This window comes from Burkholderia cepacia (assembly GCF_001039005.1).
Lineage (GTDB): Bacteria > Pseudomonadota > Gammaproteobacteria > Burkholderiales > Burkholderiaceae > Burkholderia > Burkholderia theae.
Window position 1 is genome coordinate 1 of the sequence record NZ_LDWR01000061.1, and the last position, 48,334, is coordinate 48,334.

Consider the following 48,334-nt stretch of genomic DNA (forward strand, 5'->3'; position numbering starts at 1 on the left):
CCCCGCGGGGCGCTTTTCTTTTTGCCGGGCCGCCGCCGGAGCAGGGCGGCCGCGAGCGTCACTCGATCGACGCGTACACGGCCTCGCCGAGCGTGAACGAATCGCTGCGCGCAATCGGCCACCAGCTGTCGTACAGCGTGAAGCCGCAATGGTTGCCGTCGAGCAGCGCGCCGGGCTTCAGGTACTTCAGCAACTGCGACATCAGCCGGACCTCGTGCGGCGAGATGCGCTGCACGATGTGATGCGCGCGCAGCTCCGACGGATGCGACAGGCCGGCCGCCTGCACGAGTTCCTGCAGCGCGTGCAGCGTATTGCGGTGGAAGTTGTACACGCGGTCGGCCTTGTCGGGCACGACGAGCGCGCGCTGGCGCACCGGGTCCTGCGTCGCGACGCCGGTCGGGCAGCGGCCCGTGTGGCAGGTCTGCGCCTGGATGCAGCCGACCGCGAACATGAAGCCGCGCGCCGAGTTCACCCAGTCCGCGCCGATCGCGAGCGTGCGCGCGACGTCGAACGCGGTGATGATCTTGCCGCTCGCGCCGATCTTCACGCGATCGCGCACGCCGATCCCGACCAGCGTGTTGTGCACGAGCAGCAGCCCTTCCTGCAGCGGCACGCCGACGTGGTCGGTGAATTCGAGCGGCGCCGCGCCCGTGCCGCCTTCCGCGCCGTCGACGACGATGAAGTCCGGCACGATGCCCGTCTCGACCATCGCCTTCGCGATCCCGAAGAATTCCCACGGATGGCCGACACACAGCTTGAAGCCGGTCGGCTTGCCGCCCGACAGCGTGCGCAGCCGCTCGACGAATTCGAGCAGCCCGCGCGGCGTCGAGAACTCCGAGTGCGTCGCGGGCGAGATGCAGTCCTTGCCCATCGGCACGCCGCGCGTCTCGGCGATCTCCGGCGTGATCTTCGCGGCCGGCAGCACGCCGCCGTGGCCCGGCTTCGCGCCCTGCGACAGCTTCACCTCGATCATCTTGACCTGCGGATCGGCGGCCTGCTTCGCGAACTTGTCGGGGTTGAACGTGCCGTCGTCGTTGCGGCAACCGAAGTAGCCCGACGCGATTTCCCAGATGATGTCGCCGCCGTTCTCGCGGTGGTACTTCGACAGCGAGCCTTCGCCCGTGTCGTGCGCGAACCCGCCTTTCTTTGCGCCGAGGTTCAGCGAGCGGATCGCGTTCGCGGACAGCGAGCCGAAGCTCATCGCCGAGATGTTGAAGATCGAGATGTCGTACGGCTGCGCGCGATTCGCACCGACGCGGATGCGGAAATCGTGGTTCGGCAGCTTCGTCGGCGCGAGCGAGTGGCTGATCCATTCGTGCGCGACGGCCTTCACGTTCAGCTCGGTGCCGTACGGGCGATTGTCGGCGACGTTCTTCGCGCGCTGGTAGACGAGGCTGCGCTGCGCGCGCGAGAACGGTTTCTCGTCGGTATCGTCCTCGACGAAGTACTGGCGGATCTCGGGGCGGATGAACTCGAACAGGAAGCGGAAGTGGCCCCAGAGCGGGTAGTTGCGCAGGATCGCGTGACGGTCCTGGTTCAGGTCGTACACGCCGAGCGCGACGAGGGCGGCGGGGATGATGATCCACAGCCAGGAAAGCACGTGGACCGACGCGAGCGCGATCGCCGCGACAAGCAGCAGGATGGCACACCACATCGCCAGATAGCGTCGTGAAAGCATGGGGACTCCTAGGGTCTATTCATGTATGGAACGCGCATGCGAATGCCCGAAATCGCTCGCAGGGCAAGGAGTGAGGAGCGCCGTTTGGCCGAGCCAAACAAGTGACGAACGACACCGCCATGCGGGCGATTTCGGGCATTCCCGTGGAATGATCTACTTAGATTTGGGGTTGCCACGAGAAGGGCCGCTCGCCGCGTTGCGCTCCTTGCGAATACGTCAGTATTCGCGGCGTCGCGCGCCTCGCGAGCGGCCCTTCTCGTGGCAACGCATGCGCGTTCCATACATGAATAGACCCTGCATCTTGAAATACCGCCATGCGTGCGCTGCGCGGCGGTCTGCCGGCCTCGGCGGAATCGTGTTCCGCCGGGCGCGGCGTGCCGCAAGTCTAAACCGAATATGTGTCAGCGTGCGTCGGCGAGCGCCGGGGCGTGGCCTTCCGCCGGTGCGGAATGGCTGGTCGCCGCGGATTCGATGATGCCGCCGCCGAGGCAGATCTCGCCGTCGTACAGCACGGCCGACTGGCCGGGCGTGACGGCCCACTGCGCGTCGTCGAACGCGAGCGAGAAGCGCGCTTCGCCTTCCGGGCCGGGCGCGGCGGCACCGAACGCACACGCCGCATCGGCCTGCCGGTAGCGTGTCTTCGCGCCGCACGCGAAGCCTTCCGCCGGCGGCTCGCCGGCGACCCAGCTCACGTTGCCGGCGACGAGCTCGCGCGACAGCAGCCACGGATGATCGTGGCCCTGCACGACGTACAGCGTGTTCGACGCGATGTCCTTCGCGGCGACGAACCACGGTTCGCCGCTGCCGTCCTTGCTGCCGCCGAGGCCGATGCCCTTGCGCTGGCCGAACGTGTAGAACGCGAGGCCGATGTGCTTGCCGACGACCTTGCCGTCGGGTGTCTTCATCGGGCCGGGTTTCGTCGGAAGGTAGCGGTTCAGGAAATCGCGGAACGGCCGTTCGCCGATGAAGCAGATGCCCGTCGAATCCTTCTTCTTCGCGTTCGGCAGCCCGATCTGCGCGGCGATCTCGCGCACCTTCGTCTTCGGGATCTCGCCGAGCGGGAACATCGTCTTCGACAGTTGCGCCTGGTTCAGCCGGTGCAGGAAGTACGACTGGTCTTTCGTATGATCGAAGGCCTTCAGCAGTTCGAAACGCCCGTCGCGCTCGCGCACGCGCGCATAATGGCCGGTCGCGATCATTTCCGCGTCGAGCGACATCGCGTGATCGAGAAACGCCTTGAACTTGATCTCGGCATTGCACAGCACGTCGGGGTTCGGCGTGCGGCCGGCCGAGTATTCGCGCAGGAACTCGGCGAACACGCGGTCCTTGTATTCGGCGGCGAAGTTGACGGCTTCCACGTCGATGCCGATCAGGTCGGCGACCGACACGACGTCGATCCAGTCCTGGCGCGTCGAGCAGTATTCGCCGTCGTCGTCGTCTTCCCAGTTCTTCATGAACAGGCCGACCACGTCGTAGCCCTGTTCCTTCAGCAGCCACGCGGTCACCGACGAATCGACGCCGCCCGACATGCCCACCACTACACGGCGCTTGCTCATTTGTTGACCGCCTGACGTTCGAATGCCTCGGGGCGCGGCGCGACCGAATGCGTGTGCACGAAATCGAGCGGAATGCGCCGCCCGGCGAGATAGTCGTCGACGCAGCGCATTACCGCGGGCGAGCGGTGGCGCTCGCTGCACGCGCGCAGTTCGTCGGCCGTCATCCACAGCGTGCGGACGATGCCGTCGTCGAGCGCGTGGCCCGCGACCGGCTCGCCGGCCGTGCCGCAGAACGTGAAGCGCAGGTAGGTCGCGCCGGCGGTACCGGGGCGCTCGTAGTGCGCGAGATAGACACCGACGAGCGCGTCGGGCGTGAACGGGTGCGCGGTTTCCTCGAGCGTCTCGCGGATCACGGCGTCGGCCAGCGTTTCGCCGGCCTCGAGATGGCCGGCCGGCTGGTTGATGCGCAGGCCCGTCGAGGTTTCTTCCTCGATCACGAGAAAGCGGCCGGCGTGCTCGACGAGCGCGGCGACCGTCACATGCGGGGTCCAGATTTCGGGTTTCATGGATCGGCATTTTACCGGTTGCGCCCGAACGCTGCCGGCCGTCTGATCAGACGATAGACGAATCCGACCCTCGCGGATCATCCGTCCCGCCGATGCGCGGCGGCGCGGTCCGGGCTAATGTCTCATTCGCGCACGATCGTGCGGAATGTGCTGGCGCGACCACCGCTTTCGGTTAAAGTGCAGCGTGAATGCCGTTGCCCGTGAGCCGGTAAGTCAGCCTGTCCGGCTCGTTGTGCAGTAAAAATCGCAAGAAAAGAAATACTGACAATGACTGGAGGAACTGACGATGCATATTGGAGTGCCTGCTGAAACGCGGGCGAACGAGGCGCGTGTGGCTGCGACGCCGGAAACCGTGAAGAAATACGCGGCTGCCGGCCATCGCATCAGTATCGCGAAAGGGGCGGGCAGCGCAGCCAGTTATCCCGACGAAGCCTATGCGGCCGCCGGTGCAGAATTGACCGACCAGTCGGCTGCTTTTGATGCCGACGTCGTGTTGAAGGTCCAGGCACCTACCGACCCCGAACTGCCGTTGCTCAAGCGCGGCTCCGTGCTGGTCGGCATGCTCGAGCCGTTCAACGCCGAGCAGGCGGCGAAGCTCGCCGCGGCCGGCGTGACCGGCTTCGCGCTCGAAGCCGCGCCGCGCACGACGCGCGCGCAGAGTCTCGACGTGCTGTCGTCGCAGGCGAACATCGCGGGCTACAAGGCAGTGCTGGTCGCCGCGGCGCTGTATCCGCGCTTCTTTCCGATGCTGATGACGGCCGCGGGCACGGTGAAGGCCGCGCGCGTGCTGATTCTCGGCGCGGGCGTCGCAGGCCTGCAGGCGATCGCGACCGCGAAGCGCCTCGGCGCGGTGATCGAGGCCTCCGATGTGCGGCCGGCCGTGAAGGAGCAGATCGAGTCTCTCGGCGCGAAATTCCTCGACGTCCCGTTCGAAACCGACGAAGAGCGCGACGCCGCGCAGGGTGTCGGCGGTTATGCGCGCCCGATGCCGCCGTCGTGGCTCGGCCGCCAGGCCGCGCTCGTGCACGAGCGCGCGAAGCAGGCCGACATCGTGATCACCACCGCGCTGATTCCCGGGCGCCCGGCGCCGACGCTGATCTCGGTCGAAACCGCGCAGTCGATGAAGCCCGGCTCGGTGCTCGTCGATCTCGCGGCCGGCCGCGGCCCGGAATTCGACGGCAGGAAGAGCGGCAACTGCCCGCTGACGGTCGCCGACCAGGTGATCGTGCACAACGGCGTGACGATCGCCGGCTACACGAACCTCGCATCGATGGTCGCGTCGGACGCGTCGGCGCTGTACGCGCGCAACCTGCTCGACTTCATGAAGCTGATCGTCACAAAGGAAGGCACGCTGAACATCGACCTGACCGACGACATCGTCGCCGCGACGCTGCTGTGCCGCGACGGCGAAGTCACGCGCAAATAACGGAGGAGACCATGGAAGTCATCAATCACACGGTGATCAACGTGATCATCTTCGTGCTGGCGGTGTACGTCGGCTACCACGTCGTCTGGAACGTCACGCCGGCGCTGCATACGCCGCTGATGGCCGTGACCAACGCGATCTCGGCGATCGTGATCGTCGGCGCGATGCTCGCGGCGGCGCTCACCGTCGGTTTGACCGGCAAGGTCTTCGGCACGCTCGCGGTCGCGCTTGCGGCCGTCAACGTGTTCGGCGGCTTTCTCGTGACGAGGCGAATGCTCGAGATGTTCCGCAAGAAGGAGCCGAAGGCGGCGAAGGGGGGCGCGCGATGAGCATGAACGTCGTTACGCTGCTGTACCTCGTCGCATCGGTGTGCTTCATCCAGGCACTGAAGGGGCTGTCGAACCCGAAGAGCGCGCGGCGCGGCAATCTGTTCGGGATGGTCGGGATGGCCATCGCGATCCTCACGACGGTCGCGCTGATCGTCAAGCAGGCGGCCTGGCTCGGCGCGAACCTGCCGCTCGGCCTTGCGCTGGTGCTCGGTGCGCTGATCGTCGGCGGCGGGGTCGGGGCATTCGTCGCCGCGCGCGTCGAGATGACGAAGATGCCGGAACTCGTCGCGGCGATGCACTCGCTGATCGGTCTCGCGGCCGTGTGCATCGCGTATGCGGTGGTGTCGGAGCCGGAAGCGTTCGGGCTCGTGCCGCAGGACGCCGTCGCGGCGAACTTCATCCCGTACGGCAACCGCGTCGAGCTGTTCATCGGCACGTTCGTCGGCGCGATCACGTTCTCCGGTTCGGTGATCGCGTTCGGCAAGCTGTCGGGCAAGTACAAGTTCCGGCTGTTCCAGGGCGCGCCGGTCGTGTATGCAGGCCAGCACCTGATCAACCTGATGCTCGCGATCGCGATGCTCGGCTTCGGGGCCCTGTTCGTCATCACGCAGGCGTGGCTGCCGTTCATCATCATGACGGCGATCGCGTTCGTGCTCGGCGTGCTGATCATCATCCCGATCGGCGGCGCGGACATGCCGGTGGTCGTGTCGATGCTGAACTCGTACTCGGGCTGGGCGGCGGCCGGCATCGGCTTCTCGCTGAACAACGCGATGCTGATCATCGCCGGCTCCCTGGTCGGCTCGTCGGGTGCGATCCTGTCGTACATCATGTGCCACGCGATGAACCGCTCGTTCTTCAACGTGATCCTCGGCGGCTTCGGCGGCGAAGCGTCGGCCGGCGGTGCGGCGGGCGGGCAGGAGCAACGCCCGGTGAAGTCGGGCTCGGCCGAGGATGCGTCGTTCATGCTCGGCAACGCGGAAACGGTCGTGATCGTGCCGGGCTACGGGCTGGCCGTCGCCCGCGCGCAGCACGCGCTGAAGGAGCTGACCGACAAGCTGATCGAGAAGGGCGTCGACGTGCGCTATGCGATTCACCCGGTTGCCGGGCGGATGCCGGGGCACATGAACGTGCTGCTCGCGGAAGCGGAAGTGCCGTACGACATCGTGTTCGAAATGGAGGACATCAACGGCGAGCTGGGTCAGGCCGACGTCGTGCTGGTGCTCGGCGCGAACGACGTGGTGAACCCGGCCGCGAAGAACGATCCGAAATCGCCGATCGCGGGGATGCCGATCATCGAGGCGTACAAGGCGCGCACGGTGATCGTCAACAAGCGTTCGATGGCGGCCGGCTACGCGGGCCTCGACAACGACCTGTTCTACATGGACAAGACGATGATGGTGTTCGGCGATGCGAAGAAGGTCATCGAGGACATGGTGAAGTCCGTCGAGTAACGCGCGGACCGGCAACGCGCCCGCCTGCTTCGATTCGCGGGCGGTTCGTCCGGAACGGCCCGACCGGCGCAAGCCGGCCGGGCCTTTTTCATGGTGCGACGAGGTTCGCGACGCAGGCGGCGATCGTGTCCCGCACGCGCACGATCGCCGGGTCGCGCTGGGTGCTCGTGCGCCAGCCGATTTCCACCGGATAGCGCGGCAGCTCGACCGGGCACGCGAGCGCGCGCAGCGGGGCCGATTGCGCGATCGCGCGCGCCGCGTGTGCGGGAATCGTCGCTACTGCGTCGGAGCCGGCGAGCAGGTACGGCAACGCGGCGAAATGCGTGGTCGATGCGGCGACGCGGCGCTTGTGGCCGAGCGCGGCCAGCGCCTCGTCGACGATCCCGATCACGCCGCCCGACGACACGAGCAGGTGGTCGCGCCGCAGGAAATCGGCGAGCGTGAGCGTGCGAGGCGGCCGCGCGCGGGCGGCCGGATCGATCAGGCACGCATAGCCGCCCGTCGCGACCGCGCGGCGGCTGAGCCCGTTCGCCGAGAAGCCGCCCGACGCGATCGCGAGATCGACGCCGTGCCGCAGCAGCGCGTCGCCGGCGATGCCGCTGTGGGTCTGCCGGAAAATCAGCCGGATACCGGCGGCCTCTCGCGCGACCGCGTCGATCAGCGCGCGGCCGAGCGCGATCTCGAAATCGTCCGACAGCCCGATCGAGATCGTGCGGCCGACGCGGTCGCCGCTGTCGGCGGCGATCGCGAGGCTTTCGCGGCAGCGGTCGAGCGCGTCGGACAGGATCGGCTTCAGCTCGTCCGCGCGCGGCGTCGGCGCGAGTCCGCGGCCGGTGCGCACGAACAGCGGATCGGCATAGATCACGCGCAGCCGCGCGAGCGCCGCGCTGACGGCCGACTGCGTGAGATCGAGCCGCAGCGCCGCGCGGCTTGCGCCGCCTTCCTCGTACAGCGCCTCGAATACCTTCAGCAGGTTCAGGTCGAGGCCGGCGATATCATCCGCATTCATGACAGTTATCGTTCTATCGATTTGATCGATGACATCTTATCGATAAAGATGGCGGCATCCCATTCACCGGAGACGCCCTCATGTCCACATCCGTCATCGCCGCGCTGCAGATCGGCGCATCGCCCGCCGGCACGCGCGCCACGCTCGACACGATCCTCGGCTACGAAACCGCGATCCGCGACAGCGGCGCGTCGCTCGTCGTGCTGCCCGAGGCCGTGCTCGGCGGCTATCCGAAAGGCGAGATCTTCGGCACGCGGCTCGGTTACCGGCTGCCCGAGGGCCGCGACGCGTATGCGCGCTACGCGGCGCAGGCGATCGACGTGCCGGGGCCCGAAACCGACGAGCTGGCCGCGCTGTCGCAGCGCACGGGCGCGAGCCTCGTGGTCGGCGTGATCGAGCGCGGCGGCAGCACGCTGTACTGCACGGCGCTGTTCTTCGATCCGCGCGACGGGCTCGTCGCGAAGCACCGCAAACTGATGCCGACCGGCACCGAGCGGCTGATCTGGGGGCAGGGCGACGGTTCGACGCTGCCGGTCGTCGACACGGCGGCAGGGCGCGCGGGCGCCGCGATCTGCTGGGAGAACCACATGCCGCTGCTGCGCTGCGCGATGTACGCGAAAGGCGTGCAGATCTGGTGTGCGCCGACCGTCGACGAGCGCGACCTGTGGCAGAGCTCGATGCGGCACATCGCGCACGAGGGGCGTTGCTTCGTCGTGAGCGCGTGCCAGGTGCAGCCGTCGCCGCGCGCGCTCGGCATCGACGTGCCGGGCTGGGATCCCGAACGGCCGCTGATCCGCGGCGGCAGCGTGATCGTCGGGCCGCTCGGCGACCTGCTGACGGAGCCGCTGATCGGTGAGGCCGGGCTCGTCACCGCGCGTATCGATACCGACGAGCTCGTGCGTGCGCGCTACGACTTCGACGTCGTCGGCCACTACGCGCGTGCCGACGTGTTTTCGCTGCACGTCGACGAGCGGCCGAAGCGGCCGGTGGTGTTTGGCGGGTAAGGAAAAGCGTGCCGGGGAACGAACGGCGGCGGCGCGCGGCACGCACGTGGTGCGCGCCCGCCGTCGTGCCGCGTCAGCGCATCGGCGCTTCCGCGATCCGCATGTAGTCGGCGATCCGCCGTCCTTCCATGTCCGGAAACTGCTCGTGCACGGTGATGTCGCCCATTCGCGCGATGTCGAAGGTGCGGAAATCGTCGCGCAACTCGCACCACGCGCCGATCGTCCAGCGGCCGCCCCAGTAGACGAGCCCGAGCGGCCACACGCGGCGTTGCGAATGTGCGCCGAGCCGGTCGCGATAACCGAAGCTGACGACGTGGCGCGTGTCGATGGCCTGGTGGATCGCGTCGACCTTCGCGCAGAACGTCTCGTCGATGTGGAACGACGGCGCGAACACGGGCAGGCGGTCGAGCGCCGTGCGCTTGTCGGCCGGCATCGCCGACGCGATCTTCGCGAGCGCCGAGCGGGCGCCGCTCGCGAAGCGCGCCCCGCCCCAGGTCTCGAGCATGCGCGCGCCGGTGGCGAGTGCCGAGAGCTCCTCGGCCGTGAACGTGAGCGGCGGCAGGCTCGCGTTGCGGTTCAGCCGGTAGCCGATGCCGGCCTCACCTTCGATCGGCACCCCTGACAGTTGCAGGTCGCGCACGTCGCGATAGACCGTGCGAGGCGACACCGACAGCCAGTCGGCAAGCTGCTGCGCGGTCGTGAGACGACGCCCGCGCAACAGCTCGGCGATCTGGAACAGGCGGTCGGCACGGCGCGTCATGGCAGCACCTCGATTCCTTCAGCAACGGGGACTTCGCGATGATAGCGCCGCGCCGGTCCGATGGCCGATGCGCTCAATGGCATTTCGGCGCGTGCAGGCCGACGCGGTTGCCTTCGGTATCGATCAGGTAGCCAATATAGCCGTAGTTGTTCGGCAGTTCGACGACCGTGCCCTGCACGATGCCGCCCGCGCGCTTCGCGCGTTCGAGCGCTGCGACGACCGACTCGCCGGCGTTCAGGTACACGAGCACGCCGTTCGCGCTCGGCTTCATCTGCTGCGGATCGAACACGATGCTGCCGCCCGTGCTCGACGCATCGCGATCGAACGTGGCCATCGGCACGCCGCCGATGACTTCGCGCTGCAGCGTCGTTTGCAGCACGGTTTCGTAAAAGCGGATCGCCCGGTCGAAATCGAGGGACGGAATGTCGAACCACGCGATCGCGCGCTCCAGGGTTGCGGTGGCAGTTGCGGACGTCATGACGAGCTCCTTGTTCATTCGGGTTTTGTGTGGAAACCAGCCTTGCATTGCGCCGGGATTGCAGTGTGATCGCGGCCTGCTGACACCGTATTGTCAGTAGAGTTGTCACCCTTGACATGCAACCTTTTGGTTGCATAATAAAGCCATTGACCTGGGAGCGGCATGGATCTCGTTTTCAAGGCGCTGGCCGATGCCACGCGCCGCCAGTTGCTCGACCTGCTGTATGCGAAAAACGGCCAGACCTTGTCGGAGCTGTGCGACGGGCTCGCGATGAGCCGGCAGGCCGTGAGCAAGCATCTTGCGCTGCTCGAGGCCGCGAATCTCGTCGCGACCGCGTGGCGCGGCAGGGAAAAGCTGCACTACCTGAATCCGGTGCCGATCCACGACATCGCGGAACGCTGGATCGGCAAGTTCGAGCGTCAGCGCCTGCAGGCGCTGGCGGATCTCAAGCGCGGGCTGGAAGCGGCCCGCGAGACAGGAGACGACGATGGGTAATCCCGCTTTTGTGTACGTGACTTTCATCGCAGCGACGCCCGAGCGCGTGTTCGACGCGCTGACCAACGCCGAGTTGACGAAGGATTACTGGGTGCGGCATCGCAACGCGTCGCCCGACTGGCGGCCGGGCTCGCGGTGGGAGCATCAGGACTACGACGATCCGTCGCGCGTCGACATCGTCGGCGAAGTGGTCGAGAACGATCCGCCGCGCCGGCTCGTCGTCACGTGGCGTACGCCGTCAGGAGACGGCGAGGAATCGCGCGTGACCTATCTCGTCGAGCCGTTCGAGGGCGTCGTGAAGCTGACCGTCACGCACGACGGGCTCGTGGCCGGTTCGGAGATGGATCGCGGGATTCGCGGCGGGTGGCCGGTCGTGCTGTCGAGCCTGAAGACGCTGCTCGAGACAGGGCAGGCACTGCCGTTCACGATGGAGCGCTGGTCGAAGTCGAAGCACTGACCAGCGCCGGGGGAGGCGCGCGCGGGCGCCGCGATGGCGGCCCCGCGCGCTTGTGTTGCTTACGCGTCGCCTTCCGGCGTGGCCGGGCGCGCCTTCACGCTGCCGGCGATCAAATCGAAGCGGAACAGCCGGCATTCGAGCGCGCCGTTGAACAGCGGCGTCTTCGCCGATTCGCGCAGCCGCAGCTGGCCCGGCAGCGAACGGTCGGACGTCAGCAGGAACGCCTGCCAGCCCGTGAAGCGCTGCTTCAGCGCATCGCCGAGCGCGTTGAAGAACTCGCTGTCCGGCGCGTCGGTGTGCGTGCGGCGGAATGCGTCGTCGTTGCCGCGGTTGCGGCCGGTTTCGCGCACCTCGCCGCGCGCGCTGCGGCCGCGCACTTCGATCCGCTCGCCGTACGGCGGGTTCGCGAGGATGATGCCCGGCCCGTCGCACGGCGGCGTCATCCCGCGTGCGTCGACCTGCTTGAGCCACACCGACGGCACGCCCGCGCGCTCGAGGTTCGCGCGCGCCTTCTCGAGCATGTCGCCGGAGATGTCGCTGCCGTACACGCCGAGCGCGTCGGCGCGCTTGCCGCGCGCCGAGCGTTTCGCGTCCAGCGCCGGCACCTTCAGGCCCTGCCACGCGGTGATGTCGTACTGCTTGAGTTTCTCGAAGCCGAACCGGCGCTCGACGCCGGGCGCCACGCCGAGCGCGATCTGCGCGGCTTCGGCGAGGAACGTGCCGCTGCCGCACATCGGGTCGTACAGCGCCGTGCCGGGCGTCCAGCCCGTCAGGCGCAGGATGCCGGCCGCGAGGTTCTCGCGCAGCGGTGCCGCGCCCTTGTCGAGACGCCAGCCGCGCTTGAACAGCGGCTCGCCCGACGTGTCGAGGTACAGCGTGCACTCGTTGGCCGTCAGGAACGCGAACACGCGCACGTCCGGCGCACCCGTATCGATGCTCGGGCGCGCGCCGGTCTTGTCGCGCATCCGGTCGCAGATCGCGTCCTTCACGCGCAACGTCGCGAATTCGAGGCTCTTCAGCGGCGACTTGATCGCGGTGATGTCGACGCGCAGCGTCTGCGTTGCCGCGAACCAGCGCTCCCACGGCTGCTCGAGCGCGAGCGCGTAGACGTCCTGCTCGTTGCGGTACGCGCGGTGCGCGATCTTCAGCAGGACCCGGCTCGCGATCCGCGAATGAAGGTTCGCGGCCATGCCGGCCGCCCAGCCGCCGCTGAAATGGACGCCGCCCGGCACCTGCGCGCCCGCGGTGAACGGCGCGCCGTTCAGGTGTCGGCCGGCGATTTCGGCCAGCTCGGCGGCAAGCGCCGCTTCGAGGCCGCGCGGGCAGGGGGCGAAGAATTCGTACAGGGTGGGCGAGGACATAAGGCGGGGGAGGACGTGCAAAAGTCCACTATTGTACGCGGCGCGGGCGGCCGGGGCCGGGGTTGCGTCGCGGGGCGGCGCGTTTCGGCGCGGCGACGCGGGCGCGACGGCCGCGATTGCGTGCCGGGAGGCCGGTGTGGCGGCGCCTGGCAGGGCACCACCATACCGCCCCGCAGGCTCAGTGCGAGCCCGGCTGACCCGCGCGCGTGGCCTGGCCGCCGGCCGGCCAGAACAGCGCGAGCGGATTCGACAGCATCGTGCGGATGATCGCGGCGACGAGCGCGCGGACCTTGGTCGGGCGCAGGCTGCGCGAACGCACGGCCATCGTGAACGCGAGCGCGAAACTCACGAGCACGTTGAGGATCGCCATGCTGAGCACGCCGGCGCCGGCCCACCACAGCTCGGGCGTCCCGAGCGCATCCTTGCCCAGCACGCCGAGCGCGATTCCGATCGAGCCGGCCGACAGCGTCACGTGTCGCACCTCGAACGGGAACATGAACACGGTGACGATCGCCGGAATGAGGCCGAGCATCAGGCCGAGGCCGACGTTCGCGACCACGCCGGCGACGTTCGAGCGGCAGAAGTGCGCGAGCTTCGCGGCGCCGGCCGCACCGAGCGTGAGGCGCAGCCGGCGGTTGTACGTGAGCGCGTCGCCGACCCGGTGCAGCACGAACCAGTTGTCGGCCCAGCCCGCGAGCAGGCTCGACGCCCACAGCAGCACGCCCGTCAGCGCCGCGTAGAGCGGCGTCGGGCCGAGCAGCGAGAACGAGTGCAGCGTCGTGTGCGCCTTCTCCGGCGAGATCAGGTTCGCGTGCAGCACGTTGCCCGCGAACAGTTGCACGAGCAGGCACACGGGCAGCACGACGAGCACGTTGCCGGAAATCGCGGCCGCTTGCGTGCGGATCAGCGCGATCACCGACGAGACGAACGTCTTCACGCCTTCGTCGTGGCCGGTGTCGTCGAGCTCGCGCGCGAGCGTCGGCGCGGTCATCGCGGGCTGCTTGGTCGCGAGCGTGAAGTGCAGGAAGTGCATCAGCATGAAGCTGGCCGCGTAGTTGACGCCCGCGAGCAGCCCTTCGAGCATCGATTGCAGGTGCGCGCCCGTGATCGCGAACTTTACGCACACGGTCGCGACCGTGACGAGGCCGCCGCCCGCGGCCATCCGCAGCATCTTCAGGTACTCGGCGCGGCCGCGCGAGATGTAGTGCTCGCCGGTATCCGCGTTGGTCTCGACCAGCTTGCGCGCGAACAGCGAGAAGTTGCTGCGCACGAGGTGCATCACGCTCTGGCTGTTCTGGTTCGCGTCGACGAGCTCGGCCGTCAGGCGCGCCATCCCGTGCAGGTCGTCGCGCGCCATCCACGCGTTCAGCAGCGTTTCGGCGCGCAGGATGCGCATGCGCATCCGCTCGACCTGGAACACGATGTCGACCGATACGCCGTTGCGGTACAGGTGCGAGAACACGTCGTCGACGGCGATCCGGCATTCGTCGAGCAGCACGCGCAGGTAGTTCACTTCATGCAGCAGCTTGCTCGGGTCGCCGCCGTCCTCGACGGCCGCGTGCGCGGTCTCCACCGCGAGCATCGCGCGCGTGAGGCGGTAGAACGGCTGCGTTTCGAGCGGCTTGCGTGCATCGTCGTCGGACAGCCGGCTGCGCACCGTCTGCGACAGGCCGGTCGAACTGATCTGGCAGGTCAGGTTGTGCAGCGCGGCCAGCAGGTCGCGCGAGAACGAACCCGGCTCGTGGCGTTCCTCGTCGGTGACGTCGAACGAGATCAGGTCGGCGAGGCGCGCGAGCAGATCGTCGGGCAGCGCGTCGATCCATTGCACGTCGTCGGGCGTCGGGAACATCAGCGTGAAGAGCGCCGACAGCTCGCGGCGGTTCGGCGCGGGCGGGATCAGCGACGAGTCGATCCGCTCGAACAGCGCGCCGAAGAAGCCCGAGTGCACGGGCATGCCGGCGTCGCACAGCAGCGAGATGCCGTCGCACTCGCGCAGGACGCCGCGCAGGATGCGCGCGGCATGCGCTTTCCATGCGGGGTTGCGATCGAGCACGTGGAACAGGTAGCGCAGCCGAGCATGGGCCGGATACGCACGCGCGTCGGCGTCGCGATCGGCCGCGGCTTCCTGCGCGGCCTGCATCGTGCCGCCGCGGCGCAGCCAGTGCGCGAGTTCGATCAGCCATTCGCTGCGCTCGGCATACGACGCATCGGCATCGGCGTGCGCGAGCAGCGCATCGAGCTGGTGACCGGCATTGCGCGACGCGCGCCACTTCTTGATCAGGGTCGTCAGGGAACGAAACATAAACGGAATAGCGAAAGCCCTGGACGGGCGGGTTCGGGATGCCTGCCGGGAAATCGGCACGGCGCCGGGGAGAACGGGTGAGACGGGGCCGGTTGCCGGACGATGCGCGGCGACCCGCGATGCGGCTGCCCCGCTGCGATGCACGCCGATCGCGTGCAGGCGCCGGGAGGCACGGCGGTCGGGCCGAACGCGGCCCGGCGCCGCTGACTGGCGCGCCCGACGGGCGGCGCGAGCCTGAAAGTGCGTAGGATCGTCAATCGGGCGGGAAAACGCAAGCCGACCGCGTTGATTGGTGCCGGTTCCGGCCGACTTTGACAAACAATGCAAACCGGCCGTTCGGCCGATGAAGGCAGGGCGAGGCAGGCTGCGGCCGGATCATGCCGGTGGCTGCCGGCGATCGCGATCGGCCGCACCGGGCCGGACGAAGCCGCGCGGACGAACGCCGCTTCGGACGTTCGCCTGCGCGCCGCACGCTTATGCGCCGGATTTGCCCGTCGTGCCGTCGCTGCCCGATGTCGGGTTGGCCGGGCACGGCACGACCGGCGCGGCGGCCGTCTTGCTGCCGGTCTGCGGCGCCGTCGCGCCGCGGCGTGCGGCCATCGCGCGCACGCCGGCCGCGGCCTGCGCGGCAATCACGTCGAGCGCGCGCCGGTGGCCGGCGACGAGCGCGTCGTAGCCGTCGGCGACCGGTTCCGCGACGCTCGTGCGGCAGGTCATCACGGCCTGCGTGCCGAGCGAGCGCACGCTCCACACGGCGTCGACCGCCGCGCGTTTGCCGGGCCACGACTCGAAGCGCTGCACGTTCACGCTGACGCGATACACGGGCACGCTGGCCGGGTACGCGGAATTCGCGACGTCGATCGTGCCGAGCTGCGCGGCGAGATCGTCCGACAGCGCGCGGCGGATCTCGTCGGCGGGCGGCGACGCCCAGCGTTCCTGCTCGAGCACGTCGACCTGCGCGGCGTTCTTCTGCACGACCAGCTGGTTCTTCGCGACCTGCTCGGGCACGCCGACGGACGGCACCTCGATCAGGAACGCCGGGTTGGCCGGCGCGGTGCGTACCGGCGCTGCGGCGTCGGCCGGGCTGAGCGTGTAGAACCGCGCGGGCGGCGAGCTGCACGCGGCGAGCGCGAGTGCGGCGATGGCCGCCGCCGCGCCGCTCGCGAAACCGTTCACGCGTGTCGTCATTGTTGATCTCCTGGCTTGCCCTTGAGCAGCGATTCGGGGTGACGCTCCAGATAGTCGGCGAGCGCGTTCAGCGACTGCAGCGTGCGCGTGAGCTCCTTCAGCGCGCCGCGCACGTCGGACTGCAGCGGCGAATCCTGCTGCAGCGTCGCCTCGGCGGTCGAGAAGGTCTGCTTCGCGGCCGACAGCGTGTCGCGCGCTTCCGGCGCGACCTGCGTGTCGAGCTGCTTGAACAGCTTGTCGGCGTTCGACAGCGCGCTGTTCAGGTTCGCGCCGATCTGGTCGAACGGCACCTTGTCGAGCTTCTTCGCGATGTCGGCGACCTGCAGCTGCAGTTCGTCGAGCGTGTTCGGCACGGTCGGCAGCTCGAGCGGCTGACGCGACGTGTCGAGCTTCACGGCCGGCGCCTTCGGGAAGAAGTCGAGTGCGACGTACAGCTGGCTCGTCAGCAGGTTGCCGGTGCGCAGCTGGCCGCGCAGCCCGTGCTGGACGAGCCGCTCGACGATCTCGCGGCGGGCCGGTTCGCCCTTGCTCTCGATCGTCTCGCGGAAGCGGCGGCCGAGGCGCTCCGGATACACGTTCATCGTCACCGGCATCGTGAAGTTCTTCGCCTTCGGATCGTAGTCGATGCCGATGTTCGTCACTTCGCCGAGCACGATGCCGCGGAAGTCGACCGTCGCGCCGACGGCGAGCCCGCGCAGCGACTGGTTGAAGTTCATCACGACCTGCAGCGGCTGGCCGTCCGGGTCGCGCATCGCGTCGCCCTCGTCGGAGCCCAGGCGGAACGTCGTGTTGTTCGGCGCCGTCGTGCCGCTGCCCTGGTTCGGCGGCGTCTGGAACGCGATGCCGCCGAGGATCACCGTCGCGAGCGACTGCGTGTTCAGCTTCAGGCCGCTCGAATCGAGCCGCAGGTCGACGCCGCTCGCCTGCCACCAGCGCGAGTTCACGCCGACATACTGGTCGTACGGCGCGTTGACGAACACGTTGAACGTGACGCCCGTGCCGTCCTTGTCGAGCGAGAAGCCGACCACCTGGCCGACCTGCACGCGGCGGTAATAGACGGGCGAGCCGATGTCGACCGAGCCGAGCGAATCGCCGCGCAGCACGTATTGCGCGCCCTTCTGGTCGCCGGTGACGGCCGGCGGCGTCTCGAGGCCCGTGAAGTCGGTCTGGGAATCCTGCCCGCGTCCGGCGTCCACGCCGATGTACGCGCCGGACAGCAGCGTGCCGAGCCCCGACACGCCGGTCGCGCCGATGCGCGGACGCACGATCCAGAAGCGCGAGCCCTTGACCGCGAAGTCCTCGGCTTCCTTTTTCAGCTGTACCTGGACGAGCACGCGCGACAGGTCTTTCGACAGCTTGATCGTCTTGACCATGCCGATCTCGACGTCCTTGTACTTGACCTGGGTCTTGCCGGGCTCGAGCCCTTCGGCGCTGTGGAAGCTCAGCGTGATTTCGGGGCCGCGCTCGCGCACGGACTTGATCACGAGGCCGATGCCGATCAGCGCGGCGATCAGCGGCACGAGCCAGACGAGCGACGGCAGCCAGCCGCTTTTCGTCGAGATCGTCGGATCGGGCGGCCGGGGCGCGTCGTGCTGCGGGCCTTGTGGACTATTCATTGAGATTCCCTGAGGTTTCGACTGGATCCCAGATCAGGCGGGGATCGAACTGCATCGACGCGAGCATCGTCAGGATCACGACGGAGCCGAACGCAAGTGCGCCGGGGCCGGCCGTGATGACGGCGAGCGAACGGAAATGGACGAGCGCGACGGTGAGCGTCACGACGAAGATGTCGAGCATCGACCAGCGGCCGATGCGCTCGACGATCCGGTAGAGGCGCGTGCGCTGCATCGGCCGCCACGGCGAGCGGCGCTGCGAACTGATCACGAGGATCGTCAGCACGCCGAGCTTGAGCATCGGCACGAGAATGCTTGCGACGAACACGACGACGGCGAGCGGCCAGTCGCCCGACACCCAGAAATAGATGACGCCGCTCATGATCGTGTCTTCCTGCGAGCCGACGATCGACGACGTGCGCATGATCGGCAGCAGGTTCGCGGGAATGTAGAGGATCACGGCGGCGAGCAGCAGCGCCCACGTGCGCATGATGCTGTTCGGGATGCGGAAATGCAGCACGGCGCCGCAGCGCGCGCAATGCGCGTGCGGCCGGTCGAGCGTCTGCACGAGCCCGCACGAGTGGCAGCTCGCATAACCTTCGCGTGCGGCGGTCGGCGTCGTCATCGGCGGGCGGCCTCGGGCAGCGGCGCGGCGTCGTCGGGTTGGGCCGGCGGTTCGGGCGAGCGCCCGGCGCGCAGGTCGTCGGCGATGTCCCACAGCGTGCGCGGATCGAACATCAGCACGACGGCGATCATCAGCGTGAGCGCGGCGAACGCGAACAGCGCGGCATCCGGCACCACACGCGCGAGACTCACCATCTTCACGATCGTCACGAGGATCCCGAGCATGAACACCTCGATCATCCCCCATGGCCGCACGAGCTCGATCGCGCGCAGCACCAGGTTGAAGCCGGGCGGCACGACGCCGCGGCGGATCGGTAGCAGCAGGTACAGCAGCGCGGCCATCTCGACGAGCGGGAACAGCACGGTCGAGCAGAACACCATCACGCCGACGATCGCCATGTCCTGGCGCCACAGCGAGTCGATCGCGCCGATCAGCGTCGTCTGCACGCGGTTGCCGTTCACGTCCATTTCGAGGATCGGGAACGCCTGCGCGATCGAGAACGTGATCAGCGCCGCGAGCGCGAGCGCGCAGATCCGCTCGATCTGCGCGGCGCTATTGCGATAGAGCAGCGCGTCGCAGCGCGGGCAGCGCGCGATTTCGCGGCCGCCGAGGCGCGGTTTGTGCAACAGTGCGTCGCACTCGTGACAGGCAATCAGGTCGTTTCGTTGCATGGAAAATGCGGTTGTGCGACGGCGGGGGGACGCGTCGACGGGGCCGGAACCCGCGCCAATCTTACCAAAAGGCCTTTTTTGGCGTGTCAACGATCGCGTGTTCGGTGACCGAGCGGTAACATGACAGGAAACGGTCAGGCGGCTGGCACGCCTGTCCTCAGAGTCCGCGCACGTCAAAAGGTTGCGGTAGCATGGCGCCCTTGACAAGCGTCGGACTCCTGGCCGGCGCGGCTGTTCGCTGAACTGAGGAAATCCAAGATGGCATCGAATTCGCTGCCGGCCAAGCCGGTACGCTATACGCAGACCGCGATCGCGCTGCACTGGCTGATCGCGCTGCTGATCGTCTGCGGTTTCGCGCTCGGCTGGGTGATGACGGACATCCCCGGCTTCACGCCGACGAAGCTGAAGTACTTCTCGTGGCACAAGTGGATCGGCGTGACGGCATTCGCGCTGGTCGTCGTGCGCGTGCTGTGGCGCGCGACCCACGTGCCGCCGTCACTGCCGGGCGATACGCCGGCATGGCAGCGCGCGGCGTCGAGCGGCGTGCACTTCCTGCTGTACGTGCTGATGCTCGTGATTCCGGTGACGGGCTACCTGTACAGCTCGGCGGCGAACATACCGGTCGTCTACCTCGGCATCGTGCCGCTGCCGCGGCTGATCGACCCCGATCCGGTGCTGAAGGAAACCTTCAAGACGCTCCACGTGTCTTTGAATTACATTCTGCTTGCGCTCGTGTCGCTGCACGTGGTCGCCGCGCTCAAGCATCAGCTGTTGGACCGCGACGGGCTGCTGTCGCGGATGCTTCCCTTTGCCAAATGAAGGATCCCATGAAAGTGTCTTTCTCCCGCTCCATGCTGACCGCGTTCGCCGCGGTGTCACTTGTCGCGTCGGGCGCGGCGCTCGCCGATGTCGATCTCGCGAAGAGCAAGGTGTCCGCCGTGTCGAAGCAGATGAACGTGCCGACCGAAGGCGCGTTCAAGAAGTTTTCCGCGCAGGTGAAGTTCGACCCGGCGAAGGCCGCGCAGGGCAGCGCCCAGATGTCGATCGACGTCGCGAGCTATGACCTCGGCGACAAGATGTACAACGACCAGGTCGCGGGCAAGGACTGGTTCGACGCGAAGACGTACCCGCAGGCGACGTTCGTGTCGTCGGCGATCGCGCCGGCGGGCGGCAACAAGTACAACGTCACCGGCAAGCTGACGGTCAAGGGCAAGTCCGAGACCGTCACGGTGCCTGTCACCGTCACGCAGAGCGGCGCGACGCAGACCTTCGACGGCGTGCTGCCGATCAAGCGTTCGACGTTCAACGTCGGCACCGGCGAATGGAAGGACACGTCGGTCGTCGCGGACGAAGTGCAGATCAAGTTCCATCTCGTCGCCACGAAGTAAGCGGCGGCCTGTCACCTCAATGAATGCCGCGCGAGGGCGCGGCGCCGTTCCAAGGAGAAAGAGTTGAAAAAGCATCTGATGATCGCCGCGGGCGCGCTGGCCGCTTCGCTGTCGTTCTCGGCGTTCGCCGACAGCGCGACGTACCAGTTCGACCCGGCCCACACGTACCCGAGCTTCGAGGCCGACCACATGGGCGGCCTGTCGGTCTGGCGCGGCAAGTTCGACAAGTCGAGCGGCTCGGTGACGCTCGATCGCGCGGCGAAGACGGGTACGGTCGACGTGACGACCGACATCGCGTCGATCCACACGGGCAGCACGAAGCTCGACGAGCATCTGCAGACGGCCGAGTTCTTCGACGTCACGAAGTTTCCGCAGGCGAACTACAAGGGCACGATCAAGTTCGACGGCGACAAGCCGGTATCGGTCGTCGGCAACCTGACGCTGCATGGCGTCACGAAGCCGGTGACGCTGAAGATCGACGCGTTCAAGTGCATGCCGCACCCGATGCTCAAGCGTGAAGTGTGCGGTGTCGACGCGGTCGGCGAATTCAGCCGCGACGATTTCGGCCTCGACTACGGCAAGCAGTACGGCTTCAAGATGAAGACGAAGCTGCTGATCACGGCCGAAGCGATCAAGCAGCAGTAAGGTTTCCGGCCGGGCCAGCCCGGCGCGAGCCAACCGCCGCGTTCCCGTTGCCGGGGGCGCGGCGGTATTTTTTTGCGCGCCTATAATCGCCCGAGCGCCGCCCGCGGCGCCGGGCAGGCCGACGGTGCCGCAAGCGGCCGCCTCGAACAGAACGTACAACGACAAGGAGATCGCCGATGCATGCCGCCACGCAGTCCCGTTCCATTGCCTCGTCGCCGCGCGTGTGGCGCGCGGTGGTCGCCGCGTCGATCGGCAATGCGCTCGAGTGGTTCGATCTCGTCGTCTACGGCTTCTTCGCGGTGACGATCGCGAAGCTGTTCTTTCCGGCCGGCAACGACACCGTGTCGCTGCTGCTCACGCTCGGCACGTTCGGCGTGTCGTTCTTCATGCGGCCGCTCGGCGCGATCGTGCTCGGTGCGTATGCCGACCGCGCGGGCCGCAAGGCCGCGCTCACGCTGTCGATCCTGCTGATGATGGTCGGCACGCTGATCATCGCGGTGCTGCCGACCTACGAGACGATCGGTGTCGCGGCGCCGGTGATCCTCGTCGCCGCGCGGCTGATGCAGGGCTTCTCGGCGGGCGGCGAGTTCGGCAGCGCGACCGCGTTCCTTGCCGAGCACGTGCCGGGCCGGCGCGGCTTCTTCGCGAGCTGGCAGGTCGCGAGCCAGGGGCTCACGACGCTGCTCGCCGCCGGCTTCGGCACCGTGCTGAACGCGCAGCTCACGGCCGCGCAGATGGCCGCGTGGGGCTGGCGCGTGCCGTTCTTCTTCGGCCTGCTGCTCGGGCCCGTCGCGTACTACATCCGCACGAAGGTCGACGAGACGCCCGAATTCCTCGCAGCCGAAGGCACCGCGAACCCGCTGCGCGACACGTTCGCGTCGCACAAGGCGCGCCTGGTCGCCGCGATGGGCGTGGTCGTGCTCGGTACCGTCGCGACCTATCTGGTGCTGTTCATGCCGACCTACGGCGTGAAGCAGCTCGGCCTCGCACCGTCCGCGGCGTTCGCGGCGATCCTCGTCGTCGGCGTGATCCAGATGGCGTTCGCGCCTCTCGTCGGCCACTGGTCGGACCGTTACGGCCGCGTGCGCGTGATGGTCGCGCCGGCCATCGGCATCCTCGTGCTGATCTATCCGGCGTTCGCGTATCTCGTCGCGCATCCGGGCTTCGGCACGCTGATCGCGCTGCAGGTGCTGCTCGCGTTCCTGATGACCGGCTACTTCGCGGCGCTGCCGGGGTTGCTGTCCGAGGTGTTCCCGGTGCAGACGCGCACGACCGGGATGTCGCTCGCGTATAACGTCGCGGTGACGATCTTCGGCGGCTTCGGGCCGTTCATCATCGCGTGGCTGATCCGCGCGACCGGGCTGAAGACCGCGCCGAGCTTCTACCTGATGTTCGCGGCCGTGCTGAGCCTCGCGGCGCTGATCGTGCTGCGCCGGCGGTTCGGGTTTCGGTGACGTTCCGGTGACAGGGCAGGCGGCGGCGCGTCAGCTGCCGCCGCGCTCGCACACGGGCTGTGCGGGCATCAGCTGAGCCGGCGCGTCGACGGTCCGCACCGGGCGCCTCGCGAGTGCGGCGAGCGCCTGCTGCAACTGCCAGTCGCCGGCGGTGCCGAACGCGCGCTGCGGCAGCGCCGCGCTCTTCGACGTATCGACCTTCGCGCGCACACGCTGCTCGCGCAGTGCCTGCCGTTCCTTGCGCACGTGCGCGAACGGGTCGGGCGCCAGCCGGTCCGCATACGGCGCGCGGGCGAGATCGGCTTCCCGGTACCACAGCAGCACGCCGTCGACGTCCGAGTCGCGGCGCGGCGGCACGAGCCAGTCCGGCACGACGCCGTAGCCGTCCATCGGGCAGCCGTCCGGCCGCAGGTTGCGCGCGAACGTGACATTCAGGCGCGTGCCGTCGATCAGGTCGACACCGGTCTGCGCGAGCCCCTTCCCGTAGGTCGGCATGCCGAGCAGTTTCGCCCGGCCGAGATCCTTCAGCGCCGCCGCGGTCGCTTCGGCGGCCGACGCGCTCTGGCCGTCGACGAGCACGACGAGCGGCACGGTGCGCCACCAGTCGTCGGCCTGCAGCGGCGCGAGCGGATCCTGCCCGTGCATCACCGGCAGTTCGTAGTCGGGCCAGTTGGTCGAGAAGCGGCGGCGGTTGGCGTCGCCGCGCTCGACCGTCACCATCGCGGTGCGGTCGCGTCCCGCGAACAGCGCGGTGATGCCGATCGCCGCATTGAGCGCGCCGCCGCCGTTGATGCGCAGGTCGAGAATCATGCCTTTCACCGGCGGGCCTGCACGGCGCGTGGCCTGCACGGCGTCAATGTAGTTGCCGATCGCCGGTTCCGGAAAGCTCGACAGCCGCGTATACAGGATGTCGCCGGCGAGCCGCTTCGCGATCGCCGGATGCGGTTTGACGATCGCGCGCACGGGCGCGAAGTTCAGCACCGCATGGTTCGGGCCGCGCTGCACCGTGAGCTTCAACGGGACGCCCGCGTCGCCCTTCGCGAGTTTCACGAGTTCGCCGCTGTCGATGCCGACGACGCTCCTGTCGTTCATCGCGACCACGAGATCGTCGGGACGCACGCCGGCCTTCTCGGCGGGCGCGTCGGGAATCACGTCGATGATGTGCAGTCCGTCGGGCCGCGTCTCGAAGACGATCCCGATGCCCGGTGTGCCGTCGCGCGCGCGCCGCTCGTCGTCGCGCCGTTCCTGCTCCTCCTTCGCGTTGAAGAAGCGCGCGTACGGCAGCGTCTTCATGCCGTCGTGCACGGTGGCGTCGAGCAGCGCGCCGATGTCGACGTCGGTCAGGTGCTGCTTCTTCAGTACTTCGACGGCCGCCTTCAATTCGCAGAGCTGCGGTTCCCAGTCGGGCGGGCAGGGCGACGGCTGCGACGCGGCGGGCGGGGCGGAGGCGGATTGCGCGCGGGCCGGCGGCGCGAACGGCATGACGACCGCCGTGACGGCTGCGCTGCAGAGGGCGAGGCGAAGAACGGCACGCACGGGAGGCATCATGGAAGCCGCAGGTTCGGACGGGTGGCGGGGGCGGGACGCCGACGATTGTAGCCGACGCCCCGGCGGGGCTGCCGCGATCCGGCCGAGGCGGGCCGCGGCCCGCGCATGAAAAAAGGCCGGTCCTGTCGGACCGGCCTTTTTGCGTTTGCCGAAGCGGCGCGCTGCTTAAACCTGCGCGCCCGCGTTCGGATCGTCCGGATCGTGCGCGGTCTTCTTGTCCTTGATCAGGTCTTCGCGCTTGATGCCGAGCCACATCGCGAGCGAGCCCGCGACGAACACCGACGAGTAGATGCCGAACATGATGCCGACCGTCAGCGCGAGTGCGAAGTAGTGCAGCGTCGGGCCGCCGAAGAAGAACATCGACAGCACCATCATTTCCGTCGACGTGTGCGTGATGATCGTCCGCGACATCGTGGTCGTGATCGCGTGGTTGATCACTTCCTGCACGTTCATCTTGCGTTCGCGGCGGAACGTTTCGCGGATCCGGTCGAAGATGACGACCGACTCGTTGACCGAGTAGCCGAGCACCGCGAGGATGGCCGCGAGCACCGCCAGCGAGAACTCCCACTGGAAGAACGCGAAGAAGCCGAGAATGATCACGACGTCGTGCAGGTTGGCGATGATGCCGGCGACCGCGTACTTCCATTCGAAGCGGAACGACAGGTAGATCACGATGCCGATCACGACGCACGCGAGCGCGAGCAGGCCGTCGGTCGCGAGCTCCCGGCCGACCTGCGGGCCGACGAACTCGACGCGCTGCAGCGTGACGTCCGGGCTCTGCGCCTTCAGCGCGTTCATCACCTGGTCGCTCTGCTGCGCGGACGTGAGGCCTTCCTTCAGCTGCAGCCGGATCAGCACGTTGCGCGACGTGCCGAAGTTCTGCACCTGCGCGTCGGCGTAGCCGAGCTTGCCGAGCGTCGCGCGCACCGGTTCGAGTTCCGCGGTCTGCTGGTACTGCACTTCGATCACCGTACCGCCGGTGAATTCGACGGACAGGTGCAGCCCGCGGTGGAACAGGAAGAACACGGCGGCGAGGAACGTGACCAGCGAGATCACGTTGAACACCAGCGCGTGCCGCATGAACGGAATGTCTTTACGGATGCGGAAAAATTCCATGGTCTCGTCTCCGGGGCCTTATTGGGTCGAGCCCGGTTTCTTCGGCGACACGCCTTGCTGCGCGCGGTTGCGCAACTGCGGCTTGCCGGTGCGCGGCGCATTGCCCTTCGCGGGTGCGGCGAGCTGCGCGGCGCGCGCGGTGTCGGTCGATTCGTCCGCCGCGTCGAACGATGCGGCGGCTGCGGCGCCTTCCGGCTTCCACACCTGGCCGATCGCGAGCGACTTCAGCTTCTTGCGGCCGCCGTACCAGAGGTTGACGAGCCCGCGCGAGAAGAACACCGCGGAGAACATCGACGTCAGGATACCGATACAGTGCACGATCGCGAACGCGCGCACCGGGCCCGAGCCGAACGCGAGCAGCGCGAGGCCGGCGATCAGCGTCGTGACGTTCGAGTCGAGAATCGTCGCCCATGCATGCGCGTAGCCGGCCTGGATCGCGAGCTGCGGCGGCTGGCCCGCGCGCAGTTCTTCACGTACGCGCTCGTTGATCAGCACGTTCGAGTCGATCGCCATGCCGAGCGCGAGTGCGATTGCGGCGATACCGGGCAGCGTCAGCGTGGCCTGCATCAGCGACAGCACGGCGACGAGCAGCAGCAGGTTCACCGACAGGCCGATCACCGACACCACGCCGAACAGCATGTAGTACGCGATCATGAACACGGCGATCGCGCAGAAGCCCCAGATCACCGAGTGGACGCCCATCCGGATGTTGTCGGCGCCGAGGCTCGGGCCGATCGTGCGTTCCTCGATGATGTCCATCGGCGCGGCGAGCGAACCGGCGCGCAGCAGCAGCGCGAGGTCGGCCGCGGCCTGCGGCGTCGGCTGGCCCGTGATCTGGAAGCGGTCGCCGAGTTCGGACTGGATCGTCGCGACCGTCAGCACTTCGCCCTTGCCCTTTTCGAACAGCACCATCGCCATCGGCTTGCCGATGTTGTCGCGCGACACCGTGCGCACCGAGCGGCCACCCGCCGAGTCGAGACGGATGTTGACCGACGGACGCTGGTGGTCGTCGAAACCGGCCGATGCATCGATGATGCGGTCGCCGGTGAAGATCACGTCCTTCTTCAACAGCACCGGCGCCTGGATGCCCTGCGTGAACAGTTCCTCGCCCGGCGGCACCGGGTCGTTCGGGTTCGGGTGCGTGTTGATCGGATCGGCGAGGCGCGCTTCGAGCGTTGCGGTGCGGCCGATGATGTCCTTCGCCTTCGCGGTGTCCTGCACGCCCGGCAGTTCGACGACGATGCGGTCGCTGCCCTGCTGCTGCAGGATCGGCTCCGACACGCCGAGTTCGTTCACGCGGTTGTGGAGCGTGGTCAGGTTCTGCTTGAGCGCGGCGTCCTCGACGGATTTCTGCACGGCCGGCGTGAACGTGCCGACGACCTGCGTGCCGCCGCCGCCGGGCTGGGTCGCCCATTGCAGTTCGGTGATCGACAGCGCGAGCACCTTGCGGGCATCTTCCGCCGTTTGCGCATCGCTGAAGTTGACGACGACCGACTGATCGACGCGGCTCACGCCGCCGTCGCGGATGTTCTTGTCGCGCAGCAGCGTGCGCGCGTCGGACGCGTCGGAGTCGAGCTTCTTCGTGAGCGCGCCCGTCATGTCGACCTGGAGCAGGAAGTGGACACCGCCGCGCAGGTCGAGGCCGAGATACATCGGCAGCGCGTGCAGTGCGGTCAGCCAGCGCGGCGACGCGCTCTGCAGGTTCAGTGCGACGACGTATTGCGGATCGTTCGGGTCGGCGTTCAGCGACTTCTGCAGCAGGTCCTTGACGCGCAGCTGCGTATCGGTGTCCTTCAGGCGCACGCGGATGTTCGCGTTGGTCGCCGTGTTCTCGAAGGTGACGTCGTCCGGCGTGATCTGCGCGGACGCGAGCGCCGATTCGACCTGGGTCAGCGTGGTCGAGTCGAGCTTGACCGTGGCCTTGCCGCTCGACACCTGCACCGCCGGCGCTTCGCCGAAGAAGTTGGGCAATGTGTACAGAAAGCCGATGGCGAGCGCCACGACCATCACGACATATTTCCAGAGTGGATAACGATTCATGAGGGGGCCGAACGGGTGGTTGGCGTGAAAGCGTCGCGTCCGGCGCCGCGGCGGCCCGCTCTCTCAGGCGGGCACGGCGCGGGGAGCCGGACGCTCGGTGAAGGGCTTACAGCGACTTGATCGTGCCCTTCGGCAGAATGGTCGTGACCGCAGCCTTCTGCACGGTGATTTCAGTGCCTTCGGCGATCTCGACGCCGATGTAGCCTTCGGTGACCTTCGTCACCTTGCCGACGAGGCCGCCGCTCGTGACGACTTCGTCGCCCTTGGCCATGGCCGAGAGCATGTTGCGGTGCTCCTTCTGCCGCTTCATCTGCGGACGGATCATGATGAAGTAGAGCACAGCGAACATCAGGATGAGCGGCAGGAAGCTCATCAGGCTCGATTCGGCGCCACCGGCACCTTGCGCGAAGGCATTGGAAATGAACGGCACGTTGGTCTCTCCGTAGGGGAACTTCGAAAAATAAGCCGGTTATTCTACCACCGGCCCCATGCGCAAACGGCTCGGCAAATGCGCTGTCGGATCAAGCTGTTAAAGCGCGAACCGACACCGTTGCGACTTGTCTGGAAAGGTAATTGTAATATTTGGCGGTCGCGACGGGCGACTGGAACGCGTTATTTAGTACTCGTCCTATGTGACGGGCCGCCGCGCGGCCCGCCGGCCCGTCAGTCGACGCCTCTCGCGCGATCCTCCGCGAAGCGCTGGCGGAACGCGTCGAACGTATGGGTTTCGATCGCGTCGCGGATCTCGCTCATCAGCTGCAGGTAGTAGTGCAGGTTGTGGATCGTGTTGAGCTGCGCGCCGAGGATTTCGCCGACGCGGTGCAGGTGATGCAGGTAGCCGCGCGAGAAGTTCTGGCACGTGTAGCACGTGCAGCTCGCGTCGAGCGGCTTCAGCGAGTTCTTGTGCGTCGCGTTGCGGATCTTCACGTCGCCGAAGCGCGTGAACAGCCAGCCGTTGCGTGCGTTGCGGGTCGGCATCACGCAGTCGAACATGTCGACGCCGTTGGCGACGCCCTCGACCAGGTCCTCCGGCGTGCCGACGCCCATCAGGTAGTGCGGCTTGTTGGCCGGCAGCTTCGGGCCCACGTGCCGCAGCACGCGCATCATGTCTTCCTTCGGCTCGCCGACCGACAGCCCGCCGATCGCGAGGCCGTGGAAGCCGAGTTCCGACAGGCCCGCGAGCGATTCGTCGCGCAGGTCCTCGAACATCCCGCCCTGGACGATCCCGAACAGCGCGTTCGGGTTGCCGAGCCGGTCGAACTCGTCGAGCGAACGCTTCGCCCAGCGCAGCGACATGCGCATCGAGTCGGCCGCTTCCTTGTGCGTCGTCGGCACGCCGTTGGTCGCGTACGGCGTGCACTCGTCGAACTGCATCACGACGTCGGAATTCAGCACCTTCTGGATCTGCATCGACACTTCCGGCGACAGGAACAGCTTGTCGCCGTTGATCGGCGACGCGAACGTGACGCCGTCCTCGGTGATCTTGCGCAGGTCGCCGAGCGAGAACACCTGGAAGCCGCCCGAATCGGTCAGGATCGGCTTGTTCCAGCCCATGAACGCGTGCAGGCCGCCGTGCGCGTCGATCGTGTCGAGGCCCGGGCGCAGCCACAGGTGGAACGTGTTGCCGAGGATGATCTGGGCCTTGATCTCGTGCAGCTCGCGCGGCTGGATCGCCTTCACGGTGCCGTACGTGCCGACCGGCATGAAGATCGGCGTTTCGACCACGCCGTGGTTGAGCTTCACGCGGCCGCGGCGCGCGTGGCCGTCGGTCGTCAGCAGTTCGAATTCGAGCCCGTTTGCCGGGCGGTCCTGCACGGGGGCGTGCGTATCGTGATCGTGGGATGAGCCTTCGGTCATCGCTTTATTCTCCTGGCAACCGGAGAACAGTCCGGCGCATGTTGGAAACGCCGCCGGGTGACCGGCGGCGGTGAAAAAACGGGATGCGCGCCATCGTAGCGCGTCGGGCGAACGGCAGCCTCGCGGTGCGCGGGCCGTTGCCGTGCCGCACTTACGCGTGCGCCGCCTCCGGCGTGTCGCGCCGCGTGAGCAGCATCGCGTCGCCGTAGCTGAAGAAGCGGTAGCGTTCTTCGATCGCGTGCCGGTAAGCCGCGCGGATCGTCTCGACGCCCGCGAACGCGGACACGAGCATCAGCAGCGTCGACTTCGGCAGGTGGAAATTCGTGACGAGCCGGTCGACCACGCGGAAACGGTAGCCGGGCGTGATGAAGATGTCGGTCTCGGCCTGCGTCGCCGCGAGCGGGCGGCCCGCTTCGTCGGCGCTGCGCGCGGCGGCTTCGAGCGCGCGCATCGACGTCGTGCCGACCGCGATCACGTTGCCGCCGCGCGCGCGGGTCGCGGCGATCCGGTCGACCAGCGATTGCGGCAGGTCGTACCACTCGCTGTGCATCTTGTGCTCGGCGATGTTGTCGACGCGCACCGGCTGGAACGTGCCGGCGCCGACGTGCAGCGTCAGCGTCGCGCGCTCGACGCCCATCGCGTCGAGCTGGTCGAGCAGCGGCTGGTCGAAGTGCAGCCCGGCCGTCGGCGCGGCGACCGCGCCCGGATTGCTCGCGTAGACGGTCTGGTAGCGCGTCTCGTCGGTCGCGTCGGGATCGTGCTCGATATACGGCGGCAGCGGCAGGCGGCCGAACTGCTCGATCAGCACGAGGCACGGCTCGGGGAAGTGCAGCGTGAAGAACGGCTCGACGCGCTCGCCGACCGTCACGTCGAACGCGTCGGCGAGGCGCAGCGTCGTGCCGGCGCCCGGCGACTTGCTCGCGCGGATCTGCGCGAGCGCCGTGTGCGTGCCCGTCACGCGCTCGATCAGCACCTCGATCTTGCCGCCGCTGGCTTTCTGGCCGAAGAAACGCGCCTTCAGCACCTTGGTATCGTTGAAGACGAGCAGGTCGCCGGGCGCGATGCACGACGGCAGCTCGGCGAATTTGCGGTCGACGAGGCGCGCGGGCTCGACGGTGCGGTCGACCTCGAGCAGGCGGCTCGCGGTGCGATCGGGCAGCGCGGTTTGTGCAATCAGCTCGGGCGGCAGATTGAAATCGAAATCGGAAAGCGTGAACATGCGGGCTGGTTCGAAACGGCCGGCGAGCGTTGCCGGCAGGGCGGAAACGCGTAAATGGGGCGCGCGAGCCGCTATGATGACGGGATGCGCGGCCTGGCCGGCGTCGTTCGTTCGGACGACGTGAAAGCCGCTATTGTACTTGCCTTGCGAAGCACCCAGACGATCCGATGCCTGTGTCACCACGCCGTTCCACCGCCGCCGTTGCCGATTCCGCCGATCCGTTCGACGCGGAGGATGCCGCGCTCCCCGTGCAAGGCGCGGGGGAGCCTGCCGAGCCGCAGCGCGCCGCGCCGCGCCGGGCCGGGCCGAAGCGCGGCGCCGACGGGCGGCTCGCGCAGCCGGCCGCCGCCGCGCCCGATGCCGACGGCGCCGCCGCGAGCGACGAAGCCGGTGCGGCCGGCGCGAAGCGCAAGAAGAAGGCCGCCGCCGACAAGCCGGTAAAGACCGTCGACAAGCTCGCGAAGCTCGGCCTCACGCGCTCGATCGATCTCGTGCTGCATCTGCCGATGCGCTATGAGGACGAAACCACGCTCACGCCGATCGGCGAGCTGCTGCCGGGCGGCATCGCGCAGGCGGAAGGCGTCGTGTTCGACAACGAGGTCGCGTACCGGCCGCGCCGCCAGCTCGTCGTGAAGATCCAGGACGACGACGGCGAGCTCCTGGTGCTGCGCTTCCTGAATTTCTACGGCTCGCAGGTCAAGCAGATGGCCGTCGGCCAGCGGCTGCGCGTGCGCGGCGACGTGCGCGGCGGTTTCTTCGGGATGGAGATGGTGCATCCGGCGGTGCGCGTCGTCGAAGCGGATGCGCCGCTGCCGCAGGTGCTCACGCCCGTCTATCCGAGCACGGCCGGCGTGTCGCAGGCCTATCTGCGCAAGGCGATCGAGAACGCGGTCGAGCGCACGCCGTTGCCCGAGCTGCTGCCGCCCGAGATCGATCGCGCGTACCTGAAGCCGCTCGGCGTGCCGTCGCTTGAGCAGGCCGTGCGGATCCTGCATCATCCGGGCGTCGATTCCGACGAAGCCGCGCTGATGGACGGCTCGCACCCGGCGTGGACGCGCATCAAGTTCGAGGAGCTGCTCGCGCAGCAGCTGTCGCTCAAGCGCGCGCACGAGGAGCGCCGCACGCGTGCGGCGCCCGCGATGCCGCGCCGCACCGCGAGCGATGCCGATGCGCTGACGACCCGGCTCTACGCGGCGCTGCCGTTCACGCTGACGGGCGCGCAGTCGCGCGTCGTCGACGAGATCGCGCACGACCTCACGCTCGCGCACCCGATGCAGCGCCTGCTGCAGGGCGACGTCGGCAGCGGCAAGACCGTCGTCGCGGCGCTGGCCGCCACGCAGGCGATCGACGCCGGCTACCAGGCCGCGCTGATGGCGCCCACCGAAATCCTCGCGGAACAGCACGCGCGCAAGCTGCGCGCATGGCTCGAGCCGCTCGGCGTCACGGTGGCGTGGCTCGCGGGCAGCCTGAAGGCGAAGGACAAGCGCGCGGCGATCGAGGCGGCCGCGCTCGGTACCGCGCAGCTCGTGATCGGCACGCACGCGATCATCCAGGACGCGGTCGAATTCGCGCGGCTCGGCCTCGTGATCGTCGACGAGCAGCACCGCTTCGGCGTCGAGCAGCGTCTCGCGCTGCGCGCGAAGGCCGCGAACGCGGCCAACGGCGCGCGCGATTTCCAGCCGCACCAGCTGATGATGTCGGCCACGCCGATTCCGCGCACGCTCGCGATGACGTACTACGCGGATCTCGAGGTCTCGACCATCGACGAGCTGCCGCCGGGCCGCACGCCCGTGCTGACGCGCCTCATCGGCGACGCGCGGCGCGAGGAGGTGATCGCCCGCGTGCGCGAGGCCGCGCTGACCGGGCGCCAGGTGTACTGGGTGTGCCCGCTGATCGAGGAGAGCGAGACGCTGCAGCTGCAGACGGCCGTCGAGACCTACGAGACGCTGGTCGCCGCACTCCCCGAGCTGAAGGTCGGGCTCGTGCATGGCCGGCTGTCGACGGCCGACAAGGCGGCCGTGATGGAAGCGTTCACGCGCAACGACGTGCAGCTGCTGGTCGCGACGACCGTGATCGAAGTCGGCGTCGACGTGCCGAACGCGTCGCTGATGGTGATCGAGCATGCTGAACGCTTCGGCCTTGCGCAGCTGCACCAGCTGCGCGGCCGCGTCGGGCGCGGTACCGCGGCGTCGGTATGCGTGCTGCTGTACACGGGGCCGCTGTCGATCACCGGTCGCGAGCGGCTGAAGACGATGCGCGAGACGACCGACGGCTTCGAGATCGCGCGACGCGACCTCGAAATCCGCGGCCCTGGTGAATTCCTCGGCGCGCGCCAGTCGGGCGCGGCGATGCTGCGGTTTGCGAACCTCGAGACCGACGGCTGGCTGATCGACCCGGCCCGCGAGGCCGCGGCGCGGCTGATCGCCGGCTACCCCGACGTCGTCACGCAGCATCTCGCGCGCTGGCTCGGCGCGCGCGAGCAGTACCTGAAGGCTTGATCCACCGGTTTGGGGCCGGATCAGAAGCGCCAATCGATGCATCGCGATGCAGAGAAACTTGGCGAACCGGTGCCAGAGGGTGTATAAATTAAACCTATCGCCTGTATATCTCTGATTGACCCACAATGACGCTGACTGAATTGAAATACATCGTCGCGGTTGCGCGCGAGCGGCATTTCGGCCGCGCGGCCGAAGCATGCTTCGTGAGCCAGCCGACGCTGTCGGTGGCGATCAAGAAGCTCGAAGACGAGCTCAACGTGCAGATTTTCGAGCGCGGCGCGAGCGAAGTGAGCGTGACGCCGATCGGCGACCAGATCGTCACGCAGGCGCAGCGCGTGCTCGAGCAGACCTTCGCGATCAAGGAGATCGCGAAGCAGGGCAAGGACCCGCTGGTCGGCCCGTTCCGTCTCGGCGTGATCTATACGATCGGGCCGTACCTGCTGCCGACGCTCGTCAAGCAGATGATCCAGCGGGTCCCGCAGATGCCGCTGATGCTGCAGGAGAACTACACGCTGAAGCTGCTCGAACTGCTGAAGCAGGGCGAGATCGACGCGGCGATCATGGCGCTGCCGTTCCCGGAAACCGGCCTGATGGTGCGACCGCTGTACGACGAGCCGTTCGTCGTCGCGCTGCCGGCCGGCCATCCGTGGGAGAAGCGCGTGGAAATCGACGCCGAGGACCTGAAGCAGGAAACCATGCTGCTGCTCGGCAACGGCCACTGCTTCCGCGATCACGTGCTTGGCGTGTGCCCGGAGCTGATGCGCTTCTCGCAGACGGCCGACGGCATCCAGAAGACCTTCGAGGGCTCGTCGCTCGAGACGATCCGCCACATGGTCGCGAGCGGCGTCGGCATCACCGTGCTGCCGCGGATGTCGGTCGCCGAGGTCGGCCCGCGCGCGAACGGCCCCGACGCCGAACTGCTGTCGTACGTGCCGTTCAACGAACCGGTGCCGGACCGCCGCGTGGTGCTCGTGTGGCGCAAGAGCTTCACGCGGATGCCCGCGATCGACGCGATCAGCGACGCGATTGCCGCGTGCGTGCTGCCGGGCGTCGCGAAGCTCGACATGCCGGCGACGATGAACTGAGTCGCCGGGGCCCACGGCCCTGGCCGATAGACGGGGTTCACGACCCCGTTTAATTTTATCTATGTAATAGATAAAATTAATTAAATATCTTGTTTGAATAGTATTTAATAGAATCTCCCACATGGATCGTTTGCCGGTTCGGCAGCCGGTCCGCACGCTGAATGCAAGCGTCAAAGGAGGATGTCATGATGCGTTCGATACTGGGGCACGCGCAGCGGAACATCCCGCCGCGCGGACATGTCGTAGATCGCGCCAGGGCCGCAATTCTGAGCCTGCGCCCGATCGCATTCGCGTACCTGGCGGACCGCGCGTATGGTGGATGAGTGCCGCCGCCCGCCGGTCCTGTGTTCCCCCGAGTCACCCGCCGTCAAGCCATGAGGGAGCAACGCATGTCAGAAAGCTGGAAACCCGCACGCGTCGCCGGCACGCCACCCGCCGGCCACCGCCTGCCGCAGCGCGCCGCTCGCGGCACGCGCGTATCGAAGCGCTCGCACGACATCCCGTAGGACGCAGGAGGATCAACCCGTTCCGTTTCTTACCCCCGCAATGACGCTTCACCCGCCGGTTCCGGCATGCTGCCGGAGCGAGCAGGTGGAGGCACACGAGCAAGCCAAGGAGAAAACGCATGTCGAACGAAACGAAGTGCCCGTTCAACCACACCACCGGTGGCGGTGCGACGAACAAGGACTGGTGGCCGAATCAGTTGAACCTGAACGTCCTGCACCGGCACTCGGCGCTGTCCGATCCGATGGACAAGGATTTCGACTACACCGAGGCATTCAAGAAGCTGGACCTCGCGGCGGTGAAGAAGGACCTGCATGCGCTGATGACGACGTCGCAGGACTGGTGGCCGGCCGACTTCGGCCACTACGGCGGCCTGTTCATCCGCATGGCATGGCATAGCGCCGGCACGTACCGCACGGCCGACGGCCGAGGCGGCGCGGGCGGCGGGCAGCAGCGCTTCGCGCCGCTCAACAGCTGGCCGGACAACGTGAGCCTCGACAAGGCGCGCCGGCTGCTGTGGCCGATCAAGCAGAAGTACGGCCGCAACATCTCGTGGGCCGACCTGCTGATCCTGACCGGCAACGTCGCGCTCGAATCGATGGGCTTCAAGACCTTCGGCTTCGCCGGCGGCCGCGTCGATACGTGGGAACCGGACGACGTCTACTGGGGTTCGGAAAAGATCTGGCTGGAACTGAGCGGCGGGCCGAACAGCCGCTACTCGGGCAAGCGCGACCTCGAAAGCCCGCTCGCCGCCGTGCAGATGGGCCTCATCTACGTGAACCCGGAAGGCCCGGACGGCAACCCCGACCCGGTCGCCGCCGCGCACGACATTCGCGAGACGTTCGCGCGGATGGCGATGAACGACGAAGAAACGGTCGCGCTGATCGCGGGCGGCCACACGTTCGGCAAGACGCACGGCGCCGGTCCGGCATCGAACGTCGGCGCCGAGCCGGAAGCCGCCGGCCTCGAGCAGCAGGGTCTCGGCTGGAAGAGCACGTTCGGCACCGGCAAGGGTGCGGACGCGATCACGAGCGGCCTCGAAGTCACGTGGACGTCGACGCCGACGAAGTGGAGCAACGACTTCCTGAAGCACCTGTTCAGCTATGAGTGGGAGCTCACGAAGAGCCCGGCCGGCGCGCACCAGTGGGTCGCGAAGGACGCCGGCGACGTGATTCCGGATGCGTTCGACGCGTCGAAGAAGCATCGTCCGACGATGCTGACGACCGACCTGTCGCTGCGTTTCGATCCGGCCTACGAGAAGATCTCGCGCCGTTTCTACGAGAATCCGGCCGAGTTCGCCGACGCGTTCGCACGCGCATGGTTCAAGCTTACGCACCGCGACATGGGCCCGCGTGCCCGCTACCTCGGCCCGGACGTGCCGGCCGAGCATCTGCTGTGGCAGGACCCGATCCCAGCCGTCGACCACAAGCTGATCGACGCTGCGGATGTCACGGCGCTGAAGGCGAAGGTGCTGGCATCGGGCCTGTCGGTGTCGCAGCTCGTGTCGACCGCATGGGCGTCGGCTGCGACGTTCCGCGGTTCGGACAAGCGCGGCGGCGCGAACGGCGCGCGGATCCGCCTCGCGCCGCAGAAGGACTGGGAAGTGAACCAGCCGGCTCGGCTCGCGAAGGTGCTCGCGACGCTCGAAGGCGTGCAGAAGGCGTTCAACGACGCGCAGACGGGCGGCAAGAAGGTGTCGCTCGCCGATCTGATCGTGCTGGCCGGTGCGGCCGGCGTCGAGCAGGCGGCGAAGAACGCGGGCGTTGCGGTGACGGTGCCGTTCGCACCGGGCCGCGCGGATGCGTCGCAGGAGCAGACCGACATCGAGGCGATGGCCGTGCTGGAGCCGCTGGCGGATGGTTTCCGCAACTTCCTGAAGCATGCGTACAAGACGCCGGCCGAGGCGCTGCTGGTCGACAAGGCGCAACTGCTGACGCTGAGCGCGCCGGAGATGACGGTGCTCGTCGGTGGCCTGCGCGTGCTCGGCACGAACGTCGGCGACGCGAAGCACGGTGTGTTCACCGACCGTCCGGAAACGCTGACGAACGACTTCTTCGTGAACCTGCTCGACATGGGCACGGAATGGAAGCCGGCGTCGGCCGCGAACGACGTGTTCGAAGGGCACGATCGCGCGACGGGCAAGGTCAAGTGGACCGGCACGCGCGTCGACCTGATCTTCGGCTCGCATGCGCAACTGCGTGCGCTGGCCGAGGTGTACGGCAGCGCGGATGCGAAGGAGAAGTTCGCGCACGACTTCGTCGCGGCCTGGAACAAGGTGATGAACCTCGACCGCTTCGATCTCGCATGAACCTTGCCGCCGCGTAATGCGGTAGTGCGGTAACGCAGCAACGCGAAACGGCCGGTCGAACGACCGGCCGTTTCTTCTGGACCCTGAGTTTCGTTGAAGGAGTGACGACCATGACGCAATTGATGCTGAACATGCGCGCCGCACTGGCGGCGCCGAAGATGCGGGCGCCGGCCGAGATCGCGCGATACGTAGTCGGATTCGCGATCGTCGTCGGCGGTGCGGCCGAACTGGTGTCGCAGGCGCTGCACGCGATCGCGGCCGCCTGAGCGCGGCGCGTCACGCGCCACGCTGCAGTGGCGAGCCGTGCGCGCGGGTGGTGCGGTGTCGACAGGCAGGTAGCCCGATTCGCTTTCATTACCTTGATTCATTGAATAAGGAGTCCGTAACATGGCCGGGAAGACTCATGCCACGCAGATCAACATCGGCATCAGCGACAAGGACCGCAGGAAAATCGCGGACGGCCTGTCGCGCCTGCTCGCCGATACGTTCACGCTGTACCTGAAGACCCACAACTTCCACTGGAACGTCACCGGCCCGATGTTCAACACGCTGCACCTGATGTTCGAGGCGCAGTACAACGAACTGTGGCTCGCGGTCGATTCGGTCGCCGAACGCATTCGCACGCTCGGCGTCGTCGCGCCGGGTACCTTTGGCGATTTCGCGAAACTGTCGTCGGTGCCGGAAGCGAACGGTGTGCCGGCAGCGGAAGACATGATCCGCCAGCTCGTCGAAGGGCACGAGGCAGTCGTGCGAACCGCGCGCGCGATCTTCCCGATTGCCGACGCGGCGAGCGACGAGCCGACCGCCGACCTGTTGACGCAGCGGCTGCAGACGCATGAGAAAACCGCGTGGATGCTGCGGTCGCTGCTCGCGTAAGCGCGGCGCGGCCGAGCAGGGCGCCGGCCGGCTCGATCCGGGGTGGCGTGGAATCTGTCCCTTGATTGATGCGTATCGCGGCGTGGCCACGTGCGGCGGGCCTTGGCGGTCCATACGCGTGCCGCAACTGCCGGCCGCGGGTCGCGCCGACATGACGCGAAGCGCCGCTCGGCTCTAAAATGCCGGGGTTATCTTCCCGGTGCTTCGCCATGCTTGCCCGTTTTCCGCTGTATCTGCGGCTCGTCCGGATGGACAAGCCGATCGGCAGCCTGCTGCTGCTCTGGCCGACGCTCAACGCGCTGTGGATCGCGTCGGACGGCCATCCGCGCTGGCCGCTGCTCGTGATCTTCACGCTCGGCACGTTGCTGATGCGTTCGGCCGGCTGTGCGATGAACGACTACGCCGACCGCGATTTCGACCGCCACGTGAAGCGCACGGCCGACCGGCCGCTGACGTCGGGCAAGATCCGCGCGTGGGAAGCCGTCGCGATCGCGGTCGGGCTGTCGTTCATCGCGTTCCTGCTGATCCTGCCGCTCAACACGCTGACGAAGGAGCTGTCCGTCGTCGCGCTGTTCGTCGCGGGCTCGTATCCGTTCATGAAGCGCTTCTTCGCGATTCCGCAGGCGTATCTCGGCATCGCGTTCGGCTTCGGCATCCCGATGGCGTTCGCGGCCGTGCAGGACACGGTGCCGGCGATCGCATGGGTGATGCTGATCGCGAACATTTTCTGGTCGGTCGCGTACGACACCGAATACGCAATGGTCGATCGCGACGACGACATCAAGATCGGCATCCGCACGTCCGCGCTGACGTTCGGCCGCTTCGACGTCGCGGCCGTGATGGCGTGCTATGCGGCGACGCTCGGTATCTACGTGTGGATCGGCGTGACGCTCGGCTTCGGTCTCGCGTACTGGGCCGGCTGGGCGGCGGCGGTCGGCTGCGCGCTGTATCACTACACGCTGATCAAGGGCCGCGAGCGGATGCCTTGCTTCGCGGCGTTCCGGCACAACAACTGGCTCGGCGGCGTGCTGTTTGCCGGGATCGCCGCGCATTACCTGCTGACCGGCAACTGAACGGAGCCGCGCGCCGGCGCGCGGTGCCAATGAAAAACCGGCCAGGTGGCCGCTTTTTTTACGTCCGGTGCCCGCGAAGCCGGCACCGCGGGCGCGCTTACGCGCGGCCGAGTTCGTCGCCCATTTCCTTCGCGCGCGCCTCGGCCGCGAGCGCGCCGCGCACGATCGCTTCCTTCACGCCCTGCGCGTCGAACGACGCGAGCGCGGCGGCCGTCGTGCCGCCCTTCGACGTCACGCGTTCGCGCAGCACGCTCGCCGGCTCGCCCGATTGCGCGGCGAGTTGCGCGGCGCCCGCGAACGTCGCGACCGCGAGCGCGCGGCCCTGTTCGTCGTTCATGCCGAGGCGGCGCGCGGCTTCCTGCAGCGCTTCGATGAAATAGAACACGTACGCCGGGCCGCTGCCCGAAATGGCCGTGACGGCGTCGAGCTGCGATTCGTCGTCGAACCATACGATCTCGCCGACCGCGCCGAGCACGCTCGATGCGAGTTCGCGGCCCGCCGCGTCGACGCCCGGCAGCGCGGCGAGGCCCGTCACGCCCATGCCGACGAGCGCGGGCGTGTTCGGCATCGTGCGCACGACGCGGGCGTAGTCGCCGAGCCAGCGCGCGAGGTCCGTGCCGCGAATGCCGGCCGCGATGCTGATCACGAGCTGCGACTTCAGGTGCGGCGCGAGCGCCTGCGCGACGTCCTTCAGCACCTGCGGTTTCACCGCCAGCACGACCGCGTCGTAATCGGCGAGCGTCGCGTCGACGGCCGCGCCGGTGCGCACGCCGAATTGCTGCGCGGCGCGCGCGCGGACGTCTTCGTTGATGTCGATGGCATACAGGCCGTCAGCGGCGACGCCGCGCTTGATCAGGCCGCCGATCAGGGCCGCGGCCATGTTGCCGCCGCCGATGAATGCGATTTTCATGATGTCCGATTGAGCGAGTGAGTGAACGGAAAGGCGGAAAGGGCGCGGCGTTCAGTGCGAGTAATCGCGCGCACCGAAGATCGCGGTGCCGACGCGCACGATCGTCGCGCCTTCGAGCACGGCCGCATCGAGATCGGCGGACATGCCCATCGACAGCGTGTCGAGCGCCAGGCCGTCGGCGCGCAACGCGTCGAACAGCGCGCGCAGCGCACGATGCGGTGCGCGTTGCGCTTCGGTGTCGCCGGCCGGTTCGGGAATCGCCATCAGGCCGCGCAGCCGCAGCGACGGCAGCGCGGCAACCGCGCGCGCGACCCCGGCCACGTCGGCGGGCGCGACGCCGCTCTTCGACGCCTCGCCGCTGATGTTCACCTGCACGCAGACGTTGAGCGGCGGCAGGTGCGCGGGGCGTTGTTCCGACAGGCGCTGCGCGATCTTCAGCCGGTCGACCGAATGAACCCAGTCGAAGCGCTCGGCGACCGGGCGCGTCTTGTTCGATTGCAGCGGCCCGATGAAATGCCATTCGAGGCTCGCGCGCAAGTCGGCGAGCGCGTCGATCTTGTCGATCGATTCCTGCACGTAGTTTTCGCCGAATGCGCGTTGCCCGGCCGCATGCGCGGCGCGCACGTCGTCGGCGGGAAACGTCTTCGAGACGGCGAGCAGCGACACGGTGGCGGGATCGCGGCCGGCCGCGCGGGCGGCGTCGGTGATGCGGCGATGGACGGATTCGAGACGGGCGGCGAGATCGGACATGACGGGCACGAAGACAGGCACGGAAGCGGGCATGAAGCAGCTGCGCCGCGGCACGCGGCGCATCGATCCGTCCATTATACGGACGCCGCGCGCGAGGCCTAGCCGTACAGCAAATGCTCGACGAGCTGGATCCAGTGGGTGACCGGAATCTGCGTGCCGCTCTGCAGGTGCGCGATGCAGCCGATGTTGCCGGAGACGATCATCTGCGGTTCGAGCGCCTGCAGCTTCAGCAGCTTCTGCTTGCGCAACCGGTACGACAGCGACGGCTGCGTCAGCGAATAGGTGCCGGCCGAGCCGCAGCACAGATGGCTGTCGGCCGGCAGCCGCACGTCGATGCCGAGCGTCTCGAGCAGGCGTTCGACCTTGCCGCGCGACTGCTGGCCGTGCTGCAGCGTGCACGGCGGGTGGTACGCGACGGTATGGATCGCGCGGCGCCGCGCGAGTGTCGCGAGTTCGGCCTCGAACGCGAGCAGCACGTCGGAGATGTCGCGCGTCAGCGCGACGATGCGCTGCGCCTTCTCCGCGTAGGTCGGATCGTCGCGCAGCAGGTGCGCGTATTCGAGCACCGTCGCGCCGCAGCCCGTTGCGTTCATCACGATCGCCTCGGCGCCCTGTTCGACGTGGGGCCACCACGCGTCGATGTTGCGGCGCGCGTCGTCGAGCGCTTCGTCGTGATAGTTCAGGTGCAGGCGGATCGCGCCGCAGCAGCCCGCGTCGGGCGCGACGACCGTCTCGATGCCGAGCGCATCGAGCACGCGCGCGGTCGCGATGTTGATGTTCGGCAGCATCGACGGCTGCACGCAGCCGCCGAGCATCAGCATCTTGCGCGTATGCGTGCGGTGCGGCCATTCGAGCAGCCGCGTGCGCGGCGGCACCTTGTCGCGCAGCCGCTTCGGCAGCAGCGGCCGCACGTGCTGGCCGAGCCGCATCATCGGCGAGAACAGCGCGGCGTTCGGCACGAGGCTCGCGAGCACGCGGCGCACGAGACGCTGCTGCACGGGGCGCTGCACCTGCGCTTCGACATGCTTGCGGCCGATCTCGACGAGCCGGCCGTACTGGACGCCTGACGGGCAGGTCGTCTCGCAGCTGCGGCACGTGAGGCAGCGGTCCAGGTGCTGCTGCGTGCTGCGCGTGACGTTCGCGCCTTCGACCAGCTGCTTGATCAGGTAGATGCGCCCGCGCGGGCCGTCGAGTTCGTCGCCGAGCAACTGGTAGGTCGGGCAGGTCGCGGTGCAGAACCCGCAATGCACGCACTTGCGCAGGATCGCCTCGGCCTCGTCGCCGTCGGGCGTGTTGCGGATGAAATCGGCGAGGTTCGTTTGCATTTAGGGTCTGTTTACCTATGGAACGCGCATGCGTTGCCACGAGAACGGCCGCTCGCGAGGCGCGTGACGCCGCGAATACTGACGTATTCGCAAGGAGCGCAACGCGGCGAGCGGCCGTTCTCGTGGCAACCCCTAATTAAAAAATTCATTCCACGGGAATGCCCGAAATCGCCCGTATGGCGGCGTCGCTCGTCGCTTGTTTGGCTCGGCCAAACGGCGCTCCTCACTTCTTGCCCTACGAGCGATTTCGGGCATTCGCATGTGCGTTCCATAGGTAAACAGACCCTAAAGATCGGGGTAGAGCCGGCCGCGGTTGAAGATGCGCGCGGGGTCGAACGCGGCTTTCAGCCCGCGGTGGATTTTCATCATCGGGGCGGGGAGCGGCGTGAACACGCCCGCGCTGCGGTCGTAGGCGTCGCCCGCGCGGAACAGCGTCGCGTGACCGCCGGCCTGCTTCGCGCTCATGCGCACGGTCTGCGCATCGGCGTCGGTGATCCACCAGCGCTGCGCGCCGCCCCATTCCATCAGCTGGGTGCCCGGCAGGTGCATCGGCTCGGTGATCGACGGCAGCGCGAGGCGCCACAGCGCATAGCCGGGCGGAATGCCGTTGAAGAACGGGTCGGTATGCTCGCGCAGGCCGGCCCAGAAGCGCTCGGCTTCGACCGCGTCGACGACTTCGCCGCCGAGCAGCGTCTTCGCGGATTTCACGGCCGCTTCGGCGCCCGACAGGCGCAGCACGAGCGTGCCGTTACGCCACGCGCTCGCGCTGACGGGCAGCGGATGGCCGCCCCATTCGTTGAGCTTGCGCACCGCGTCGGTAGCGGTCATTTCGAACTTCAGCGTGACTTCGGCGACCGGCATCGGCAGCACCTTGATCGACAGGTCGAGCATCAGCCCGAGCGTGCCGAGCGCGCCGGCCATCAGCCGCGACACGTCGTAACCGGCGACGTTCTTCACGACCTGTCCGCCGAAGCGCAGCATTTCGCCGCGGCCGTTCATCAGCGTGACGCCGAGCACGAAATCGCGCGGCGCGCCGCAGGTGGCACGGCGCGGGCCCGCGAGGCCTGCCGCGACGCAGCCGCCGACGGTGGCCGCGCGGCCGAAGTGGGGCGGCTCGAACGGCAGCATCTGGCCGCACTCGGCGAGGACGGTTTCAAGCTGCGCGAGCGGCGTGCCCGCGCGGACCGTGACGACGAGTTCGGCCGGGTCGTACGACACGATGCCCTGAAACGCGCGCGTGTCGAGTATTTCGCCCTCGAGCGCCTGGCCGTACCAGTCCTTGGTGCCGCCGCCGCGAATCCGCAGCGGCCGGCCGTCGGCGCTGGCCGCGCGGACGCGTTCGGCCCATCCGGCGACGATGTCGTCCTCTTCCATGTTCTGTTGCTGCCTCGACTTGTTGTTCGGTCGATTGTACCGGGGTGGCGCGATTCCACATCGCGACTATCCCTAAGCCCCGTATTGCGGACCGCATGCCCGCGCCGACGCGCAAGCGGGCCGCGCGGGCACGGCAGTATGCCGCGGCCCGGCCGCCGGCACGGGCCGCGCACCGCGCGCGGCGCTCAGAAGCGCGGCAGGTCGGGGTGCGGCAGCAGCCCGCCGCGCACGTGCTGGCGACCGTACTCGGCGCAGCGCGCGCGGGTCGGGATGCCCTTGTCCGGGTTCAGCAGCCCGGCCGGATCGAATGCGCGCTTGACCGCGAAGAACGCATCGCGCTCCTGCGGCGAGAACTGTACGCACATCGAATTGAGCTTCTCGATGCCGACGCCGTGCTCGCCCGTCACGCTGCCGCCGAATTCCACGCAGCATTCGAGGATTTCCGCGCCGAACTGCTCGGCGCGGTGCAGCTCGTCCGGATCGTTCGCGTTGTAGAGGATCAGCGGATGCATGTTGCCGTCGCCCGCATGGAACACGTTGATGCAGCGCAGCCCGTAGCGCGTTTCGAGCTGCTCGATGCGTGCGAGCAGCGGGCCGATCGCGCGGCGCGGCACGGTGCCGTCCATGCAGTAATAATCGGCGGAAATGCGGCCGGCAGCCGGGAACGCGTTCTTGCGGCCCGACCAGTAGCGCAGCCGCTCCTGTTCGTTGCGCGACACCTGGATGCGCGTCGCGCCATGCTCGCGCAGCACGGCCGTCATCCGCACGACTTCTTCCGCGACTTCTTCCGGCGTGCCGTCCGATTCGCACAGCAGGATCGCTTTTGCGTCGAGGTCGTAGCCGGCGTGCGTGAACGCCTCGACGGCCTGCGTGGCCGGCTTGTCCATCATTTCGAGCCCGGCCGGGATGATGCCCGATGCGATGATCGCCGCGACGGCCTCGCCGCCCTTGACCACGTCGTCGAAGCTCGCCATTACGAGCTGCGCGGTCTGCGGTTTCGGGATCAGCCGCACCGTGACCTCGGTGACGATCGCGAACATCCCCTCGCTGCCGATCATCACGGCGAGCAGGTCCAGACCCGGCATGTCGAGCGCGAGCGAGCCGAACTCGACGATCTCGCCGTCGATCGTCACCGCGCGCACGCGCATCACGTTGTGCACCGTCAGCCCGTATTTCAGGCAGTGGACGCCGCCGGAATTTTCCGCGACGTTGCCGCCGATCGTGCACGCGATCTGCGACGACGGATCGGGCGCGTAATACAGGCCGTACGGTGCGGCGGCTTCCGAGATCGCGAGGTTGCGCACGCCGGGCTGCACGGTTGCCGTGCGCGCGTACGGATCGACTTCGACGATACGCGTGAAGCGCGCGAGCGACAGCACGACGCCGAGCGCGATCGGCAGCGCGCCGCCCGACAGGCTCGTGCCCGCGCCGCGCGGCACGATCGGCACTTCCATGCGCCGGCAGATCTGCACGATCCGCTGCACCTGGGATTCCGTTTCGGGCAGCGCGACCGCGAGCGGCAGGCGGCGGTAGGCGGACAGGCCGTCGCATTCGTATGGCGCCGTGTCTTCGTCGCGATACAGCAGGCAGTGCGTCGGCAGCACGGCCATCAGCGCCTGCACGACTTCGCGCTGGCGCTGCGCGCGTGCCGCGCTCGACAGTTCGACGGGAGCATTCATGGGGTCTCCTGCGGGTGGCGCGATGTCGCGCCGCCGTCTCAGCACGTGAAAATCTTGCCGGGATTCATCAGGTTGCGCGGATCGAGCGCGAGCTTGATCGCGCGCATCGTGTCGATCGCGTTGTCGCCGTGCTCCTTCGGCAGGAAGCGCATCTTGTGCAGCCCGACGCCGTGCTCGCCCGTGCAGGTGCCGCCGAGGCGCAGCGCGCGCTCGACGATCCGGTCGTTGATGTGCTCGGCTTCGGCGAGTTCCTCGGGCTTGTCGGGGTCGATCAGGATCGCGACGTGGAAATTGCCGTCGCCGACGTGGCCGACGATCGGGCAGGGCAGCGACGAGGCGCGCAGGTCGACTTCCGTTTCCTCGACGCACGCGGCGAGCTGCGAGATCGGCACGCAGACGTCGGTCGTCACCGCGCGGCAGCCGGGTTTCAACTGCAGCATCGCGAAGTACGCGTTGTGGCGCGCGGCCCAGAGCCGGCTGCGGTCTTCGGGGCGGGTCGCCCATTCGAAACCCTGGCCGTTGTTCTCGCCGGCCAGCGCCTGCACGAGCTCGGCCTGTTCCTTGACGGAGGCCGCGGTGCCGTGGAATTCGAAGAACAGCGTCGGCGCTTCGGTGAGCGTCAGGTTCGAGTGGCGGTTGATCGAGCGCACGGCGAGCGAATCGACGAATTCGACGCGCGCGATCGGCACGCCGATCTGGATCGTCTCGATCACGGTACGCACCGCGTCGCCCATCGTCGGGAACGTGCAGATCGCGGCCGATACGGCTTCGGGCAGCGGGTGCAGGCGCAGCGTGATCTCGGTGATCACGCCGAGCGTGCCTTCGGAGCCGACGAACAGGCGCGTGAGATCGTAGCCGGCCGACGACTTGCGGGCGCGCGAGCCCGTTTTCACGACGCGGCCGTCGGCGAGCACCGCGGTCAGGCCGAGCACGTTCTCGCGCATCGTGCCGTAGCGCACGGCGTTGGTGCCCGATGCGCGGGTCGCGGTCATCCCGCCGATGCTGGCGTCGGCGCCCGGGTCGATCGGGAAGAACAGCCCGGTGTCGCGCAGCGCTTCGTTGAGCGCCTTGCGCGTGATACCCGGCTCGACCGTCACGGTCAGGTCTTCGGCGTTGATCGACAGCACACGGTTCATTTCCGACAGGTCGAGCGAGATGCCGCCGCGCACCGCGAGCAGGTGGCCTTCGAGCGACGAGCCGGCGCCATACGGGATCAGCGGTACGCTGTAGAGCGAGCACAGCGACACGGCTTCGCGCACGTCGTCGGCGCTGCGGGCGAATACGACGGCGTCGGGCAGTTGCGGATCGAACGGCGATTCGTCGCGGCCGTGGTGGGCGCGGACCGCGTCGGCGGTCGATACGCGTTCGCCGAAGGCGGCGCGCAGCGCATCGAGCATGGCGGGGGGCAGCGGGCGGCGCGTGACGGCCGGCGGGGCGGGGTGATTCACGAATGTCTCCTGGCTGCTTGTCGAACTTTCGGCTCATTCTACGCCGTAACGCCCGCTGCGCCCGCCGCCGCGGGCTGCGATAATCGCGTTCCAAACCAAGCGGGCTGCATCGCGGCCGCGCATGACAGGAGATTCGCATGGGCAACCGCTTGAGCAAGATCGCCACGCGCACCGGCGACGACGGCACCACCGGCCTCGGCGACGGACGACGCATCGGCAAGGACGACGCGCGGATCGCGGCGATCGGCGACGTCGACGAACTGAATTCGAACCTCGGCGTACTGCTCGCCGAGACGCTGCCGGACGACGTGCGCACGGCGCTCGTCACGATCCAGCACGACTTGTTCGATCTTGGCGGCGAGCTGTGCATCCCCGGCCATGCGGTGCTCGACGACACGCATCTTGCGCGTCTCGACCAGTGGCTCGCCGACTACAACGCGACGCTGCCGCCGCTGAAGGAATTCATCCTGCCGGCCGGCTCGCGCGCGGCGTCGCTCGCGCACGTGTGCCGGACCGTATGCCGCCGCGCGGAGCGCTCGATCGTCGCGCTCGGGCGCACCGAAACGCTCAACGATACGCCGCGGCGTTACGTGAACCGGCTGTCGGACCTGCTGTTCGTGCTGGCGCGCGTGCTGAACCGCGCCGGCGGCGGGGCGGACGTGCTGTGGGAGCGCGGGCGCGTCCGCTAGCGCGCCGCGGCCCTTTTTGCGCACTGCGACAATTTGTCCGGGGAACGTCGTTTTTTAAACATGTATTGTATGTGCATGTTTAACGGAGAACGAACATGACCCACATCACCGCTGACCAGATGGCCCGTGTGAAGGCCACCGCCCCCGTTCTTGCCGAGCACGGCACGACGATCACGAAGCACTTCTACCAGCGCATGTTCGCGCGTCATCCGGAACTGAAGAACCTGTTCAACCAGACGCACCAGAAGACCGGCAGCCAGCCCGAGACGCTCGCGAAGGCCGTCTACGCGTATGCGGCGAACATCGACAACCTCGGTGCGCTGGGCGGTGCGGTGTCGCACATCGCGCACAAGCACGCGAGCCTGAACATCCGCCCCGAGCACTACCCGATCGTCGGCGAGAACCTGCTCGCGTCGATCGTCGAGGTGCTCGGCGACGCGGTCGATGCCGAAACGCTTGAAGCCTGGCGCGTCGCGTACGGCCAGCTCGCGCAGATCCTGATCGGCGCCGAGGCCGACCTGTACGCGGGTGCCGCCTGGAGCGGCTTCCGTCCGTTCAAGGTGGCGCGCAAGGTGCGCGAGAGCGACGAGATCACGTCGTTCTACCTGAGCCCGGCCGATGGCGGTACGGCGCCGACTTTCGAACCGGGTCAGTACATCACGGTGAAGCGCTTCGTCGGCGATCTCGGCGTCGACCAGCCGCGCCAGTACAGCCTGTCCGATGCGCCGCACGGCAAGTGGCTGCGCATCTCGGTGAAGCGCGAGGCCGGCACGCCGGAAGCGATCCCGGCCGGCAAGGTGTCGACGCTGATGCATGACGGCGTGGAGGAGGGCGCGATCGTCGAGGCGACCGCGCCGATGGGTGAATTCTCGCTGAAGCGGGGCGTCGAGACGCCGGTCGTGCTGATCTCGGGCGGCGTCGGCCTGACGCCGATGGTGTCGATGGCATCGACGCTGGTCGGCGAAGGCAGCACGCGCGACGTGCGGTTCGTCCACGCCTGCCGCTCGGGCGCGGTGCACGCGTTCCGCGACTGGCTGAACGATACGGCGCGCGAGCATGCGAACGTCAAGCGCACGGTGCTGTACGAACTGGTCGGCCCGAACGATCGCGCCGGCATCGACCACGATGTCGAAGGGCGGCTCACGCCGGCACGCGTGAAGGCATTCGCGCTGCTGCCGGACGCCGATTACTACATCTGCGGCCCGATCGCGTTCATGAAGGCGCAGCGCGATGCGCTGGTGGCGCTCGGCGTCGCGCCGGAACGCGTGAACACCGAAATCTTCGGTTCGGGCGCGCTCGAGTGATGAGCCGACGGACGATCTCCGGCCAATGAAAAAGCCCGGCGCGAGCCGTAATGCCGTTCAGTTAAGCAACTGAACGGCATTTTTGTTTGTGGCGAGAGCCTGTTGTAAACGGGACACGACGGTGTTAACTTTCGTCGCCATGCTGGCCGACGATCTCCACCTGCTAGTCGAATCCCATCCGCCGTTTGACTGGAACCGGCTGGGTCAGCATTTGCCGTACGAATGGGTTGAGCAAGCGGTTCAGGCAAGCGGTAGCGCCAGTATTCGCCGTCGGCGACTGCCGGCCGAACAGGTGGTGTGGTTGGTCATTGCATTGGCGCTGTACCGGCACCAGT

The 48,334-nt window shown here is 67.9% G+C and carries 43 protein-coding genes; 19 read left to right on the top strand and 24 right to left on the bottom strand.

Annotated features, from left to right (window positions below; genetic code table 11):
- Nucleotides 1-58 precede the first annotated feature (58 nt).
- The 3 genes from VL15_RS31810 to VL15_RS31820 all read right to left on the bottom strand — a co-directional run bounded on the left by VL15_RS31810 (nucleotide 59) and on the right by VL15_RS31820 (nucleotide 3,740).
- The gene (locus tag VL15_RS31810) at nucleotides 59-1,678 is read right to left on the bottom strand and encodes an FMN-binding glutamate synthase family protein (RefSeq protein WP_048250760.1); all 1,620 of its coding nucleotides are present in this window, start codon (nucleotides 1,676-1,678) and stop codon (nucleotides 59-61) included.
- A 401-nt stretch (nucleotides 1,679-2,079) separates the two neighbouring features.
- The gene (gene mnmA, locus VL15_RS31815; protein WP_048250762.1) at nucleotides 2,080-3,234 is read right to left on the bottom strand and encodes a tRNA 2-thiouridine(34) synthase MnmA; all 1,155 of its coding nucleotides are present in this window, start codon (nucleotides 3,232-3,234) and stop codon (nucleotides 2,080-2,082) included.
- Nucleotides 3,231-3,740 carry an NUDIX hydrolase gene (locus VL15_RS31820; protein ID WP_048250763.1) on the bottom strand — a complete coding sequence of 170 codons (510 nt, stop codon included), beginning with the start codon at nucleotides 3,738-3,740 and terminating at the stop codon, nucleotides 3,231-3,233. The genes mnmA and VL15_RS31820 overlap by 4 nt, the downstream gene beginning before the upstream one ends.
- 286 nt (nucleotides 3,741-4,026) lie before the next feature.
- On the opposite strand from VL15_RS31820, the gene VL15_RS31825 reads away from it, so the two are divergent.
- From VL15_RS31825 to VL15_RS31835, 3 genes are read left to right on the top strand one after another with little or no spacing between them, the layout of a single operon-like run.
- On the top strand, nucleotides 4,027-5,166 hold the full coding sequence (locus VL15_RS31825) for a Re/Si-specific NAD(P)(+) transhydrogenase subunit alpha (RefSeq protein ID WP_048250764.1): 1,140 nt from the start codon (nucleotides 4,027-4,029) through the stop codon (nucleotides 5,164-5,166).
- Between the two features lie 11 nt (nucleotides 5,167-5,177).
- Nucleotides 5,178-5,495 carry an NAD(P) transhydrogenase subunit alpha gene (locus VL15_RS31830; protein ID WP_048250766.1) on the top strand — a complete coding sequence of 106 codons (318 nt, stop codon included), beginning with the start codon at nucleotides 5,178-5,180 and terminating at the stop codon, nucleotides 5,493-5,495.
- A complete protein-coding gene (locus VL15_RS31835) occupies nucleotides 5,492-6,946 on the top strand; it encodes an NAD(P)(+) transhydrogenase (Re/Si-specific) subunit beta (protein ID WP_048250769.1) in 1,455 nt (484 codons plus the stop codon). The genes VL15_RS31830 and VL15_RS31835 overlap by 4 nt, the downstream gene beginning before the upstream one ends.
- 88 nt (nucleotides 6,947-7,034) lie before the next feature.
- Here VL15_RS31835 and VL15_RS31840 read toward each other — a convergent pair whose 3' ends face one another.
- Nucleotides 7,035-7,955, bottom strand: a complete 921-nt coding sequence (locus VL15_RS31840; RefSeq protein WP_048250771.1) for a LysR family transcriptional regulator — start codon at nucleotides 7,953-7,955, stop codon at nucleotides 7,035-7,037.
- 80 nt (nucleotides 7,956-8,035) lie between these two features.
- On the opposite strand from VL15_RS31840, the gene VL15_RS31845 reads away from it, so the two are divergent.
- Nucleotides 8,036-8,959, top strand: a complete 924-nt coding sequence (locus VL15_RS31845) for a carbon-nitrogen hydrolase family protein (RefSeq protein WP_048250772.1) — start codon at nucleotides 8,036-8,038, stop codon at nucleotides 8,957-8,959.
- A gap of 73 nt (nucleotides 8,960-9,032) precedes the next feature.
- On the opposite strand, the gene VL15_RS31850 is transcribed toward VL15_RS31845, so the two are convergent.
- Together VL15_RS31850 and VL15_RS31855 are read right to left on the bottom strand one after the other, a co-directional pair.
- Complete coding sequence (locus VL15_RS31850) at nucleotides 9,033-9,719, bottom strand: helix-turn-helix transcriptional regulator (protein ID WP_048250773.1); 687 nt, start codon at nucleotides 9,717-9,719, stop codon at nucleotides 9,033-9,035.
- Nucleotides 9,720-9,792: 73 nt separating this feature from the next.
- On the bottom strand, nucleotides 9,793-10,197 hold the full coding sequence (locus VL15_RS31855) for a VOC family protein (protein WP_048250823.1): 405 nt from the start codon (nucleotides 10,195-10,197) through the stop codon (nucleotides 9,793-9,795).
- Nucleotides 10,198-10,359: 162 nt separating this feature from the next.
- Between VL15_RS31855 and VL15_RS31860 the strand changes: the two genes are divergently transcribed.
- Both VL15_RS31860 and VL15_RS31865 read left to right on the top strand, forming a co-directional pair.
- Nucleotides 10,360-10,692 carry an ArsR/SmtB family transcription factor gene (locus tag VL15_RS31860; protein ID WP_048250774.1) on the top strand — a complete coding sequence of 111 codons (333 nt, stop codon included), beginning with the start codon at nucleotides 10,360-10,362 and terminating at the stop codon, nucleotides 10,690-10,692.
- Nucleotides 10,685-11,149, top strand: a complete 465-nt coding sequence (locus tag VL15_RS31865) for an SRPBCC family protein (RefSeq protein ID WP_048250775.1) — start codon at nucleotides 10,685-10,687, stop codon at nucleotides 11,147-11,149. Before VL15_RS31860 ends, VL15_RS31865 begins: the two co-directional genes overlap by 8 nt.
- A gap of 59 nt (nucleotides 11,150-11,208) precedes the next feature.
- Here the strand turns inward: VL15_RS31865 and VL15_RS31870 are convergent, their stop codons facing one another.
- From VL15_RS31870 to VL15_RS31895, 6 genes are all read right to left on the bottom strand, one after another.
- Nucleotides 11,209-12,510: a THUMP domain-containing class I SAM-dependent RNA methyltransferase gene (locus tag VL15_RS31870; RefSeq protein WP_048250776.1), complete on the bottom strand. Its 1,302-nt coding sequence runs from the start codon at nucleotides 12,508-12,510 to the stop codon at nucleotides 11,209-11,211.
- Between the two features lie 178 nt (nucleotides 12,511-12,688).
- A complete protein-coding gene (locus VL15_RS31875; protein ID WP_048250777.1) occupies nucleotides 12,689-14,812 on the bottom strand; it encodes a site-specific recombinase in 2,124 nt (707 codons plus the stop codon).
- A gap of 474 nt (nucleotides 14,813-15,286) precedes the next feature.
- A complete protein-coding gene (locus VL15_RS31880) occupies nucleotides 15,287-16,000 on the bottom strand; it encodes a PqiC family protein (protein ID WP_048250778.1) in 714 nt (237 codons plus the stop codon).
- Nucleotides 15,997-17,616 carry an intermembrane transport protein PqiB gene (locus VL15_RS31885; protein ID WP_048250780.1) on the bottom strand — a complete coding sequence of 540 codons (1,620 nt, stop codon included), beginning with the start codon at nucleotides 17,614-17,616 and terminating at the stop codon, nucleotides 15,997-15,999. The genes VL15_RS31880 and VL15_RS31885 overlap by 4 nt, the downstream gene beginning before the upstream one ends.
- A complete protein-coding gene (locus tag VL15_RS31890) occupies nucleotides 17,609-18,238 on the bottom strand; it encodes a paraquat-inducible protein A (RefSeq protein ID WP_048250781.1) in 630 nt (209 codons plus the stop codon). Before VL15_RS31890 ends, VL15_RS31885 begins: the two co-directional genes overlap by 8 nt.
- Nucleotides 18,235-18,909 (bottom strand): paraquat-inducible protein A, encoded by a 675-nt coding sequence (locus tag VL15_RS31895; protein ID WP_048250782.1) that lies wholly within the window; start codon nucleotides 18,907-18,909, stop codon nucleotides 18,235-18,237. The genes VL15_RS31890 and VL15_RS31895 overlap by 4 nt, the downstream gene beginning before the upstream one ends.
- A 258-nt stretch (nucleotides 18,910-19,167) precedes the next feature.
- Here VL15_RS31895 and VL15_RS31900 point away from each other — a divergent pair, with 258 nt between their 5' ends.
- The 4 genes from VL15_RS31900 (at nucleotide 19,168) to VL15_RS31915 (ending at nucleotide 22,396) form a co-directional block, all read left to right on the top strand.
- Nucleotides 19,168-19,728 (top strand): cytochrome b, encoded by a 561-nt coding sequence (locus VL15_RS31900; RefSeq protein ID WP_048250784.1) that lies wholly within the window; start codon nucleotides 19,168-19,170, stop codon nucleotides 19,726-19,728.
- 8 nt (nucleotides 19,729-19,736) lie between these two features.
- A complete protein-coding gene (locus VL15_RS31905; protein ID WP_048250787.1) occupies nucleotides 19,737-20,297 on the top strand; it encodes a YceI family protein in 561 nt (186 codons plus the stop codon).
- A 63-nt stretch (nucleotides 20,298-20,360) separates the two neighbouring features.
- The gene (locus VL15_RS31910; protein ID WP_048250789.1) at nucleotides 20,361-20,942 is read left to right on the top strand and encodes a YceI family protein; all 582 of its coding nucleotides are present in this window, start codon (nucleotides 20,361-20,363) and stop codon (nucleotides 20,940-20,942) included.
- A 176-nt stretch (nucleotides 20,943-21,118) separates the two neighbouring features.
- Entirely contained in the window at nucleotides 21,119-22,396 is a 1,278-nt protein-coding gene (locus VL15_RS31915) for an MFS transporter (protein ID WP_048250791.1), read from the top strand.
- Nucleotides 22,397-22,426: 30 nt separating this feature from the next.
- Here the strand turns inward: VL15_RS31915 and VL15_RS31920 are convergent, their stop codons facing one another.
- From VL15_RS31920 to queA, 6 genes are all read right to left on the bottom strand, one after another.
- The gene (locus VL15_RS31920) at nucleotides 22,427-23,941 is read right to left on the bottom strand and encodes a S41 family peptidase (RefSeq protein ID WP_419188707.1); all 1,515 of its coding nucleotides are present in this window, start codon (nucleotides 23,939-23,941) and stop codon (nucleotides 22,427-22,429) included.
- Between the two features lie 168 nt (nucleotides 23,942-24,109).
- Entirely contained in the window at nucleotides 24,110-25,060 is a 951-nt protein-coding gene (gene secF / locus VL15_RS31925; protein ID WP_048250793.1) for a protein translocase subunit SecF, read from the bottom strand.
- Between the two features lie 18 nt (nucleotides 25,061-25,078).
- Nucleotides 25,079-27,100, bottom strand: a complete 2,022-nt coding sequence (gene secD, locus VL15_RS31930) for a protein translocase subunit SecD (RefSeq protein WP_048250794.1) — start codon at nucleotides 27,098-27,100, stop codon at nucleotides 25,079-25,081.
- Between the two features lie 106 nt (nucleotides 27,101-27,206).
- A complete protein-coding gene (gene yajC / locus VL15_RS31935; protein ID WP_048250795.1) occupies nucleotides 27,207-27,530 on the bottom strand; it encodes a preprotein translocase subunit YajC in 324 nt (107 codons plus the stop codon).
- Nucleotides 27,531-27,763: 233 nt separating this feature from the next.
- A complete protein-coding gene (gene tgt, locus VL15_RS31940) occupies nucleotides 27,764-28,957 on the bottom strand; it encodes a tRNA guanosine(34) transglycosylase Tgt (RefSeq protein WP_048250796.1) in 1,194 nt (397 codons plus the stop codon).
- Between the two features lie 151 nt (nucleotides 28,958-29,108).
- Nucleotides 29,109-30,176 (bottom strand): tRNA preQ1(34) S-adenosylmethionine ribosyltransferase-isomerase QueA, encoded by a 1,068-nt coding sequence (queA, locus tag VL15_RS31945; RefSeq protein ID WP_048250797.1) that lies wholly within the window; start codon nucleotides 30,174-30,176, stop codon nucleotides 29,109-29,111.
- A 167-nt stretch (nucleotides 30,177-30,343) separates the two neighbouring features.
- Between queA and recG the strand changes: the two genes are divergently transcribed.
- The 6 genes from recG to ubiA all read left to right on the top strand — a co-directional run bounded on the left by recG (nucleotide 30,344) and on the right by ubiA (nucleotide 38,520).
- Nucleotides 30,344-32,674, top strand: coding sequence for an ATP-dependent DNA helicase RecG (recG, locus tag VL15_RS31950; RefSeq protein WP_048250799.1), 2,331 nt, complete (start codon nucleotides 30,344-30,346; stop codon nucleotides 32,672-32,674).
- Between the two features lie 125 nt (nucleotides 32,675-32,799).
- Complete coding sequence (locus VL15_RS31955; RefSeq protein ID WP_048250800.1) at nucleotides 32,800-33,759, top strand: hydrogen peroxide-inducible genes activator; 960 nt, start codon at nucleotides 32,800-32,802, stop codon at nucleotides 33,757-33,759.
- Between the two features lie 625 nt (nucleotides 33,760-34,384).
- Nucleotides 34,385-36,571, top strand: coding sequence for a catalase/peroxidase HPI (gene katG / locus VL15_RS31960; RefSeq protein ID WP_048250801.1), 2,187 nt, complete (start codon nucleotides 34,385-34,387; stop codon nucleotides 36,569-36,571).
- Nucleotides 36,572-36,681: 110 nt separating this feature from the next.
- Nucleotides 36,682-36,837 (top strand): hypothetical protein, encoded by a 156-nt coding sequence (locus VL15_RS42905; protein WP_196319648.1) that lies wholly within the window; start codon nucleotides 36,682-36,684, stop codon nucleotides 36,835-36,837.
- Between the two features lie 121 nt (nucleotides 36,838-36,958).
- Nucleotides 36,959-37,447 (top strand): non-specific DNA-binding protein DpsA, encoded by a 489-nt coding sequence (dpsA, locus tag VL15_RS31965; protein ID WP_048250802.1) that lies wholly within the window; start codon nucleotides 36,959-36,961, stop codon nucleotides 37,445-37,447.
- Nucleotides 37,448-37,656: 209 nt separating this feature from the next.
- A complete protein-coding gene (gene ubiA / locus VL15_RS31970; protein WP_048250803.1) occupies nucleotides 37,657-38,520 on the top strand; it encodes a 4-hydroxybenzoate octaprenyltransferase in 864 nt (287 codons plus the stop codon).
- A 97-nt stretch (nucleotides 38,521-38,617) separates the two neighbouring features.
- Here ubiA and proC read toward each other — a convergent pair whose 3' ends face one another.
- The 6 genes from proC to VL15_RS32000 form a co-directional block, all read right to left on the bottom strand.
- Nucleotides 38,618-39,430: a pyrroline-5-carboxylate reductase gene (gene proC, locus VL15_RS31975; RefSeq protein ID WP_048250806.1), complete on the bottom strand. Its 813-nt coding sequence runs from the start codon at nucleotides 39,428-39,430 to the stop codon at nucleotides 38,618-38,620.
- Between the two features lie 51 nt (nucleotides 39,431-39,481).
- The gene (locus tag VL15_RS31980) at nucleotides 39,482-40,180 is read right to left on the bottom strand and encodes a YggS family pyridoxal phosphate-dependent enzyme (RefSeq protein ID WP_048250828.1); all 699 of its coding nucleotides are present in this window, start codon (nucleotides 40,178-40,180) and stop codon (nucleotides 39,482-39,484) included.
- A gap of 98 nt (nucleotides 40,181-40,278) precedes the next feature.
- Nucleotides 40,279-41,505 (bottom strand): glycolate oxidase subunit GlcF, encoded by a 1,227-nt coding sequence (glcF, locus tag VL15_RS31985; RefSeq protein ID WP_048250810.1) that lies wholly within the window; start codon nucleotides 41,503-41,505, stop codon nucleotides 40,279-40,281.
- A gap of 285 nt (nucleotides 41,506-41,790) precedes the next feature.
- The gene (gene glcE / locus VL15_RS31990) at nucleotides 41,791-42,879 is read right to left on the bottom strand and encodes a glycolate oxidase subunit GlcE (protein ID WP_048250813.1); all 1,089 of its coding nucleotides are present in this window, start codon (nucleotides 42,877-42,879) and stop codon (nucleotides 41,791-41,793) included.
- A 185-nt stretch (nucleotides 42,880-43,064) separates the two neighbouring features.
- Nucleotides 43,065-44,558 carry an FAD-linked oxidase C-terminal domain-containing protein gene (locus VL15_RS31995; protein ID WP_048250815.1) on the bottom strand — a complete coding sequence of 498 codons (1,494 nt, stop codon included), beginning with the start codon at nucleotides 44,556-44,558 and terminating at the stop codon, nucleotides 43,065-43,067.
- 38 nt (nucleotides 44,559-44,596) lie between these two features.
- Nucleotides 44,597-46,006, bottom strand: coding sequence for an FAD-binding oxidoreductase (locus tag VL15_RS32000; RefSeq protein ID WP_048250817.1), 1,410 nt, complete (start codon nucleotides 46,004-46,006; stop codon nucleotides 44,597-44,599).
- 137 nt (nucleotides 46,007-46,143) lie between these two features.
- On the opposite strand from VL15_RS32000, the gene VL15_RS32005 reads away from it, so the two are divergent.
- The 3 genes from VL15_RS32005 to VL15_RS40945 all read left to right on the top strand — a co-directional run.
- A complete protein-coding gene (locus tag VL15_RS32005; protein ID WP_048250819.1) occupies nucleotides 46,144-46,695 on the top strand; it encodes a cob(I)yrinic acid a,c-diamide adenosyltransferase in 552 nt (183 codons plus the stop codon).
- Nucleotides 46,696-46,790: 95 nt separating this feature from the next.
- Entirely contained in the window at nucleotides 46,791-47,999 is a 1,209-nt protein-coding gene (gene hmpA, locus VL15_RS32010; RefSeq protein WP_048250821.1) for an NO-inducible flavohemoprotein, read from the top strand.
- 139 nt (nucleotides 48,000-48,138) lie between these two features.
- Nucleotides 48,139-48,334, top strand: a 196-nt coding sequence (locus VL15_RS40945) for a transposase domain-containing protein (RefSeq protein WP_196319649.1), incomplete at its 3' end; no start/stop codon positions are given.

What these genes read in the sequence shown, in the direction of transcription:
- VL15_RS31810 (WP_048250760.1), bottom strand. Translation starts at nt 1,678, where the DNA reads ATGCTTTCACGACGCTATCTGGCGATGTGGTGTGCCATCCTGCTGCTT.
- mnmA (WP_048250762.1), bottom strand. Translation starts at nt 3,234, where the DNA reads ATGAGCAAGCGCCGTGTAGTGGTGGGCATGTCGGGCGGCGTCGATTCG.
- VL15_RS31820 (WP_048250763.1), bottom strand. Translation starts at nt 3,740, where the DNA reads ATGAAACCCGAAATCTGGACCCCGCATGTGACGGTCGCCGCGCTCGTC.
- VL15_RS31825 (WP_048250764.1), top strand. Translation starts at nt 4,027, where the DNA reads ATGCATATTGGAGTGCCTGCTGAAACGCGGGCGAACGAGGCGCGTGTG.
- VL15_RS31830 (WP_048250766.1), top strand. Translation starts at nt 5,178, where the DNA reads ATGGAAGTCATCAATCACACGGTGATCAACGTGATCATCTTCGTGCTG.
- VL15_RS31835 (WP_048250769.1), top strand. Translation starts at nt 5,492, where the DNA reads ATGAGCATGAACGTCGTTACGCTGCTGTACCTCGTCGCATCGGTGTGC.
- VL15_RS31840 (WP_048250771.1), bottom strand. Translation starts at nt 7,955, where the DNA reads ATGAATGCGGATGATATCGCCGGCCTCGACCTGAACCTGCTGAAGGTA.
- VL15_RS31845 (WP_048250772.1), top strand. Translation starts at nt 8,036, where the DNA reads ATGTCCACATCCGTCATCGCCGCGCTGCAGATCGGCGCATCGCCCGCC.
- VL15_RS31850 (WP_048250773.1), bottom strand. Translation starts at nt 9,719, where the DNA reads ATGACGCGCCGTGCCGACCGCCTGTTCCAGATCGCCGAGCTGTTGCGC.
- VL15_RS31855 (WP_048250823.1), bottom strand. Translation starts at nt 10,197, where the DNA reads ATGACGTCCGCAACTGCCACCGCAACCCTGGAGCGCGCGATCGCGTGG.
- VL15_RS31860 (WP_048250774.1), top strand. Translation starts at nt 10,360, where the DNA reads ATGGATCTCGTTTTCAAGGCGCTGGCCGATGCCACGCGCCGCCAGTTG.
- VL15_RS31865 (WP_048250775.1), top strand. Translation starts at nt 10,685, where the DNA reads ATGGGTAATCCCGCTTTTGTGTACGTGACTTTCATCGCAGCGACGCCC.
- VL15_RS31870 (WP_048250776.1), bottom strand. Translation starts at nt 12,510, where the DNA reads ATGTCCTCGCCCACCCTGTACGAATTCTTCGCCCCCTGCCCGCGCGGC.
- VL15_RS31875 (WP_048250777.1), bottom strand. Translation starts at nt 14,812, where the DNA reads ATGTTTCGTTCCCTGACGACCCTGATCAAGAAGTGGCGCGCGTCGCGC.
- VL15_RS31880 (WP_048250778.1), bottom strand. Translation starts at nt 16,000, where the DNA reads ATGACGACACGCGTGAACGGTTTCGCGAGCGGCGCGGCGGCGGCCATC.
- VL15_RS31885 (WP_048250780.1), bottom strand. Translation starts at nt 17,616, where the DNA reads ATGAATAGTCCACAAGGCCCGCAGCACGACGCGCCCCGGCCGCCCGAT.
- VL15_RS31890 (WP_048250781.1), bottom strand. Translation starts at nt 18,238, where the DNA reads ATGACGACGCCGACCGCCGCACGCGAAGGTTATGCGAGCTGCCACTCG.
- VL15_RS31895 (WP_048250782.1), bottom strand. Translation starts at nt 18,909, where the DNA reads ATGCAACGAAACGACCTGATTGCCTGTCACGAGTGCGACGCACTGTTG.
- VL15_RS31900 (WP_048250784.1), top strand. Translation starts at nt 19,168, where the DNA reads ATGGCATCGAATTCGCTGCCGGCCAAGCCGGTACGCTATACGCAGACC.
- VL15_RS31905 (WP_048250787.1), top strand. Translation starts at nt 19,737, where the DNA reads ATGAAAGTGTCTTTCTCCCGCTCCATGCTGACCGCGTTCGCCGCGGTG.
- VL15_RS31915 (WP_048250791.1), top strand. Translation starts at nt 21,119, where the DNA reads ATGCATGCCGCCACGCAGTCCCGTTCCATTGCCTCGTCGCCGCGCGTG.
- VL15_RS31920 (WP_419188707.1), bottom strand. Translation starts at nt 23,941, where the DNA reads ATGCCTCCCGTGCGTGCCGTTCTTCGCCTCGCCCTCTGCAGCGCAGCC.
- secF (WP_048250793.1), bottom strand. Translation starts at nt 25,060, where the DNA reads ATGGAATTTTTCCGCATCCGTAAAGACATTCCGTTCATGCGGCACGCG.
- secD (WP_048250794.1), bottom strand. Translation starts at nt 27,100, where the DNA reads ATGAATCGTTATCCACTCTGGAAATATGTCGTGATGGTCGTGGCGCTC.
- tgt (WP_048250796.1), bottom strand. Translation starts at nt 28,957, where the DNA reads ATGACCGAAGGCTCATCCCACGATCACGATACGCACGCCCCCGTGCAG.
- queA (WP_048250797.1), bottom strand. Translation starts at nt 30,176, where the DNA reads ATGTTCACGCTTTCCGATTTCGATTTCAATCTGCCGCCCGAGCTGATT.
- recG (WP_048250799.1), top strand. Translation starts at nt 30,344, where the DNA reads ATGCCTGTGTCACCACGCCGTTCCACCGCCGCCGTTGCCGATTCCGCC.
- VL15_RS31955 (WP_048250800.1), top strand. Translation starts at nt 32,800, where the DNA reads ATGACGCTGACTGAATTGAAATACATCGTCGCGGTTGCGCGCGAGCGG.
- katG (WP_048250801.1), top strand. Translation starts at nt 34,385, where the DNA reads ATGTCGAACGAAACGAAGTGCCCGTTCAACCACACCACCGGTGGCGGT.
- VL15_RS42905 (WP_196319648.1), top strand. Translation starts at nt 36,682, where the DNA reads ATGACGCAATTGATGCTGAACATGCGCGCCGCACTGGCGGCGCCGAAG.
- dpsA (WP_048250802.1), top strand. Translation starts at nt 36,959, where the DNA reads ATGGCCGGGAAGACTCATGCCACGCAGATCAACATCGGCATCAGCGAC.
- ubiA (WP_048250803.1), top strand. Translation starts at nt 37,657, where the DNA reads ATGCTTGCCCGTTTTCCGCTGTATCTGCGGCTCGTCCGGATGGACAAG.
- proC (WP_048250806.1), bottom strand. Translation starts at nt 39,430, where the DNA reads ATGAAAATCGCATTCATCGGCGGCGGCAACATGGCCGCGGCCCTGATC.
- VL15_RS31980 (WP_048250828.1), bottom strand. Translation starts at nt 40,180, where the DNA reads ATGTCCGATCTCGCCGCCCGTCTCGAATCCGTCCATCGCCGCATCACC.
- glcF (WP_048250810.1), bottom strand. Translation starts at nt 41,505, where the DNA reads ATGCAAACGAACCTCGCCGATTTCATCCGCAACACGCCCGACGGCGAC.
- glcE (WP_048250813.1), bottom strand. Translation starts at nt 42,879, where the DNA reads ATGGAAGAGGACGACATCGTCGCCGGATGGGCCGAACGCGTCCGCGCG.
- VL15_RS31995 (WP_048250815.1), bottom strand. Translation starts at nt 44,558, where the DNA reads ATGAATGCTCCCGTCGAACTGTCGAGCGCGGCACGCGCGCAGCGCCAG.
- VL15_RS32005 (WP_048250819.1), top strand. Translation starts at nt 46,144, where the DNA reads ATGGGCAACCGCTTGAGCAAGATCGCCACGCGCACCGGCGACGACGGC.
- hmpA (WP_048250821.1), top strand. Translation starts at nt 46,791, where the DNA reads ATGACCCACATCACCGCTGACCAGATGGCCCGTGTGAAGGCCACCGCC.